General features: G+C 56.6%; 34 protein-coding genes and 1 tRNA gene (1 of these 35 running past the window's edge). 14 read left to right on the top strand and 21 right to left on the bottom strand.

Annotated features, from left to right (window positions below):
- From OSO_RS0100455 to OSO_RS0100445, 3 genes are all read left to right on the top strand, one after another.
- Positions 1–808: the 3' portion of a DUF1501 domain-containing protein gene (locus OSO_RS0100455; protein ID WP_010581640.1), read on the top strand. The gene continues 623 nt to the left of window position 1, outside the view; 808 of the gene's 1,431 nt are visible here — the last part of the coding sequence; its start codon lies off the left edge, out of view; the stop codon is at positions 806–808.
- Between the two features lie 192 nt (positions 809–1,000).
- Positions 1,001–2,590 carry an aldehyde dehydrogenase (NADP(+)) gene (locus tag OSO_RS0100450; RefSeq protein WP_010581639.1) on the top strand — a complete coding sequence of 530 codons (1,590 nt, stop codon included), beginning with the start codon at positions 1,001–1,003 and terminating at the stop codon, positions 2,588–2,590.
- 181 nt (positions 2,591–2,771) lie between these two features.
- Positions 2,772–3,200, top strand: a complete 429-nt coding sequence (locus tag OSO_RS0100445) for an arsenate-mycothiol transferase ArsC (RefSeq protein WP_010581638.1) — start codon at positions 2,772–2,774, stop codon at positions 3,198–3,200.
- 86 nt (positions 3,201–3,286) lie between these two features.
- On the opposite strand, the gene OSO_RS0100440 is transcribed toward OSO_RS0100445, so the two are convergent.
- Entirely contained in the window at positions 3,287–5,149 is a 1,863-nt protein-coding gene (locus OSO_RS0100440; protein ID WP_010581637.1) for a polysaccharide biosynthesis/export family protein, read from the bottom strand.
- A gap of 604 nt (positions 5,150–5,753) precedes the next feature.
- Here OSO_RS0100440 and OSO_RS0100425 point away from each other — a divergent pair.
- The 6 genes from OSO_RS0100425 (at position 5,754) to OSO_RS0100390 (ending at position 20,511) form a co-directional block, all read left to right on the top strand.
- The gene (locus OSO_RS0100425; RefSeq protein ID WP_010581636.1) at positions 5,754–12,845 is read left to right on the top strand and encodes a type I polyketide synthase; all 7,092 of its coding nucleotides are present in this window, start codon (positions 5,754–5,756) and stop codon (positions 12,843–12,845) included.
- A 673-nt stretch (positions 12,846–13,518) separates the two neighbouring features.
- Positions 13,519–14,262 carry a 2'-5' RNA ligase family protein gene (locus OSO_RS41530; protein WP_063710383.1) on the top strand — a complete coding sequence of 248 codons (744 nt, stop codon included), beginning with the start codon at positions 13,519–13,521 and terminating at the stop codon, positions 14,260–14,262.
- 252 nt (positions 14,263–14,514) lie between these two features.
- Positions 14,515–15,018: a hypothetical protein gene (locus OSO_RS0100405; RefSeq protein WP_010581632.1), complete on the top strand. Its 504-nt coding sequence runs from the start codon at positions 14,515–14,517 to the stop codon at positions 15,016–15,018.
- 233 nt (positions 15,019–15,251) lie between these two features.
- Positions 15,252–15,869 (top strand): RNA polymerase sigma factor, encoded by a 618-nt coding sequence (locus OSO_RS0100400; protein ID WP_237729237.1) that lies wholly within the window; start codon positions 15,252–15,254, stop codon positions 15,867–15,869.
- Positions 15,870–15,960: 91 nt separating this feature from the next.
- Positions 15,961–17,430, top strand: coding sequence for a serine/threonine-protein kinase (locus OSO_RS41525; RefSeq protein WP_010581630.1), 1,470 nt, complete (start codon positions 15,961–15,963; stop codon positions 17,428–17,430).
- A gap of 261 nt (positions 17,431–17,691) precedes the next feature.
- A complete protein-coding gene (locus tag OSO_RS0100390; protein WP_157604915.1) occupies positions 17,692–20,511 on the top strand; it encodes a coiled-coil domain-containing protein in 2,820 nt (939 codons plus the stop codon).
- A 39-nt stretch (positions 20,512–20,550) separates the two neighbouring features.
- Here the strand turns inward: OSO_RS0100390 and OSO_RS0100385 are convergent, their stop codons facing one another.
- From OSO_RS0100385 to truD, 8 genes are all read right to left on the bottom strand, one after another.
- Positions 20,551–22,293, bottom strand: coding sequence for a fatty acid CoA ligase family protein (locus OSO_RS0100385; protein WP_010581629.1), 1,743 nt, complete (start codon positions 22,291–22,293; stop codon positions 20,551–20,553).
- A 395-nt stretch (positions 22,294–22,688) separates the two neighbouring features.
- Entirely contained in the window at positions 22,689–25,520 is a 2,832-nt protein-coding gene (gyrA, locus tag OSO_RS0100380; protein ID WP_010581628.1) for a DNA gyrase subunit A, read from the bottom strand.
- Between the two features lie 216 nt (positions 25,521–25,736).
- The gene (gene aroE, locus OSO_RS0100375) at positions 25,737–27,215 is read right to left on the bottom strand and encodes a shikimate dehydrogenase (protein ID WP_010581627.1); all 1,479 of its coding nucleotides are present in this window, start codon (positions 27,213–27,215) and stop codon (positions 25,737–25,739) included.
- Between the two features lie 111 nt (positions 27,216–27,326).
- The gene (gene mutL / locus OSO_RS0100370) at positions 27,327–29,384 is read right to left on the bottom strand and encodes a DNA mismatch repair endonuclease MutL (protein WP_010581626.1); all 2,058 of its coding nucleotides are present in this window, start codon (positions 29,382–29,384) and stop codon (positions 27,327–27,329) included.
- A gap of 242 nt (positions 29,385–29,626) precedes the next feature.
- On the bottom strand, positions 29,627–33,160 hold the full coding sequence (locus tag OSO_RS51670) for a PSD1 and planctomycete cytochrome C domain-containing protein (protein ID WP_010581625.1): 3,534 nt from the start codon (positions 33,158–33,160) through the stop codon (positions 29,627–29,629).
- 162 nt (positions 33,161–33,322) lie between these two features.
- On the bottom strand, positions 33,323–34,495 hold the full coding sequence (locus OSO_RS47245) for a formylglycine-generating enzyme family protein (protein WP_083842743.1): 1,173 nt from the start codon (positions 34,493–34,495) through the stop codon (positions 33,323–33,325).
- Positions 34,496–34,601: 106 nt separating this feature from the next.
- On the bottom strand, positions 34,602–36,647 hold the full coding sequence (locus tag OSO_RS0100355) for a M28 family peptidase (RefSeq protein ID WP_010581623.1): 2,046 nt from the start codon (positions 36,645–36,647) through the stop codon (positions 34,602–34,604).
- 165 nt (positions 36,648–36,812) lie between these two features.
- Entirely contained in the window at positions 36,813–37,934 is a 1,122-nt protein-coding gene (truD, locus tag OSO_RS49320; protein ID WP_010581622.1) for a tRNA pseudouridine(13) synthase TruD, read from the bottom strand.
- A gap of 142 nt (positions 37,935–38,076) precedes the next feature.
- Here truD and OSO_RS0100345 point away from each other — a divergent pair.
- Positions 38,077–38,160 (top strand) — tRNA-Leu (locus OSO_RS0100345).
- Between the two features lie 254 nt (positions 38,161–38,414).
- Here the strand turns inward: OSO_RS0100345 and OSO_RS0100340 are convergent.
- The 5 genes from OSO_RS0100340 to OSO_RS0100310 all read right to left on the bottom strand — a co-directional run bounded on the left by OSO_RS0100340 (position 38,415) and on the right by OSO_RS0100310 (position 44,081).
- On the bottom strand, positions 38,415–39,848 hold the full coding sequence (locus tag OSO_RS0100340) for a hypothetical protein (protein ID WP_010581621.1): 1,434 nt from the start codon (positions 39,846–39,848) through the stop codon (positions 38,415–38,417).
- 558 nt (positions 39,849–40,406) lie between these two features.
- Positions 40,407–41,423 (bottom strand): phosphoribosylformylglycinamidine cyclo-ligase, encoded by a 1,017-nt coding sequence (gene purM / locus OSO_RS0100335; RefSeq protein WP_010581620.1) that lies wholly within the window; start codon positions 41,421–41,423, stop codon positions 40,407–40,409.
- A gap of 130 nt (positions 41,424–41,553) precedes the next feature.
- A complete protein-coding gene (gene leuD, locus OSO_RS41515) occupies positions 41,554–42,147 on the bottom strand; it encodes a 3-isopropylmalate dehydratase small subunit (protein WP_010581619.1) in 594 nt (197 codons plus the stop codon).
- A 145-nt stretch (positions 42,148–42,292) separates the two neighbouring features.
- Positions 42,293–43,510 (bottom strand): FKBP-type peptidyl-prolyl cis-trans isomerase, encoded by a 1,218-nt coding sequence (locus OSO_RS51815; RefSeq protein WP_010581618.1) that lies wholly within the window; start codon positions 43,508–43,510, stop codon positions 42,293–42,295.
- 97 nt (positions 43,511–43,607) lie between these two features.
- A complete protein-coding gene (locus OSO_RS0100310) occupies positions 43,608–44,081 on the bottom strand; it encodes an FKBP-type peptidyl-prolyl cis-trans isomerase (RefSeq protein ID WP_010581617.1) in 474 nt (157 codons plus the stop codon).
- Between the two features lie 250 nt (positions 44,082–44,331).
- On the opposite strand from OSO_RS0100310, the gene OSO_RS0100305 reads away from it, so the two are divergent.
- Complete coding sequence (locus tag OSO_RS0100305) at positions 44,332–45,180, top strand: sugar phosphate isomerase/epimerase family protein (protein WP_010581616.1); 849 nt, start codon at positions 44,332–44,334, stop codon at positions 45,178–45,180.
- Positions 45,181–45,395: 215 nt separating this feature from the next.
- Here the strand turns inward: OSO_RS0100305 and proB are convergent, their stop codons facing one another.
- From proB to OSO_RS0100280, 4 genes are all read right to left on the bottom strand, one after another.
- Entirely contained in the window at positions 45,396–46,538 is a 1,143-nt protein-coding gene (proB, locus tag OSO_RS0100295) for a glutamate 5-kinase (RefSeq protein WP_010581615.1), read from the bottom strand.
- A gap of 114 nt (positions 46,539–46,652) precedes the next feature.
- The gene (locus tag OSO_RS0100290) at positions 46,653–47,762 is read right to left on the bottom strand and encodes a GSU2086 family protein (protein WP_010581614.1); all 1,110 of its coding nucleotides are present in this window, start codon (positions 47,760–47,762) and stop codon (positions 46,653–46,655) included.
- 244 nt (positions 47,763–48,006) lie between these two features.
- Positions 48,007–49,008, bottom strand: a complete 1,002-nt coding sequence (locus OSO_RS0100285; RefSeq protein WP_029246493.1) for a threonine ammonia-lyase — start codon at positions 49,006–49,008, stop codon at positions 48,007–48,009.
- 43 nt (positions 49,009–49,051) lie between these two features.
- A complete protein-coding gene (locus OSO_RS0100280; protein WP_010581612.1) occupies positions 49,052–49,603 on the bottom strand; it encodes an NADPH-dependent FMN reductase in 552 nt (183 codons plus the stop codon).
- Between the two features lie 434 nt (positions 49,604–50,037).
- Between OSO_RS0100280 and OSO_RS47235 the strand changes: the two genes are divergently transcribed.
- Positions 50,038–51,042, top strand: a complete 1,005-nt coding sequence (locus OSO_RS47235; RefSeq protein ID WP_010581611.1) for a metallophosphoesterase — start codon at positions 50,038–50,040, stop codon at positions 51,040–51,042.
- 188 nt (positions 51,043–51,230) lie between these two features.
- Here the strand turns inward: OSO_RS47235 and OSO_RS0100265 are convergent, their stop codons facing one another.
- Both OSO_RS0100265 and OSO_RS0100260 read right to left on the bottom strand, forming a co-directional pair.
- Positions 51,231–53,378: a tetratricopeptide repeat protein gene (locus tag OSO_RS0100265; RefSeq protein WP_010581610.1), complete on the bottom strand. Its 2,148-nt coding sequence runs from the start codon at positions 53,376–53,378 to the stop codon at positions 51,231–51,233.
- 207 nt (positions 53,379–53,585) lie between these two features.
- Positions 53,586–54,701, bottom strand: a complete 1,116-nt coding sequence (locus OSO_RS0100260) for a C2 family cysteine protease (RefSeq protein WP_010581609.1) — start codon at positions 54,699–54,701, stop codon at positions 53,586–53,588.
- Between the two features lie 212 nt (positions 54,702–54,913).
- Here OSO_RS0100260 and OSO_RS0100250 point away from each other — a divergent pair, with 212 nt between their 5' ends.
- Together OSO_RS0100250 and OSO_RS0100245 are read left to right on the top strand one after the other, a co-directional pair.
- A complete protein-coding gene (locus OSO_RS0100250; RefSeq protein ID WP_010581608.1) occupies positions 54,914–55,327 on the top strand; it encodes a hypothetical protein in 414 nt (137 codons plus the stop codon).
- Positions 55,328–55,689: 362 nt separating this feature from the next.
- Complete coding sequence (locus OSO_RS0100245; protein WP_010581607.1) at positions 55,690–56,691, top strand: amidohydrolase family protein; 1,002 nt, start codon at positions 55,690–55,692, stop codon at positions 56,689–56,691.
- Between the two features lie 92 nt (positions 56,692–56,783).
- On the opposite strand, the gene OSO_RS0100240 is transcribed toward OSO_RS0100245, so the two are convergent.
- Positions 56,784–57,671 (bottom strand): PcfJ domain-containing protein (locus tag OSO_RS0100240; RefSeq protein ID WP_010581606.1); only part of this gene is annotated, 888 nt, incomplete at its 5' end.

The following is a 57,671-nucleotide window of genomic DNA, read 5'->3' as shown; positions in this document are numbered from 1 at the left end:
CGCGCGGCAGTGGCATTCGGGATTCTTGCCAGGTCAGTTCCAGGGGGTTGAGTTTCGTGGGAAGGGTGATCCCGTGCTTTATGTCGGCAGTCCCAAAGGGGTCACGCAGGACCGCCAGCGCGACGTGGTTGACGCCGTTCAGAAATTGAATGGGATCGCAAACACCACGTACGACGATCCGGAAATTGCCACGCGCGTCAGCCAGTACGAACTGGCATTTCGCATGCAGTCGAGCGTTCCGGAACTGATGGATGTCAGTCAGGAACCGGAGCACATCTTTGATTTGTATGGAACGAGAGGCGGTGATGGTTCGTTCGCGTCGAACTGTCTGCTCGCCCGGCGGCTGGCGGAACGAGGAACTCGCTTCATTCAGTTGTATCACCGCGACTGGGACCATCACAGCGCGTTGAAAGACCATTCAGCGGGCACGGCGCGCGAGGTGGATCAAGGGATCGCGGCACTGATCACCGATTTGAAGCAACGTGACATGTTGAAAGACACGCTGGTCGTGTTTGGTTCCGAATTTGGCCGGACGCCGATGAACCAGGGAACCGGACGTGACCATCATCTGGCGGGATTCACGATGTGGTTTGCCGGTGGTGGCTTCAAGCCAGGATTTCAGTTTGGTGCGACCGACGAGTTTGGTTATCACGCCGTCGAGAATCGCGTATCGGTTCACGATATTCACGCGACGTTGCTGCACCAGTTGGGAATCGATGCCAGCAAGTTCAGCTATAAGTTCCAAGGGCTCGACTCGCGTTTGACGGGTGTCGAGCCGGCGCGCGTGGTGCATGAATTGCTCAGTTGACCCGAATCGGGCCTGTCGGTGTTCGGTCTTGTCGATGCAAGCGTTACGTGCGGCCGAACCCGCGTAAAAATGAGTTTCGCCAGAAGATTCGCGTGGCGGTTGATTGACGAGCCGAGCGCAGCGAAGATCATGGGACACGAATGGTCCCGCAGTAGAAAGATTGCTCGCCCATGAGGCGGCTAGGAAATGGCAATGACGACGCATCCCGTTCTGATCGATGGACAGTGGCGCCCTTCAACAGGGAAGAAGTTCTTTCACGCGGTAAATCCGAAGACGATGGAAGCGTTACCGGACCAGTATCCCATCAGTCCGTGGTCCGAAATTGAAGAAGTCCTGCAGGCCGCTTCTCGAGCCGCAGACATCGTACGCCATTGGCCAGGATCGCGATTTGCCGAGTTCCTGGAAACCTATGCCACGATGATCGAAGAGCGTGCCGAGAGCCTTGTGGCGATCGCGCATCTTGAGACGGGATTGGCCGTTCAACCTCGGTTGAAAGACGTGGAGCTGCCGCGTACGACGAATCAGTTGCGACAAGCGGCAAAGGCGGCACGCGATGGTTCGTGGGCCGAGCCGACAATTGATACCGCGACAAACATTCGATCGATTCTGGCCCCGATCGGACCGGTCGCCGTGTTCGGGCCCAACAATTTTCCCTACGCTTATAACGGTGTGGTTGGCGGCGACTTCGCATCGGCGGTGGCTGCGGGAAACCCCGTCATTGGCAAGGGCCATTCACTGCATCCAGAAACGACGCGGCTGTTTGCCGAGATTGCCTTGAAGGCCGCCGTCGCGACAAAAATGCCGAATGGATTCGTGCAACTGATCTATCGGACCAGTCATGACGATGGCGAGAAATTTGTGTCTCATCCGTTGTTAGGTGCCGTCGGCTATACGGGGTCTCGCTCGGCAGGGACCGTGCTGAAAACCGCCGCGGATCGAGTGGGTAAGCCGATCTACCTGGAATTGTCGAGCATCAATCCGGTCTATCTGCTACCGGGGGCTCTCGCTGAACGTGGTGCGGCGCTGGCCGAGCAGTTTTCAACAAGTTGCCTGATGGGGATGGGACAGTTCTGCACTAACCCCGGGCTGATTCTGATGCTGGCTGGTCCGAATACCGAGGAGTTTATTCGTTTGACGGTCGAGCGATTCCGGGCGGCTCCGGTCGGCACGCTGCTCGGCGAGAGCGTTCAAAAGAATCTGCATGATGGAATCAAGACTCTCGTGGCGCATGGGGCGACGTTGCTGACCGGCGGCTCGACCGGCGGCGGAGCAGGTTACTCGTGCCAGAATACGTTGCTGCGTGTCACCGGCAAACAATTCATCAAATCGCCGGAAGCGCTGCAGACCGAAGCCTTCGGCAATTCGTCATTGGTTGTGGTTTGTGAAAGTGCCGAAGAACTGCTGGCCGCCACACACGGTCTCGAAGGCAACTTGACCGGCAGCCTCTACACGGCCGAATCCGGTGCGGACGATGCCCTCTATGCTCTGATCGAACCCGTCGTGCGGCAGAAGGTCGGGCGATTGTTGAACGACAAGATGCCCACGGGCGTTGCCGTCGTCGCCTCGATGAATCACGGCGGACCATTCCCCGCAACGGGGCATCCTGGCTTTACGGCCGTTGGATTTCCTTCGTCCGTGCGACGATTCGGGATGTTGCAGTGCTATGACAATGTCCGAATGGCACGGTTGCCTGCCGCCCTACAGGACAAGAATCCGACAGGATCGACGTGGCGTCGAATTGATGGCAACTTGACCCAATCTGACGTCCCTGCAAAGACGTGAGCCACGTCTTGCAAAGGTTCGTAGTTCCGAAAAGCAATGAATCCTTAAGGGCGTTGCGGCCCCACATGGCGGTAGAATCCGTCGATGTGCCCTTCGAGACCGCGCGGATGAGTCCGAGTCATCGTCGGGGCGCGGGTCACTGATTTTGCAGAGTGCTGTCTTTTAGTGTCGAGCGGAGCGAATGAAGAAGATTCTGTTTCTATGTACGGGCAACTACTATCGAAGTCGGTTTGCCGAGATCTATTTCAACTGGCACGCAAAGCAGCTCGGTCTGGCATGGCAGGCGGAATCAAGGGGGCTGGCAATTGATGCCAACAACCCAGGGCCGATGTCGCGGTTCACTGAGGAGCACCTGGCGGGATTGGGGATTCCCTTTGATGAGTACCGTCGGCTGCCAATTGATGCCGCTCATGAAGACTTCGAGACTTCGGATCTCGTGATCGCCGTGAAAGAGGCTGAACATCGGCCGCTGATGGATCGCCGCTTTCCGAAATGGCTCGAACAGGTGGAATTCTGGAAGGTCCATGACATCGACTGCGCGACGCCGGCCGAGGCATTGCCGATTCTCGAAGAGCACGTAGCGAAACTGCTGCAGCGGGTCGCGGGCTGACGAAGTGTGTACGGAATCCGCCTGATCGATGTTGCAGCTGCGGTAGAGATGATCTCGACATTTGAAACTGGTCGCGGCAGTGGCGATCAGTTGTTTCGACCCATGTTTTGAGTAAACACTCCGAATAGAGCTCCTTCCAGCAGGTGGCGTTCGATGAACGCGGCGACCGCCTCGACGGGAGTGTATTGCAGGTAGATGTAGTCACCCGGTTGAATGACCAACCGCTCGGAAAGGTCGGTTCTTGCGCGGTAGATATTAATCTTGATCGGGACTTCGCCACCTTCAGGTAGCTGACGAATGACCACGACATTGCTGGGGCTGATCGTCACATCGCTATTGAGCGCGGAAACTCCACCGACCTGACGTGCGGCGCCCGTGCCTCCGGTTCGCGATGTGGCGATCGAAAGTGCCCTGAGAATGTCCAGGTCGAAGTCACGGGGCAGCGTGTACTGTCCGCCCCCAAGCAGTCCACCGGTGAAGAAGACTTCGGAATCTCGTGATTCGATGAAGACGATATCTCCTTCATAGAGGATGACGTCTTCGGGGTTGATGTCGACATGTTCGCCAGGACCGAGGCGAATCGGAATTCGAATGATCTTATGTCCGTCGTCCATGTCTCCGCCGCCGAAGTTGCCGTAGGAGTCTTCGGCCAGGTCATCTGTCATTTCGAAGCGGGGCGCATCAAAAATCGGTTCTGCAGGATCTGGCATGGAATAGCCCGGTGCGGCGGGAACCTGTGCGTCGCCAGGAGTCACGGGAGTGGCATAGCCGGGATAAGAACTCCGCACCGGTGGAGCGTCGCCGCGTTGGTGTGAGGTCTGGATGGTAGGAACTCCACCCCGAATGTCCTCTGTGATCGGCGGCTGGTTTTGGTACCCCTCTTGGACCGCTGGATACGAGTTCCCGTCGAAGTTGGGGCGTGTCCAAGGAGTTGCTTTGTCTTGTGCGGCCGCTGGCGACGGCTGAGTCGGGATGGTTCGATTTCCCATTGGCGAGTTCATGAGATTCTGGGCGGGCGAGGCGGGACCGTACCCGGACGACGGCTGTTGAGATCCCCCCTGATTCTCGCGATCAAAGGCACCGTTGCCATTCGCGGACCAGCCAGTATTGTTCCATGAATCACGATTCTGGCCGCGGACCACGGTCTTCTCTGCGGCGAGTTTGCTGCGGCGGATGAGCTCCTCGGGGTCGATTGCGGCCGAGATCGGTGAGGGCTTTCCATCCGGCCCCAGTTGTCGCCGGATAATGTAGACGGCGTTTTCCGCATCGAGACCTGGCAGCCCGTCGGTTGCCACCAATGCATTCAGCACGTCATTGTGATATGCGGGCAAGCTGACCATCTTGCCGGTTCCGCGTTTAGTCGTCCCGATATTCAAGAGGCCGACGGCTTGATTCGTGAGAGGCTCGCTACGAGAGTCTTGCCGAACAACCATCACTCGTGTCTGGCGTGCTTTCAGCAAGCTGACCAGGATCCGTTCTTCGTTCGGCTTCAGAAGTTCGCGTCCACCTTCGTGGTCGGTGTAGGCCCTGCGAATCGCTTCTTCGGTTTCGCTGGTCGTCTTTCCCCGGACCAGCAGCGGCTTAATCATTGGCAGTGAAATCGTGCCGTCTTCCCGGACGGTTACCGGGATGCCAGCAGACGGAGTCGCGTCGGAGTTTTGAGGAGGGAAATAGACCTGCGGATTCTCGTCCTTTTTGCCCAGGATTCCGCCAATGTAAATCCCCAGTACGTCTCCGCTGTCAACGCGGTGGATTCCGTCCCAAGGCTGTTCCAGAAGCGACAGCTTAATCGTGCGTTTGCCGCTTCGCTCTCCAACTTTCATCTCTTCCGGAAGGTAACGAACGGGGACTCCATCCATCGGATGAAACGCCGCGCACCCCATCAAGCAAGGAACGAGGATGCACGAGGTGACGGCGAATTTCAGAATGTGATGGAACCCGTAGGGCATTGGTCCTGATCCTGGCATTGCCATGGCACGTGCGTCACACAACAACGCCGCTGCATGACGGTCCAGTGGCGTTGTAATTCAGTTGTCGTTCGTTTGCGATTCGTTTTTCGTCGCCTTGAGTGGTGGAAATCGGAGTGTCGCCGTTACGGAAGTGGCGTTCTTGCAGGTGGTTGTGCGATGGATGGATTGGCGGGGAACTGAATTGCGGAGGATGGACTCATTTCCAGAAACTTGGGTGTTGCGTCAAAATCCGGCAGCTCTTGCCTGACAGAATGACTCAATCCGCGTCAAGGTTTGATTTGAGCGTCGATATCGTCAAAGATTGATAGGTCGAGGTGAGGGGCTGGCTGCTGTAACCGCTACGACCCGCACAATGGTCACGAGTTCTGACCGCAACTCTGCGGCTCTCATAGAATGCGCAAACCAGGCTGATTATGATGGACGATTTGGCGGACGGCGTTTCAGGACTCGCCTGTACCTAAAATCGGCGACGGAGTTCGGAATGAGTCGCGAACGATGGGACTTGATCCTGCGTTGGTGAATGATCAGTCCACATTGGATTCAGCCGGTCGCAAGCACCCCTACTATCGAAGTTCCCTGCCACATGTCGATGACTGACCGAACCAACCGCATCGCGATCGTCGGCGTGGGAGGTATTTTCCCCGGCGCACACGAACTCGATCAGTTCTGGCAGAACATCGCGAATGGTGTCGACTCAGGGCGTTCTGCGCCACGAGAACGCTGGTTTCTGGCTCCGGAGACGGCTTACGATCCGGTTGGGCCCAAGCCTGACCGAGTTTATTCGACTTGGGGCTGTTTCATTGAAGGGTTTGAGTTTGATCCTTCAGGGTTGGATCTTGACCACCAGCTTGTGCGTCAACTTGATCCCTTGTTTCATCTGGGGCTGCATGCAGCGCGCGCCGCGGTTCAAGATGCCCGAAGCCTTGATGGGATTGATCGTCGCCGCGTTGGGGTGATTCTCGGAAATATCGCCTTGCCGACTGAATCGACGTCGGCCATCTGCCGTGATGTGCTCGGGCGCACATTGATTGAGAAGCTGATTGATTCGGTTCCGCGTAGCGACGCGCGTCGTGCTCAGCTTCAGCAGGAGCTCGCCGAAGGTTATGCCTCGAAGTCCTGGCATCCGCTTAACCATTTTGCCGCAAGCCTTCCCGCAGCGATGATTGCGCAGGGACTCGGCCTGGGTGGTTCGGCGTATACGCTGGACGCGGCCTGTGCGTCGTCGCTGTATGCATTGAAGTTCGCCTGCGAAGAACTGCGTGATCATCGAGCCGACGCGATGCTGGCAGGCGGAATGTCACGGCCGGATTGTCAGTACACGCAGATGGGGTTTGCACAGCTCAAGGCGTTATCACGCGGCAGTCGCTGTGCGCCGCTCAGCTCCTCGGCAGACGGACTCGTTGTCGGCGAAGGCGCTGGAGTTTTCGTCCTGAAGAGGTTGAATGATGCCATTGCTGCGAGGGATCGGATCTACGGTGTCATCGCGGGAATCGGGTTGTCGAACGACCGCGGTGCCAATCTGCTGGCGCCTCATTCCGAGGGACAACTGCGGGCGATGCGAGCGGCCTATCAAGAAGCAGGATGGCGGCCCAGCGATGTGGATCTGATTGAATGTCACGCGACAGGAACTCCCGTTGGTGATGGAGTCGAGATCGCGAGTTTGCATCAACTCTGGCAGGACGAATCGTCGCGGTCGGGGCAATGTGTCATCGGGGGCGTGAAGTCGAATGTGGGGCATTTGCTGACGGGGGCGGGGGCCGCAGGATTAATGAAGGTCCTGATGGCAATCCAGCACCAAACGCTTCCCCCGACTGCGAATTTCACGACGCCCGCCGCACCGCTGAGTGATCCGAAATCACCATTCCGCGTGCTCGGGCAGTCGGAGCGCTGGCCACGACGCGGCAATGGTCGTTTGTCTGCGAGGTCCAGCCTGCATGACAACGCTCGATCGGAGGTTCCACGACGGGCCACGGTCAATGCCTTCGGATTTGGCGGAATCAATGCCCATGTGCTGATCGAAGAGTTCCTGGATTCGGCAATTGCCCTCTCCGTTCCAAGCCAACCGCCGCCGATCTCATTGGATGCGGCGGTCGTTGAACGAAGGACGACCTCGTGCGACGAGTCCACGATCGAGATTGCCATTGTCGGGCTGGCCGTCCAGGTTGGTGAATCTGACGCGGGGTTCGTTGAATGTCTTGAGCCCGCTTCAAACTTGACCCCCGACTCGGCAGCGGGCACCCAGGATTGGGGTGTACTGGAATCGGAGTGGTTCCGGAAAGAATTTGGTGACCAGCGAAAGCACTTCGAGGGGTTGGGGAAGATCCGAAGCGTCACCACGCCGCTGGGCGAATTCCGCATTCCGCCGCTGGAACTTCAGGACATGTTGCCGCAGCAGCAGTTGATGTTGAAGCTGGCTTCGTCGGCGCTGCACGATGTCTCGCCTGCCATGGCAACGAGTGTCGAGTCTGTCAGTGACAGGACCGGCGTCTTCATCGGCATCGAACTTGATCCGAATACGAGCGGATTTCATTTGCGTTGGTCGATCGAACAAGTGGCGCCTCGGTGGGCGGAGCAACTTGGGCTCTTATTGTCTGCGGCGGAACTTCGAGCGTGGACCGACAACTTGAAGGATCGGGTTAGTCCGCCTCTTTCCGCCAACCGCGTGATGGGGAACCTGGGCGGGATTGTTGCCAGTCGACTGGCGCGCGAATTCAACGTCGGTGGCCCCAGCTTTACGATTTCCTCCGATCAAAATTCAGGCTTTCGGGCGCTGGAACTGGCGGCAAACGCACTGCGCCGTGGTGAACTCGATCAGGCGATTGTTGGTGCCGTCGACTTGCCCTGTGACATTCGGAGCCAGATCGCGAGGTTGCGTGCAGTGCTTGCTGATAGCCAGCAGCCGGACCACGATGGAGCGGTTGCGGTGGTTCTGAAGCGGCGCGACGATGCCGAGCGGGATGGCAATCAGATCCATGCCATTCTCAGTCGAATCGAATCGGTTGGGTGGAACGTCGAACCCACACGTCATCGTCGATTGGCCTCGCTTGGTGCGGCGACCGGACTGGTGAATTTCGTTCAAGCGGTGCAGGCCATTGAAGTTCCCCTGCGTGAAACGCCTTCGAAACAATACTGGCTGACAAATCGGGATGATGGCCCACGAACAATGCAAATTCCCGGCTGCGGTGTCGACGGACAGGCCTTGCGGTTCGAACTGATGGGGTCGGCAAAGAGGTCGGCAACACTCGCAGGTAATTCGACATCGGACGCCTTTGGAATCGGCGTTTTCGTCATGGATGGCGACTCGACGGCCGAGATTGCGACTTCGCTGGATGAACTGAAAGATCAAGTTCAAGCAGCGGGCCAATCGCCGCAGGGGGGACAGGTTCGGTCGCAGATGGCGAGCTCCATGGGACGTCTTGCCCAGGCGTGGCATCGCCGCCGCTGGTCGTCGGTACCGCGTCGACTCGCATTGGTGTTATTGGCGACCAGTTTGGACGAATTGGCAACCTTGATCGACGTTGGATCTGCGCGGCTTCGTGGCGAGGCTGTGGCACCCGAATTTGATCGTCGCGTTCATTTCTCGACGCGACCATTGGGACCGTCAGGAAAGTTGGCATTCGTCTTTCCCGGATCGGGCAATGCATTTCTCGGAATGGGGCGTGAGTTACTTGCCGCGTTTCCCGATGTTCTCCGTCGGCAGGAACAGGAAAACGCGCGACTCCGCGATCAGTACAAATCTGAGCTGATCTGGAACGGTTCGTCTACCGCCGCGCTACTGGATGATCACAAGTCGATGATCTTCGGCCAGGTGGCGCTCGGGACTGCGATCTGCGATCTCCTTCACCTGTTTGGAATCAGTCCTCGGGCGAGCATCGGATATAGTCTTGGCGAGTCGGCGGCATTTTTCGGGTTGCGCGCCTGGACGCATCGGGATGAGATGTTGCAGCGAATGGATGAGGCCACGTTGTTTGGCAGTGATCTGGTTCGTCCATTTCGAGCGGCCCGACTGGCTTGGAATGTTCCTGAAGCGGTTGAGGTCGATTGGATTTCGGGCGCCATCGATCGCGGCCCGGACGAGGTTCGGGACGCGATATCGCGACTGGCGCCAGGGGGCGCTGCGTCTGGCAGGCATGTGGAATCGGGCGAATCGTCGTCTTCAAAGCCTCCTGCGCGGAACGCGTACTTGCTGATCATCAACACGCCCACTCAATGTGTGATTGGTGGCCAACGTGTTGCGGTCGAATCGCTGGTGCGAATGTTGAATGCGAACTTTGTGCCCTTTGCGGCGCCAAGTACCGTCCATTGCGACATCTTGCGACAGGTGGAATCGGCCTATCATGCACTCCATGACATGCCAACCACACCGCCCCCGGTCGAGTTTTACAGCGCGGCTTGGGGGCATGCTTACGAATTGACGCGCGAGTCCGCCACGCGCGCCATTGTCGCCCAGGCGGTTGATACGATCGATTTTCCTCGTGTCGTCGAGCAAGCCTACGCGGATGGTGTGCGAATCTTCGTCGAAATCGGGCCCGGGTCTTCCTGTGCGCGCATGATCGACGAGATACTCGGCGACCGAATCCATCTGGCACAGTCGGCGACACCGATTACGATAAACCCCATTGTTACATTCTTCGAACTTCTGGCACGGCTGATTGCGGAACGCGTGCCGGTCGACTTGAGTTATCTCTACGGGCAGGTTGGACGAGACACGGTTGAGGATCAGGGCCGAGACAAACGCCGTGAAATCGTCACACGAACCAGTGCCGCGGCCTTTTCTGTTCCGGTCCCAACCGGTGGTTGGCCGAACGAACCAGTAGACTCTGCGGTCGACGACGATGGGATGGCCGAAATGGTTGAAACCCAAGCAAAGAACGTCGGCGAAGCCTCACAACCTCTTTTCCCTCACCAAGACACGGACGAAATTCTCGACATGCTTGGAACCAACGTCATCACGCAGCTTCAGGAAATTCTCGCCGCTCGTCAGAAGGCTCATGAGACCTATCTGCGCGTCTCGGGCGAAATCTATCAGACAACGCTCAGCCAGTTGGCCGCTCTGACGGAACTTGCGAATCTGGACGGTAGACTGTCACCATCCGTTTCTGCACCGATCGCGGATGATCGGTTGCCGACGGAGCAAGTGTCACCAGCCATTCTGGCAGTCGAGCCCAACGCACCGACGTCCGACGAGCCACCGCGTTCGCTGACGCGAGAGCAGTGCATGGAATTTGCGATTGGGAAGATCGGCCGCGCGCTCGGTCCCATGTTTGCTGAGATCGATCAGCATCCCACGCGCGTGCGGCTGCCAGATGAACCGCTGATGCTGGTTGACCGCATTCTGGAAATCGAAGGGGAACCGCTGTCGATGACATCGGGCCGCGTCGTGACCGAACACGACATTCATCGCGGGGCGTGGTATCTCGATTGCGATCGCATTCCGACATGCATTGCCGTCGAAGCGGGGCAGGCAGACCTGTTCCTCTCCGGTTGGTTGGGAATTGATCGTGAGACAAAAGGGTTGGCCTGTTACCGTCTGCTCGACGCCGTCGTCACGTTCCATCAGGCGCTGCCACGACCGGGCCAAACGATCCATTATGATATCAAGGTCAACCATTTCTTCCGGCAGGGGAAGACATTCCTGTTTCGGTTTGAGTTCGACGCGACGGTCGATGGCGAACCACTGCTCACCATGCGCGAAGGCTGCGCGGGTTTCTTTTCCGAACAGGAACTGGCCAGCGGGAAAGGGATTATTCATACGGCTCTCGACAAACGGCCGCGGCCCGGAAAGCGGCCCGACGATTGGGTGGAACTGGTTCCGTTGGCAATTGAGAGCTACGACGATGCGCAGATCCTGTCGCTACGTCAGGGACGCCTGGATCAGTGCTTCGGTGATGCGTTCGCGGGTCTCGCCTTGCAAACTCCGGTGACACTCCCTGGGCTGCCAGAGACATCTGAATCATTGCGCAGTCCTCAAGCAAATGTGGCGATGGCGACTCAAGCCGGCGCCCAACGAACGCGGATGTGGCTGATCGATCGAGTTCTAAGTCTCGATCCGACCGCCGGAAAGTTCGGCCTGGGGACGATCCTGGGTGAGCTCGACATTCATTCTGACGACTGGTTCTTGACCTGCCATTTCTGCGACGACCAGGTGATGCCCGGCACGCTGATGTATGAATGCTGCATGCATACATTGCGAATCTATCTGCTGCGCATGGGCTGGATTGGCGAGCAGGGGCAGGTGGCGTATGAGCCAGTCCCCGGAATTCGCAGCCGTCTGAAATGCCGTGGACAAGTCCGTGCGGATACGAAAAAGGTTTGGTACGAAATCACGCTGAAGGAAATCGGCTACTTGCCCTCGGTCGACGGTGGATTGGAACAGACGCCCTACTGTCTGGCGGACGCATTGATGTACGCCGACGGCAAGCCGGTTGTCGAAATCACCGATATGTCGGTACGGCTGACGGGCCTGACGCGAACCCACGTCGAACGCTTGTGGTCGCAGAAGAAACAGGTGTCAGGTTCGTTACACGGAGCAGGCGTCACTTCGAGCACAGTTGTGAAACCTCGCTATGATCGCCGGCCCGCATTGTTTGATACGGATCGCATCACGGCTTTTGCAATTGGAAATCCGTCTGAAGCGTTCGGTGATCGTTACCGGGTCTTTGATTCCGAGCGAACGATCGCCCGTTTGCCCGGCCCGCCATTCCAATTTCTTGACCGGATTGTGGCGATCAGCGGATGTGAACCCTGGGTTCTGCGTGCGGGCGGCGAAGTGGTGGCGCAGTATGATGTGCCGGTCGATGCTTGGTATTTCGCGGCAAATCGACAACACCAGATGCCATTTGCCGTGCTGCTGGAAACGGCATTGCAGCCGTGTGGATGGTTGGCGGCCTATGTGGGTTCGGCCCTGACGAGTGACATCGATGTGTCCTTCCGAAATCTGGGAGGAACGGCAACCCAGTTCCGAGAAGTCGTTCCTACGTCAGGCACGCTGACGACGACCGTCAAGATGACCCGCGTGTCGAACTCGGGCGGAATGATTATCCAACACTACGATTTCGATCTGCGTTGCGATGATCAAACCGTCTACGTGGGAAACACGTATTTCGGTTTCTTTTCAAAGGCGTCGCTGGCAAACCAGGTAGGATTTCGTGATGCCAAGCCATTCGTTCCAACGCCAGCCGATCTCGTGCACTCGATCAAGTTTCCCTATACCGATACCGCGCCATTTGCGGACCGTCGATTTCAGATGATTGATGACGTGCAACTGTCTCAGTCAGGTGGGCCCGGCGGGTTGGGATTTGCCATCGGGACGACCCACGTCGACCCGACGTCGTGGTTCTTCAAGGCGCACTTCCATCAAGATCCCGTCGTTCCCGGATCGCTCGGGCTGGAGTCGTTTTATCAGCTTTTGAAATTTTACGCGGCCGATCGCTGGAAGCTTTCGCCGAACGCGTCGTTCGCCACGCCGATCATCGAAGGGACGTCGACATCGGTTCCCGCCAAGCATGAGTGGGTCTATCGTGGGCAGGTGGTCCCGCGCGACCAGAAGGTGACAGTCTCTGCGGTGATCACGCGCGTCGATGATCAGAAGCAACAGCTTCAGGCGGAAGGCTTCCTGTCCGTCGATGGGCGAATCATCTACCAGATGAAGCAATTCTCGTTGGGATGTTCTTGAAACGTGGTCCGGCAGGTCGCGCCGTCAACAGTGATCTCTGGAGCATGATTCCCGCTGGTCACCGTACACCGTCGGAAGGGCCATCGGCACAGTTTCCCGGTTCATTGAAATCCAGAGTGATTCGACCATCGCAGTTTTTCCCTTTACCGCGGGAAAATGAGCCCGTGCCAGGCTTGTGAACGCTCACATAGAACGCAGAATGAGGAGGGGGGCCGACCACTATAAAATGGAGAAGTGGGCTACCGATTCAACTGTCGATGCCGTCGATCCGCAGTCACTGATGCGCGTTTCCGCACCGTTGATCGACGGAGCTCAGAGCCGATTGCAGCAACCTGGTCGGATGTATATATTGCGGCCTGTTCTAAGGCCAGTTTGCGTGGGAGATGGAAATCGACGAAGGCTATTGCGCATGTGCCGCTTGCGGTAAAGTGATCACGATTCCGATTGATCCAGCGTTGGGAAGTGACCAACGCATCGCCGTCGCGTGCGGCGACTGCCGTTGTCGCATTGAAGTCCGAATTCTGATTGAGGACTCTGGCGACATCCGGGTCTCGGTCGACCGAGACTAGTGGCGCAGTCGCTCTGTCGCGACAGTCTTGGTGCTGACAGGTGTCGTGCCGATGGTCGGCCGTTATTTCCTCAGGCAGTCAACGATCTCCTGAAAGCGTTCAAGATGACCTCACGTCAGACGGTTCTTCTGTCCGCATGCGGCATCTTCATCGTGATTTGCCCGCTGCTGGCATTCGGGCAATCGTCCCAGCGTGTCCACGACGTGACCGCGATCGACATTCTGCTTGCGCCCGACCAGTTGATGCTGGACCGTGCGCGGGGGGCCAATGATCGGCTGTGCGGGAATTATCCCAATGGCTTTCAACTCGACGCCATTCACGCGGCACACATCACACTGCTTCAACGATTCGTCAGAACAAGCGAATTGGAACGTGTTCAAGCGGCTGTCGCCGAAGTCTTGCGGAACGAGACCCCAACCGCGTGGACGTTCAAAGCAACGGGTTACTACGACATACCAGTTGAAAAACTGGGGTTGGCCGGAATTGTCGTGGAGCGGTCGCATGACCTCATGCGTTTGCAGCAGAAATTCATTGATGCGGTCTCGCCATTCACATCGGAGAAGGGGACGGCAGAATCGTTCGCCTTGAGGTCAGATGGAGCGACGATTTCTCAATCCCAGCAGACGATTCGGTATGTTTCGGAGTTTGTCCCCAAAAGTAGTGGGAAGAACTTTAATCCGCATGTGACGATTGGTCTCGGAACACGTGAATTCGTCGACAAGCTCAAAGTGGAACCATTTTCCGTGTTCACCTTCCAGGCGAAATCTATCGACATTTATCAACTTGGCGAGTTTGGAACTGCGCAAAAGATGCTGTGGTCGTCTGTCGACACGAACGAAAAGAAATGACGGCATCCCCACGTGTGACGTGCTTCGACGAGGGGCCGTGTGACTTCCTCCTAATCGGTGTGTGAGCCGCATCCTCGGCCTGTTTGGCGTGCTCGTCGCGAGGTCACGAACCTCATCATTCAGAATTGAAGCTCTGTGACTGCCTGCCGTTGAGTCTTGTCTCGACGGCTCAATTGTCCGAGGCTCTTGCTCGCCGCCGTTCAAGCGGTAAGACTACAGACAACCTGTCACAAGTCATCTGCGAGCGAAATCATGGGAGAGTTCTTCCGAGGCTGGAAGCGCAAACTGGGTGTCGTCACGCTGCTCCTGGCGTGCGGGTTCCTGGCGGCTTGGGTCAGAAGTCAATCAAGTCTGGACGCGTTGTTTCGGCTCAATCAGACGAATACTCATGGCGTGATCTCGGTTCATGGGCGCGTCAGTTGGGAAAGAATTTGGCCAATTCGGAATCCCCGGCCATCGAGATGGCTCTACCGAGTCAACGATCAACCTGGTCTTGAGGAATCGTGGGAAGGATACGAGCTTCATTGGAGGGTTGCTGGTTTGGGATTCGACTTCTCTGCTTTTTGCAATGAAGAGGTTGTCGCCAGCGGTCCTCGGTGGATTCAGGAATTCGAATCGTGGACGATCCCCTACTGGGCAATCGTCTTGCCGCTGACTCTACTCTCCGCACATCTGCTTCTCGGCAAGTCTCGGGAAACTGCCCAACTGCAGGTTCATCTGTGTTCGCAAGAACGCGGAAACAGATGGGAATCATGAAATTCGAACACTGAGCTGACGTCAGAACTGAGGACTCATAATCCTTTGGTTCCACGAGGGCTCCTGCGGGCCGATTACATCCTGGGCAGCGTAGCGTATCTGACATGCAGTGATGTGCTTGCACGAGTCTTTCTCGACAGAACGCCCTCACGTCTGCGATCAAATCGGATCAAAATCGGAAAAGTGTGTCAAAGAAGATCGGGAGATGTGTGTAGTCTGTTGAGACCTTTTCAATGAGTCATTCGATGGCGGCTCCCGAGACACGTCCCAGCTTGCTGCTCCGAGTTCGCGATCCCGCGGACCGTGAGAGTTGGTACGAATTCTCGGAAATCTATCGTCCGGTGATTTGTCGGATGGCGCGATACAAAGGGATGCAATCGGCGGACGCGGACGATCTGGCTCAACAGGTGCTCTGGGCCATTGCGCGTGCCATCGATCGCTGGGAGCCGGATTCCGGAAGGGCCAAGTTCCGGACATGGTTGGGACGAATTGCACAAAATGCCATTTTGAATGCCTTGTCGCGAGGTGTGCCCGATCGGTCGTCGGGCGATGACGAGATTCAGAAATTCCTGGAGCAGTGTCCCGCCCGGAACGGTGCGGATTCGGATCTGTTGAGAACGGAATGCCGCCGTGAACTCTTCCTGATGGCGGCGCGTGACATTCGTGAAGAGTTCTCGGAAGAGACCTGGCTGTCGTTTTGGCTCACAACAGTGGAGGACGTCGACATCGACATCGCTGCCAAGCAACTGGAGCGTAGCCGCGGCAGCATCTATGCGTCCCGCAGCCGTGTCATGCAAAGATTAAAACGTCGGATTGAGGAGCTCGATGCCACGATCCTTCACGACGAGTGATGGTCGCGGTTACCACGAATGTCATGGAGAGAACGACATTTGAATCTCCTCGTTCTACAAGAAGCCGATTTCAGTAAAGAAGCAATTTGAAATGTCTGAACTGAGTCTGTGTCGCAGCGAACGAATTCTGGACTTCCTCACGGAGCGTCTGGACGATTCTCAAATCGTCGAGTTTGAGCGTCATTTGGATCAGTGCGAGGACTGTTGCCGTGAGCTGCAACGACGGACAGCGGATCAATCGTTGTGGGATGACGCGCGGGCACTTCTCAGTTCGATTGAGAATGCGGCGGGCGCCACGATCCGTACGGCGGACAACAACGTCACGTCGTCCGTTGAGCGAATGAATCTGGATTTTCTCGGTCCGACCGACGACCCGCGAATGCTGGGCCGCATCGGATGTTACGAAGTCTCGGGGGTGATTGGCTGCGGTGGAATGGGGCTCGTACTGAAGGCCTTTGATCCAGCACTAAATCGATATGCCGCGATCAAGGTACTGGCACCGCATTTTGCCAGTAGCGGTGCGGCGAAGCAGCGATTTGCCCGCGAAGCACAGGCGGCCGCCGCGGTGGTTCACGACAATGTCGTGGCGATACACGGTGTCGATGAGTATCGGGGAATTCCGTATCTCGTCATGCCCTATATTAAAGGTGAGTCACTGCAGAAACGGATCGATCGTGATGGACCGCTTTCGCTTGAGGAAATCTTGCGGATTGCGATGCAGACGGCGCGCGGTTTGGCGGCTGCGCACGATCAGGGGCTCGTCCATCGCGACATCAAACCGGGCAATATTCTGCTGCTCGCCAACGTCGAACGAGTCATGATTACCGACTTCGGTCTGGCCCGCGCGGCGGACGACGCCAGTTTGACGCGTAGCGGCGTGATTGCAGGAACCCCTCAATACATGTCGCCAGAACAGGCCCGCGGGGAGGGGATCGATGCCCGAAGCGACCTGTTTAGTTTGGGGAGTGTCATCTATGCGATGTGCGCTGGTCATCCTCCGTTTCGGGCGGAGACCGCGTACGGCATTCTGCGCCGAATCACTGATGATCGAGCCCGCCCTTTGCGTGAAATCAATCCACAGCTCCCGAGTTGGTTGGGACAAGTCGTTGATCGCCTGCTGGCCAAATCCGCGTCACAGCGTTTTGCCTCGGCGCACCAGGTGGCCGAATTATTCGAACAATGTCTGGCTCATGTCCATCAACCGCACCTCGCACGATTGCCCGCGCCGTATGCCCGTTCGAACGTGTGGTCCAAGCGGCTGGGGCTGATTGTCGTTGCGGTTGGCATGCTTGTCCTTGCGAGTGTCGCGCAGCGGCCGATCAGGCTGCCGAAATTCGTCGAGGATCTTCCGACGCCAACTCCGCCTGCAGCGCGGGACGAGCAGGCGATCGAGTCGACCGTCAACGCCGCAACGGTCGCGGCGTCGCAGAGGCAATCCGACGTGACCGATGAGATGTCAGATGGTGATTCCGAATTGCGGTGGAATCCCGATGATGATCTCAAACGCCTTGAATCCACTTTGCTGCAATTGAACGACGAATTCGACAAGGATCCGCCGTGAAGGTGGTTGTGTGGATTCCGTATCCGGCCTGCTTGAAAGATTGCACGGAGTTGATCGTGGCGAGCTGTGATCGACTCTGTGTTGTGCAAGAAAGGAGACAGGCACCTTGCGGAGCCAGTCCCCTTTCTTGCACAACGCCGGTTCGCAATTGGATGTGACGTCGTCATTGACAAGCTGCGCCACGATTGAAGTGCCAACGATGAAATGTACAACACCCCCAATCAAGGAAGAGAGGTTGATGGCATGCGTCTGAAATTATCAATGATCCGAGTAATCCTACTACTCACGATCGTCCCCGCGATGGCGGTAATCGGGACCTCGCAGGACAACTCGCGATCGGACGAACAACCTTTGAGCGCGCCAGCCGCCACGTCCGAAGGAGACTCAAGACTCAATTCGTCGAAAGACGATCCTGTGCCGCCAAAGAGGGGCGACGACTTAAGTGAAGGTGAACCGCCAGATGAGGCCCAGAAAGATCGCCAAAGCGGTAAGAGCAAACTTGAGCTTCAACAAGAACGGCTCCTTGAGTTGCTGAAGTCGACGCGTGCGAAGCATGACGAGCTCTTGCAGGGCTCAAACGTGCAGAATGAATTGGTCAGGATCAGAGATGCAAAGCTCGAGGCTCTCCAAAAAGAACTGGCTCGAATCCAGCGTGAGATGAAGAACGATCATGCAGCGAGACTGGAGTCGATAAGAGCTGGCGAATTGACGATGGACGCGATTCAGGAGAAGGTGTCTGAAGCCCAGAACAAGTTGAAGAGTGCGAGTGTAACTGCGAAGGAAGCGAAAAAAATCGCGGAGCAGGCGACGGTTGATGCGATTCAAAAGGAGCTGTCTCATGTCATGCGCATGTGGGGAGACGCGAACAGACGCAAGAATGATTCGAGCGACTCGGAAACGCCCACAACGGCTGAGCCAAAGTTTGATGAACTTGCCGCGGGGAGTGTCGTTACGGACAGCGCCATCAGTATCAGTCAGTTGCTGCGCAAGCATCTTGAAGACAAACTCGAAATCTGGGAGCAAGACTACCGCGATGCCGAAAAAGCCGTGACGAGAGCGACCGCGTCATATCAAAAAGACGTGGCGAATGATCTGCCCACAATCGACATCAAAACGACGCGCAGTCGGTTGCAGACGCTGGTCGATCGATCGTTCCATGCCCAGTTGCTCGTGCAGGAATGCCGCATGCAGCTTGCTTCGATTGATTTGCAATTGCTCCAGGCGCGACAGCAGCACCGCAAAACCCTCGCAGAGAAAATCATCCTGCGACGTGTTGAGGAACTGACGCGGAGAGAAAACATTTCTGAGCCCACTTCGGCCCATCAGAAACGGAAACCTCCGGAGCAGGGTACACCTGTTGAACTGATTCCCGAGATCTTCTTGAGTGACCCGATCGCGGGGCAAAGGGATACGGCAGAGGCTTCCGCGCGTGAGCCCGTATTTTTTACCACTTCACCATCGATTGCCTTCAAGGATGTGCTCGACGGAAAGCCCGCGGCAGAATTGACGCCTCATAGCCATCTCCGTTCGCGAACGTACGCGCCCGAAGCGGAGAACGGACCACAAGCGGAGAAACGACGGGCATGGACCGAGGCGTACGTCGATGAAGTCAATAAGTATCTTTCAGAGTCGCTCGAAACCGAAAGTGCAACAGAGAACTGGCGACGCGTTGCCGGATCACTCGACAAACTGATTCCGAAGTGGAATCCTTCGGATAAGGCGAATTTGAGGCGGACGGGTGAGCTCTTATTCGAGTTCGCCAATCGCAACGCGGCATCATTGGATGAAAATCGATGCGGCTTGGTTCACTCCGCAATGTACTTGCGCCAGGTCGCACGCATGACGGGAGTCATTCCCAACGCGATCAAACGATCGTCGCCGACGGGGGAACGAACGACTGAAAAAATGAAACTGCTCTCAACGATGTTGGAACATCAGGCTGATCTGGTGTGGATTAATCAGGAACAAGTGCGACTGGCCGGGCTGATCGATGACGCGCCTTATCAAGTTGTTCGGCTGCTCATCGAGAAAAAGGCGAGGGACCTCGGACCCTGGTTTTATGCTCTCTCCAACGTCGATAAGGATCAAACGAGCTTGAAATTCCATGACGTCCCGCCGATCGATCCCGTTCTGTTCGTCACGATCCTTCGGTCGCTTACGGGTGTCGTCGAAGAGAACGATCACAATCTCTGCCAACTCTTCAATCAGAAAAATCCTTCCCAGATCTTCTCGAGAGACATTCATGAGATCATGCGGGGCGAGACCGTCCAGCGAACGACCGTGCTGCGCTCGTTCGCTGGGATACTACAAGGAACAAAAAGTGAAGCACTGAAATTGAAAATCGCGCGTCTTGTGCCTGGGGTGATTGTGTTTCTCCAAGAACAGCAAATGGACACGAACGTTTTGCGCGATCGATCAGGCGAGGCCGTACGAATGAGTAACGCGAAAGCGATTCCTCGGGGCGAGGATTCCATCTTTGAAGCTCTTACGAGCTGCCAAATCGTCGCGGCAAGTGGATCGCTTCGTAATCATAATTTTTCCATCAACTATCGAATCAGCTTAAGCCGTCTGGCGCATGAACTCGAATCGATCGCTCACCAGAAGCGGGACCTTTCGATTTACGTCACCTCTGAAAATGAAAAAGCACGGGCTCTTATGTTGTTTGTTCACGATGCTGATTCGGCTCCTGAACTCGCAATACAGATCTTGAATGCAATTGAGGTCTCAACGGAGAGACAAACGTCGTCTTCTGCTGAACTTGTGGTCCCCAATCCCAATCTCGAGAGGATACATGGATACAAGTTTGTTGACTCTGCCGATGCACTTCGATCAGACGACTACGACTCGATTACAATTGGGCAATGGAAAGGCGATGGGCAAATCTCATTCGCACTTCCTTCCGACTGTGATCGTGGTCGGATCGTCACAGCAGTCGAGAATTTGCGAAATGAAGGGATACGCATTCTGCTTATGAAGTCCGCGTCTGAAAAACGCGTACAGCTTTGCGTCACCGAATCGGATGCAGGAACATTAACTCGAGCGATCGTGAGGGGGGCAATCTTACACGACTCCGAACGGTAGTGAGATTCTGTGCATTTCACAGCGCAGATCGGAAACTCGTCATTTTAAACCGACGGTTGACGCTGCCCAGACGGCCAGCTTCTCGCGGAAGATTTTCGAGTTGTGGCGGATGTCGACCGGGAAACTGGGGTGAAACAGAATCGTGCGAATTGGTCGCGATGTTTCGAACTTTGCGCCGATCTCAAGCAATTGCTTCGTCAGCTCGTCGTCCGAGAGTTGTTGATGATCTCGACCGTCAGAACGTTCTCGTTCGACACACAGGATCGGTTCGACGCCGTCCGCGCGGCGCACACCCACGAGAGCCGTACGGAAGACGGCCGGATGTGTATTGAAGATGCCTTCGACAGGTTCGGTGAAATAGGTGCGCTCAGCAGTCTCGACGCGGTGCGATTTTCGACCGCAAAACCAGAGTCGGCCCTGCTCGTCGAAGTAGCCGACGTCTCCCATGCGATGCCGCACGCGACCGGTCGCGGGATCGCGAATCTTGGCCAGCGCGGTCAGGTCCGGGCGGAGGTAATACTGTTGTGTGACCATCGGGCCGTGAACCACGATCTCGCCAATTTCGCCCGGCGCGACACACAGGCTGTCGTTCCATTCGGCGATCGGGTCGTCCGAGATGCGAATGATGCGGACTTCAATCCCAGTCACGGGATGGCCGACGCAGGTTCCCGCTCCTTCAGCCGTACGGTAACGTGTTTCCCGCAGGATCTCGTGACTGCCAATGACGGCAACCGGCAGAGACTCGGTCGCCCCGTAGGGGGTGAAGATTTGACTCGTCTCGGACAGGCGCTGCGAGAACCGTTCGAGGATCAAGGGTGAGACTGGAGCGCCGGCCGACAACACTCGTCGCAGTGACTTCCAAGGTGGAGTTCCGTCAGCGGGCTGTGATCCGGCTGGCGATTGGGAAGTGGGGCTCGATGCGAACTCGCGTCCGACTCGGTTGAGCAGAGCGGGGGAGCCGAACAGGTTGTTGATTCCGAAGCGAACGATCGGCTCTTCGATTTCCCGGGGGATGACGCGTGCGGGCTTGGTGAAATCCATGCGTGGTACGACTGCCGTCATTCCCAGGGCCGGAGCGAACAACGCGAACAGGGGAAACGTGCAGAGATCCACCTCACCCGGTTCGATCTGGAACGCCTGCTTCAGGGCGGCGACCTGGGCGGTGAAGTTTCCGTGCGAATAAACCGCGCCTTTGGGAATGCCGGTGCTGCCACTTGTGAAGAGGATTGCCGCCGTTTCGTCGGCATGAACTGTGTGGGCGATCCAATGTTCGTCGGCTGGGTTCGCTGACGATTGACGTTTGCGTCCCGATTCGGTCACTGTGGACAGCGTGACTCCGCCCCATCCCAGTTTGCGACCGACCGTGACCAACTGTTTGAGCGACCGACGAGCCCAGCGAAACAACAGGCGCGCGACGTGTGCTTTCGTCACGCCGATGAATGCGGTCGGTTCGGCTTCCGCGAGACATTTTCCGAGATTTTTGATCCCCATGCCGGGATCGACCATCACAGGAATCGCGCCGACTTTGAACAGGGCAAATGTCAGCGAGAAGAATTCCAATGATGGAGGGACCATCAGGACGGTTTTCACGCCCCGACCGATACCCATCGAATCAAGGCCCGCTGCCAGGAAGTTGCTCTCTTCCTCCAGACGGTGATAGGTGTACTGGGCGTATTCGGTTTTACCAGATCGGTCACGAGACTGAGGAAACAGCACCGCGAGTTGTTCGGGTGATCGAACGGCCATGTCTGTGAGATGCGAAGCGATGTTGATCGTGGGCATCGGGCATTCTCGGGACAGATGGCGCAGACGAAAAGAGTGGCACCCAATGTGGGGTACGATTCTGTCGTTGTCGTGCGTGTTTGCTTTTCTCAGATTCTACGGGGCAACCGGACCACGAGACCAGAATCCACGTCATGGTATTTGTGTGCGACTGGCGATGCCAGTGCCCGACCGACAGAGGTCCTCAACAGAACGATGAAGGTTGTTGATTGACCATTCAAACAAAAGTTTGTTCTGGACGGCTGTTTGCTTCCCAGCCAACGGTGTTTCTCATTCCTGTATCTACTGGCACTGGCACATCCAGTGGCATACAAGCAAAAACGGCTTTTGAATCCGACTTCCGTTGACCTGCCGTGACGGGCACGACAGGTCAACGTTTGAAATCGCGAATTCAACTACTCTGCTGCGGGGGCTTCTGGTGGTTCAACGGGTGGTGCAGGTTCCGTTGGTGTGACTTCCGTCGGTGCGGGAGTTCCGTCCACCGCAGGAGCGAGTTCTGCGACCAGATCCGCAGGGATCCGTGCCATGCTGACCAGCTTGTCGGTTTCTTCGAGGCGGATCACGCGCACGCCCTGCGTGTTGCGACCGATCTCGTTGATATCCCCCGCGCGGATGCGTTGGATCTTGCCGGTTGCGGTGACCATCAGGACTTCATCCTGATCGGCGACGGCCAGGATTTTGACGGCGTTTCCATTTCGCTTCGTGGTCTTGATGTCTTTCACACCCTTACCGCCGCGTTTTTGTCGACGGTATTGATTCGCCGAGGCCACCGCTTCGTCCGAATCGTCTGCATCGGCGTCGTCTGATGTGGTTTCTTCTTCGACGACTTCTTCTTCGACCAGGGCTTCTTCGTCAGCACCTGCTTCAGCAGTCGCACTCACGTCAATCGGAGGCCCGCCGATCCCGATGGAGGTTCGTTTACCGTAGCCGTTTTCGCAGACAGTCAGGAGGCTCATCGACGGGTCTGCAAGCACCATGCCGATCAAGAAATCGTCTTTCTTCAGACGGATGCCGCGAACGCCTGTTGTGTCGCGTCCCATGCTGCGTGCGTCGGTTTGCGAGAACCGAATCGCCATGCCGCCCTGGGTTGCCAACAAGACATCGTCCGTGGGACCGACGATCAACGTTTCGATCAGTTGATCGTTGTCACGCAGATTGATGGCGATGATTCCGCCCTTCATCGGGCGTTTGTACGCTGACAGTGGCGTCTTCTTGACCACGCCATTCTTGGTGGCCATCATCAGGAAGTGCTGGTCGTCGAATTCTCGCACGGCCACGCAACTGCTGATGCGATCGCCATCCGGCAAGGCGAGCAGATTCACGAGCGCCCGCCCCTTGCTGGTGCGGTTTTGTAGTGGCAGGTTATAAACCTTTTCCCACAGAACCTTGCCTTTGTCTGTGAAGAACAGCAGCCAGGCGTGTGTGCTGGTGACGAACAGGTGTTCAATGGCGTCTTCGTCGTCCGCCTTGGCACCGATCACACCCTTTCCGCCGCGGTTCTGGGCCTGATACGAATTGAGCGGCATTCGCTTGATATAGCCGCGCTGCGACAGCGTGACGACCATCGGCTCTTCGGCGATCAAGTCCTCGTAATTGACACCGCTCAACTCCAGTTCGTTGATTTCAGTTCGGCGCTTGCTGGAGTACTTGGCCTTGAGGGCGATCATGTCATCGCGGACGACGGCGCGAATGTTGGCTTCGTCGGACAACAGATGCAGATAGCCACGAATATCGATCAGCAGCTTCGCATGTTCGTCATTGAGCTTTTCACGTTCGAGGTTAGCGAGAGAACCCAACTGCATCGAAACGATCGCTTCGGCCTGATTGGTGGAGAGCGAATAGTTCGGCTTGTCCCCCACTTCTGACTGATACATCGCAAACCCATCGTCGCCCAGTGCACGTTTCACAAGGGGTGCCGGAACGAGGATCTGCTGCAGGCGGTCCTTGGCTTCGGCTCGGCTTGGCGAATTGCGAATCGTCGCGATCACTTCGTCGAGGTTGACCTGGCAGATCAGCAAGCCTTCGACGGTGTGCTTGCGTTTGCGGGCTTCGCCGAGCAGGAATTCCGTGCGTCGACGGATCACCGTGACGCGATGTCGCAGGAACTCGGCCAGCATTTCCTTTAGCGAAAGCAACTTCGGTCGGTTGCCGACGAGCGCGAGCAGAATGATACTGACGGTGGATTGCAGCGGCGAGAACTGGAAGAGCTGGTTCAAGACCACTTCTTTGTCTTCACCGCGTTTCACGGCGATGTGAAGACAAGTCTGCCAGGCGGGCAGGGTGCGGTCGGTCAAGTCGGTGACGCGGGCGATCCCCTTGATGCGGTCTTCTTTGATCAGCAGTTCGATCTTTTCACGGATTCGGTCGCGTGTTTCGAGATAAGGAATCTCGGTGACTTCGATAATGTCCGTGTTCTTTTCGGTGATGAACCGAGTCTTCGCGCGCAGAATGATCGTCGATCGACCGGTCAGGTAGGCCTGACGAACGCCCATGCGGCCGCAAATGATCCCGCCGGTGGGGAAGTCGGGGCCGGGCATGCACTCGACGAGATCGTCGAGCGAACAATCAGGGTCGTCGATTAATCGGATTGTGGCATCGCACACTTCGCCCAAATTGTGCGGCGGAATGCTGGTTGCCATCCCGACGGCGATTCCGTTGGAACCGTTGACGATCAGGTTGGGGAATCGTGATGGCAGAACGACCGGCTCGCGATTTCGCTGGTCATAGGTCAGGACATAGTCGACGGTGTCACGTTTGAGGTCGTCGAGCATCTCGTTCGCGACGGCCGACAGGCGGGCTTCGGTGTATCGCATGGCGGCAGGAGGCATTCCCGCGAGCGAGCCGAAATTGCCCTGTTTGTCAATCAGAACGTCCCGGACGTTCCAATTTTGGGCCATGCGGACCAGTGTCGGGTAAATCGAGCCGTCACCGTGAGGATGGTAGTTACCGCTCGTATCACCGCAGATCTTCGCGCATTTGACTCGCCCCGAGTTTGGTCCGAGGTTCAGGTCGTTCATGGCGACGAGGATGCGGCGCTGAGAGGGCTTCAGGCCGTCGCGGACGTCGGGAAGCGCGCGGCTGATGATGACGGACATGGCGTACGTGACATAGCTCGTCCGCATCTCGTCTTGAATTGCGATATTTTTGACGCGGTCGCTGCCACCATTGGTAGCGCTTAACCCGTTCGGCGCGTCCGGGCCGTCGGGAGTTCCATCACCATTAGCCAATCGAAGACTCCTCGGGAAACTCACACCGCACCGTGCTTCCAAAGCCGAACGGCGCGCGGTGATTCCGACATTTTCGGTGGGATTTCACACCGCCTGCTCACGGTGAAACCCGGAGCATTTCGTGAAAGCCTATCCTACCTGAATTTGTGGCGTATCTCAACGCTGCGGAGGGGGTTCCAGCGACACAATTCACCGAGAAACGCCGAGTTTGTCGGGCTATCGGCGGGCGGCGGAAATCCCCTTGCGAAGTGTCTCGCGCAGGTCATCCAGGGATGCGGGTTTTCCGGTGAATCGTTCGAACTGCGCTGCCGCCTGCCTGATGAACATTTCGATCCCCGAAACGGTCTTACAGCCTCGCACCTGAGCCTCTTTGATCAATAGAGTGTTCTCGGGAGTGTAAATCGTGTCAAACACGATCATCCCTTCCCGCAGCCAGTTCTGCTGGAACGGCGTTTGATCCATTTCGGGATACATGCCGACTGGGGTGCAGTTGATCAAAATGTCGGCGTATTCCGCTCCGCGATTTTCCCAGGTGACATGTCGGCAGTTGAGTTGTTCCGCCAGGGTTTTCGCCCGTGCAGACGTTCGGCTGGTGATAACGAGCGCCCCACCGGCGCGGGTGATGCCCATGCCAATGGCGCGCGCCGCACCGCCCGCCCCCAGAAGCAGAACGCGTTTTCCTTCCAGCGTATCACCGGTCGGCAAGGCGAGTTTCACGCTGTCGAGTGCCGCCTGATAGTCGGTATTAAACGACTGCCATTGATTGTCGGAGCCGCGGAAGAGTGTATTGGCGGCACCGATCTGCCGCACGAATTCTTCACACCGAGGAAACTTTGCCAGCACGGCTTCCTTGTGCGGGATCGTGACACTGAGTCCCCGGAAATCGAGTGTTTCCAGGTCTGCGAGAGTTTGAGTCAATTGATCGCGGGCGACTCGTAACGGCACGTAAACGCCATTAAATCCGATCTTGCGCATCGCTTCGTTGTGCAGCAGGGGGCTCAGGCTGTGTCCGATCGGATCGCCGATGACGCCGAACAGTTGCGTTTTGGCATTGATCGTCTCGTAGTGATAGATGTGTTTCATATCTTGAAACGACAACTGTCCGGGCGCGACTTCGCGATCCTGGCTGAATGTTGCGTAGGTAAAGGGCGAGCCCAATTTGCCGCAGGCGACACGACTCCAGACGCCAAAATCTCCCATGCAAAAGGCGACTGTGGGAATCTTGGCGTCCTTGACCAGTTTCAGCATTCGCACGCAGTCGCTGGGCGAATTGGCAAGCGTGACGACTTTGATGATATCGGGGTTCATCTCGGCAATTTCTGCCCAGACTTCTTCGATATGGTCGGGCGTGCCGTTGAAATCGTGATGGCTGACAATGCGTTTGGTCTTACCATAGCGGGGAATCGAGGACGCGATGTCATCTTCCAGGTCGACATAGTCCGCACCGGACACAATGGCGGTTCGAAGCAGACGAATTCGCGCTTCTTCGGTTCCGCGCCACTTGCCGCCGTCTTGGGCGCGTCGGCAAGTGACAATGACGGGCGTCGGTCGATCTTTCAGCAGTCGAGGAACATCCGGGTCGCGGGCGAGCCAATCGATGCGAAGTTCAACGAGCTGAGCCCCTCGCTCGGCCAGGGCATGATGTTCGGCGATCATCATGCGATGTCGCGTGCGGGCGATCGAAACACAAATCATGGCGAAGGCAGTCCACGTCAGTTATCGGTGTTCAGTCGTTGAGGTTGTTCGTCAGGTTCTTTGTTTTCACTGAACACGGAAAACAGAACTCTGGAAGTCTTTCCGTTGCTACTAACCCAGACGCCCGAACTGACGATCAAGTTCGGCCCGACTGAGCGATAATGCGGTTGGCCGGCCGTGGGGACAATGATGTGCGTCATCCACCAGATGTCGTTGCATCAATAAACTCTCAATTTCTTCAGGCGACAACCGCTGGCCCGCTTTCACTGCGGCCTTGCACGACATCATGTGCAGCAATTCATCGAGGATGTCACGGCGTGCTCCGGATTGTACTCCGGCCGAGCCACCACTCTCTAGCTTATCAATCAAGTCACGGACGAGTTCCTGCAAATCGACCTTCCGCAGCATGGCCGGATAACGATTGACGATCACGGTTCCATTGCCGAAATCTTCAACCCCCAATCCGGCACGTTCCAGAGAGTCGCGATGCTCCAGCAGCATCGCCGCTTCTTTTGACGTGACTTCGATCGGTTGAGGCACCAGAAGTCGCTGCGATTCGACCGATCCCGCCAGAACACGCGTGCGCAAATGTTCATACATGATGCGTTCATGCAGAGCATGCTGATCAATCACCGTCACGCCTTCCGGTGTTTCGACAATCAAGTAGCAATCGTGAACCTGCATGGCGCGGAATGCATTATTCTGATTGATCGGTGCGACCTGCACGGGAGCTTCGGCTGCTGGTGCGGCTTCGGTCGGCCCGAATTCCGCCGACGTGACGGGCTCGGCAGGCACGTCCGTCTCCGATTCGGACGTCGCGGGATCGGCAAGTCGCTCGGCAACGGCGGTTGCGGCGCTTGGCGCCATGAAATTGTCGGTGTCGTCGGGGGTGTCCGAACGCCAGGGTTCGATACGCGCCGATGCGACCGAGGCCGGTCGTGCGGCGGGGGCGAATGCCGTCGCTGATCCATTTGAGATCGGTTCGTTCCTGCCAACCGATCCGGGATTGATTGGAGCGGGGCTGATCTGGCCTGTCAGATAGGTCGAAAACTCGTCCTGCAACTCACGTTGTTTTTCGATGGGACGGACGGGCGAAGGAGAGAACCCGCTAAGCAACCCAGGGGCCGCACCGCCGCTGCCTCCTGCGGGGGTCGCGGGAAGGCGCAACTGACTTTGCAGATCCATGCTCAGGAATTTGGAGCGAATCATTGCCAGCAGTTGTCGAAACAATTGTTGGCTGTCTTGAAAGCGCACTTCAACCTTTGTCGGGTGCACGTTGACATCGACGCGATCCGGCGGCAGCTCGATATAGAGAAAGCACACAGGCTGTCGGCCGACCATCAGCAGACCGCGGTAGCCTTCCGTCAGCGCGTGAAACAGCGAGCGATCGGTGATCCAGCGTCCGTTCAAGAACAGATACTGCATCTTGCGAGTGGCTTTCGAGGTATTCGGATGGCCGACGTATCCCCACATTCGCACGCCACCCTGGTCCGATTCGACGGGAATCAATTCGTCGGCGACATCCTTGCCGAAGAAGATCCGCAGCCGGTCGAGCGGTTTGGGTGAAGCAGGCAGTTCCATGACCAATTTGTCGTTGTGACGCAGCACCATGTGCAGGCGGGAATTGGCGAGGGCCACACGCGTGAAATGTTCGCTGATATGTCCAAATTCGGTCGAGACGGTTTTCAGGAACTTCCGGCGGACCGGAGTGTTCTCGAACAGGTTTCGAACTTCGATTTGCGTGCCTAAGGGGCAGCCGCATTCGCGAGGGGGAACGACTTCGCCCAGATTCACGACCAGTTCGTGGCCATGTGCCGCATCGGCTTGCCGTGAGCGGATGCGCAACCGGCTGACTTCCGCGACCGAGGCCAGCGCTTCACCGCGAAACCCCATCGTCTGCACGCCGAACAGGTCGTCGGCATTTCGGATTTTGCTGGTGGCATGGGAGGATACGGCCAGCAGCAAATCATCGGGATGAATACCCTCGCCATCGTCGACGATCCGGATCAGTTCGCTTCCACCGGCAACGACGTCCACTTCAATGCGCGTGGCCAGGGCGTCGACGCTGTTTTCCAGCAACTCTTTAATCACGCTCGCAGGGCGTTCGATGACTTCCCCCGCAGCGATCTTGTTGATGACGCTGGTCGAGAGCTGCTGAATCCGGGACATCGCGCGAAACCGATCCTTGGAAGATAAAAGTCGTCGAGCCAACGCGGCCGTAGCCGGACCAAGCTTAAACCGAGTTGTTCACGAACGTTGCAGCGCGAGCCGCGTCGTCGTGAGTTCCTGACGAGCGGGCCCGTCCGGACAGTCAATCACCTTAGAATAACGGCCTACGGTCGAAACACGAAGCGTCCGGTGGATTCGAACCAGCGATCTCGTTCATTCCGGGATCAAGGCACCTAAAACCGTTAAAACACGAAGAGAAATTCGTTGGCATTCAAAAAGGCGCGACAGAACGCGACCAGACCATGCGGTTCGATCAGCTCGACGGCCGCCGTCAATTCTTCGTGAGTTGGATCGCGCTGGAAACCAAGCTGGAACGCCAGGCGTACCTGGTCTGCCGGGGCGGGACCGGCTTCCGCTGTCAATCGATTGGCAAACAGTTGCGACTGTTGCAGAACGAAACGGCTGTTCAGAAGATTCAGAGCCTGTAGCGCCGTGATCGAGGATGTCCGTTTGGGGGTGATTTGTCCCGCATCCGGGCAATCAAACTGCCCGAAGATATCGTCGAGTTGCATTCGCGGTTTTGACTGGTAGACCATCCGACGCCACTCGGCAGGGCCGAAGGTGTGCTTGCTGTTATAGACCTTGACGTAATTGGTGTTTGGTTCAAACAGGTCGAAGCCGGGGCCCGACATCCGATCATCCAGGTTGCCGCTGATCGCCAGAATCGCGTCGCGAATGGGCTCGGCTTCCAGTCGTCGAGGAGGAAATCGCCACAGCAATCGCGTGCCGGCATCGAGTTTCATGGCGTCATCGCGAGGCTGACTCGATTGCCGGTAGGTTGCGGAATTGACGATCATGCGATGCAAGCGTTTGGGCGAATCGCCGGAAACGAGTTCCATCGCGAGCCAATCGAGAAGTTCGGGATGTGAAGGCGTTCCCCCGTTCCTGCCAAAATCACTGGGTGTCGACACAATTCCCTGACCAAAGTGAAAGTGCCACAGGCGATTTGCCATGACGCGCGCCGTCAAGGGGTGACTGGGGTCGGCAATCCACTTCGCTAGTGATGTCCGACGGGCGCTTTCGAGTGCGTCGGCCGGCATTTGCCACTTGGAGCCAAATGAAGCGAGACTTGCGGGCGGAGTCTGTTCTTTCGGCTGCAACGGATCACCACGATGCAGTCGATATGTCGGTTCCGGTTTGACAAAGCGTCCGGCGTAGGCCATGCCGATGTCGGCCAGCCGCTTCAATTGTTGGCGGAGTGCTTCCCGCTGCGTCGTCAGTTCGCGGGCGAGTTGTTGCTCGGATGGATTGCACCCAATCAAGGTGGGCAGAGATGTGAGCTTGCGGTCATAGGCCATTCGATCCTGAGAGGTTGCAACTACACGGAGCGCGTCGATGTTCAGGCCGGCCTCGATGCGGTATCGAGTTGGAATGCGATCTTGAAATCGGCCCTCATCGGGCCGGTCGCGGCTCCATGTAACACGATCGATCTCAACGGGCTCGGGAAGCTCAAGCAGCAGCCAGCCACTGCCGGATTCGTGTGAAATCCAGCTTGCCGAGTTTCCATAACGACCGTCATTCACGAATTTGACCTGATGGATGTCGAATCCAGGCAGGCTGGATGAGGCGGTGGCTCGCGTTCCGAAACTGTCGAGCGCGACGTTGCGCGCGGGCGACGTCCGCGTCTGGGGCGTTTCGAACACTTCGAGTTCATCGAGACAGGGCTCACCACCATTCGTGGCTTCAATGACGAATCTGACGAAACGGGCCTTGATGGGAGAGAATCGCTCAACGTTTCGTTGTCGATGCACGGACGATCTCAATCGAGGCTGCGCGAGTCCCGCGTCGCTGTCGTCCGTGGATCGCTGTAAGCAGATCAGATCGGCCGTGACGACCGCATTCGAATCACCACTGCGGAGCACCAGGCACGATGTCGGCGCCAATGTGTGGATTCCCGCATCAAAAAAGCCGCTCCAGAGCGATTGATTCTTGTCACCGGAAGTGCCATCTGCGAATCGTCGCTGATCCACCTTCACAATTTCCTGCTGATCGCCGATTGTCGCGAGGTCACCGTCTCGATCGAGCACGTATGTGGCATCGGGCGCGTGCGTGTCCCATCCGCAGCCCCACGACAGCCACAGATGCCAGCGGCCATCGACGCGGGGATTCCAAGTGAAGACGTCTGTTTTGGGAGCCGTCGTCCAGTGGGAATAGCTTCGTCCGAGATTGGGGTAGTGTGATGTGTCGCCCGGATCACCTTTCTGACCGCGCCGCGTTCCGTTCTGATACGATTCGATGCCCGTTCGAGGGACCACGAAGTGCACGCGAGGTGGTTCGTTCAATTCGACGCTGTCGAGCTCGTCGTCAATCAGAAGCGTTGATTGCTGCACACTGATGATTGCGAGGGGATTTTGTTCAAAAGGAGGCGTCGACGATGCGGCCACAAATGCGACCGGCGCATACCGTGTCAGGTCTTGCTCGACGCTTGTGAGATCGGTGCGAAGTTTTTGAGCCGTCTGCTGATTGCGTTCGAACTCGATCGATCGCAATGGACGCTCGCCATGCTGCACACCTTCAAAGACGGCCTTGATCGAGTAGTAGTCGGTCTGCGAGATCGGGTCGAACTTGTGGTTGTGACAGCGGGCGCATCCGATGGTCAGGCCAATGAACGCGGTGCCGGTGGTACTGACCATGTCATGCAGCTCGTCGGCTCGTTGTTGAGCCGTCAGTGCCGGATCGGGACTTTTCACACGGTCCCACGCGCCCGCGACTAGAAACCCGGTGGCTTCGTCGACTCCGACAGTATCCCCGGCGATTTGTTCGAAGACGAATCGTTCGAATGGCTTGTCTTCGTTGAATGCTCGGATCACATAGTCTCGATAGTGCCAGGCATTGGGGCGGGGCTGATTTGTTTCGAATCCATCGCTCTCGGCAAATTTGACGACATCCATCCAATGGCGTGCCCAGCGTTCGCCAAAATGCGGAGACGCGAGCAAGCGGTCGACGAGCCGTTCATACGCATCTGGGCTTGTGTCACTGGCAAACTCCGCAACCTCATCCGGGGTTGGCGGCAATCCGATGAGATCAAACGAGGCACGGCGGATGAGTGTGGTTCGATCGGCTTCTGCGGACGGCTGGAGCGTTGTGGACGAGCCATCGGAGGCTGTGACTTCTTGTCCGGAGAGCATCGACAGGATGAACGGATCGATGGGATCGCGTGCCGACGCGGTGTTCCCGGCGGGCATTGCGGGAACGGCCGGTCGCTTGACCGGGGTGAACGACCAGTGCGGCTTGGATTCTTCCAGCTTTTCTTCATTGGAGGGCCAATTGGCCCCCTGATCGATCCAGGCACGTAGTATGCCGATCTCTTTGGATGACAGCCGTTTCTCGCCTTCGGGTGGCATCTCCATGCCCTCGACAAGCCCCGCCGTGAACTGGACGAGCGGACTGTCGGCGCTTTGCTCAGGAATAATCGCCGGCGCGAAGCTGCCGCCGCCTTTCATTGCCGCCGATTTCAAATCGAGTCGAAGTTCGCCACGCTGCTTATTGGGCCCATGGCACTTGAAGCAGTGATCTCGAAGAATCGGTTCCACGTCGCGGGCAAACTCGACCTTCCGATCCACGGCGGGCGGCAGCTTGGATTCATCGTCTGCTGCGATGCATCGTGGGGAATGCACGAGCGCTGGAAGCGCGAGTTCCGTCACGCAAATGATCGAGAGCCCCAACGTCAAATGGCGTAGGAGCACGAATGTGTGATTGCAGCAACGGAATTCCATGTCGCAGTCTCGGAAAAGTTCCGCCGATACTTCGGCGATGAACGGGACTCAGTCTTGAGTTCCATCGCAATGTGTGAATGTGCTCGTCCTGGAAAATCCCTTCGAACTTGTTCATCACGATGCAGAGAAACCGATCATAATCAGTCTTGTGGCCTGCCGTCGTCACTTAATCCGCAAGACGCAACGAAAGCCGATGTCCGGGTGACCCTTGCTGATGTCGTGTCCCTCTCGATGCCAGGCGCTCCAATCGGGGCCATCCCCTTTGACGACTCGCAGGTTCATATCTTTGACCGTCTTGGGGCCAGCCCAATTATGAAGTTCCTTTTCGCTCGCCGTGGCGGCCGCGTCTTTGTGAGCGGTTGCCGAGTAGTGATCGGAGCACCATTCTTTGGCGTTATTGGCGAGATCAAAAATGCCGTAGACGCTGCAATCGGCCGCGTAGGAACCAACGGTGGTCACCTCTCGACTGCTCCATAACGACTTGCCATTTCCCCAAGGCGCCCGCAGTCCGGTGGGGCCACGGGCGGCTTTTTCAAACTCAGCTTCGGTGGGCAGTTCCATTCCTGCCCACCGGGCGTAACTCTGCGCGGCGGGGAACAAGACGCCCATGGCGGGCATACGTCGATCGCCGGATGCATTGCCAGCCGCGGCGGGGGCCGGCTTCTTCTTTTCGCGGAGGTCCGATCGATAGCGTTCGTAGCTTTCGACGGTCACTTCAAGGAGTTCCATGTAATACGTATCGAGCTGCACTTTGAACGAGGGGCGGCATTGGGAATCTCCCTCATCGGAACCAATGATGGCAGTGCCCGCAGGAACCAATGCCAGGACCGATTCTGTTTTCTTGCATTCGATTCGCATCGGCAGGCCGTCGTCACTGTACCCCCATGCCTTTACGGGACTGAATCCTTTGGGGAGGACGAATTTTGGGTCTGCTTTCCCACTGCCGGAATACTGTGGCTGACTGGGTATTCCGACCGAATTCACGACGAATTGCGTCGAGTCTTTCGCCGTATCGGCAGTGGCGAGCGTGAATTCGTCCGACGGCAGTGTGGCGTTGAGCGATTCGACGATGGTCGATTCTCCCACTGCACTGACCAGGAAGAGATTCTTTGGGTCGGTGTTTGGTGGGAGCGACGATTTTGAGGGGGGCGACTTTTCTGTGGAGCGAGGCGTGGACGATGCGCTTGTTACGAGGGGGCTCACTGGCGCGGGCGACGGTGTCTGCGGCGGTAGTGCCACTGGAGCCGCCGGGGCCGAACTTGTTTTTCCGCATCCAGTCAGCCACAGCAGCCCAACTAGCAGCGCGGTAGCGGATGGAACTCGTCTTCGCATCATCCATTCACCCTCTCAGGTTCCGAACTGTTGCTTGCTGACGGAACATCGTCGAAGTCGAGTGACTGAGAAATTCCCCGTCGCCACATCGAAGAATGATCCCCGATGGCTAGCGGGGAGGTGCCATTGTGACTTTGAGCGTGAGCTCTTTTTTGTCTCGTACGACGACGAAGTCGACTTCATCGCCTGCGGAGAATTTTCGCAATGCGGCGTCATAGTCTTCCAGGTTTTGGACTTTGTGCGTCCCCAGTTGAATGATCCGGTCGCCGCCCATGAGGCCGGCCTTTTCAGCGGGGCCACCGGGTGAGACGCCACTGATCGCATACCCAGGATCTTCATTGCCGAATTCCGGGATCGTTCCGACAAAGGGGCGGCTGCCACTACGGGTGGGGCCACCTACGCCTTTGACTTCCAGATAGTCGGGGCGAGTGGGCTGTTCAGCGGTCGCAATAACCACTTGCTCCATCAGATCGGCGACGCGACGCATTCCGTCGATATTGATTTTGTCCCAGTCGTCGCTCGGACGGTGATAATCGGAATGCTCGCCTGTGAAAAAGTGCAGCACGGGAATCTTCTTCGCGTAAAACGAAGAATGATCGCTGGGACCAAATCCTTCCGGCTTGAAGATGAGTTTGAATTGGGTTGTGGCGTTGAATTGGTTCAATTCGGATTCCCAATTTGAGCTGGTCTTCGTGCCATAGACGATCAGCTTATCCTCCTTCAAGCGACCCACCATATCCATATTCAACATGGCGACCGTCTTATCCAAGGGGAAGACGGGATATTTGACATACCGTGCCGATCCGAGCAGTCCCAGTTCTTCACCCGTAAAAGCGATAAAGACCAGCCGTCGCCCCGGCTTCTTTGTCTTGGCGTGTTCACCGAATCGACGCGCCAGTTCGAGCAGCGTCGTGGCGCCCGAGGCATTGTCGTCGGCCCCATTGTGAATTTCGGTTGAGCCGGGCGCGAGCGAATTGGCGCCGCCACGGCCGACATGATCATAGTGGGCTCCGATCACGATCGTTTCGTCTGCATTGGGGCCTTCGCCGTCGATCACTCCGATGACGTTGAAGACGTCACTGCGAACCTTTTCAACGGTGGCTGCTCCTTTTGCCTTCCATCCTGTCACGACGAGGGATCGTGGTTTCATATCGGAATCGATTTCGGATTCGAGCTTGGCCAAATCGGTGTGCACCGCGGCCAGCATCTCATCGCAGGTCTTGATCTGAACATGAAACGTCGGTGGAAAACGCGTATCACCGTTTCCAGCATAGCCAAATTTCATCAAGGCATCGTCATTCGCCGTTTCGGCTGACTGTTTCAACGATTTCGCCTGATTGACGACTTCCGCGAGCTTATTCCGAGCGGCGGTCACCTTGTCGGCTTCAGCGGGTTCGATCGCCAGAAACTCTTCGGCAGCGATGGTGACTTTTTCGTTGAGCTTCGCCAGATTCTCACGTCGACTCTCGGCCGACTTCCTTCCGGAATAAGGATCATTCACGAACAGGACGGCCGCGGCTTTGTAGGCTGCGAGTGTGTTCATCTTCGACTTCAGGTCGGCAAAACGCGAGACACCATGTTCGGCGCCCAAAGGGCTTTTTGGATCGGCCTGACGAGGATTCCGTCGCATCACGATGACGACTTTGCCCTCCACATCAATCCCGGCAAAATCGTTGTATTTCAGGGAGTCGGATTTGTTTTCGGCCGAAGGTTCTGCATGCGGATCATCCGTTGCGTCAATCCCGTAGCCGCAGAAGACGATATCGCCTTCAAAATTTCCGCTCCCACCGAACGAGCAGACTTCGACATCGGAGCCAATCGTGAGTTCGATTGTTTTTCCGTCAGGGCCGATCAGCTGAAGAGATTTGGGGTCAACCAGCTTCGATCCGGTTGTGATGTCGAATTTCTGGAACGCGTCACCATCGACGCGGTCGACGGCCAGTCCTGATTTCGCGAAATGGCTTTTGATGAACTCGGCCGCGACGTTGATTCCCTGCGTGCCGACACCACGGCCTTCAAGTTCATCCGATGCGAGAAACTTGATGTCGTCGAGCAGCCGTTCGTTCGTTTTCGGAATGGCTTCGCCACGAACCGGCAGGGCCCATGAGCAAACCAGCAATCCAAGACTGGCGAACACTATCATCACACGCAGCATGATCACCCTTCAATGCAGTTCCGCGGCCTTCCGATGTCTGCATGATTGTACGTTGCTGCCCAGCCAAGATGAAGTGGACACGTCCTTTATGGTCGCCTCCGACCTGACTGGAATTTCATCTGTGCAGAGCGTGAGATGTCCGTGATTGGCGGCCGTTGCCACGCCTTACGCGTCCGATTCGCTCGGGGTGTCAACGGATTCATCGGTCCGCCCGGCACCTTGGGGATTGTCGCCAGCGTCGTCTGTCTTCAGGAATTCCCGCAACAGGACTGTCGCATACGTGCCTGCTGGCAACGACAGTTCAAACTGAATTCCCTGTTCGACGGGAGTGACAACCAGATCGCCTGGGCGGATGAGATACGGACGTCGCGCCCCCGACATGAGTTGTGCATAATTTGCGAAGTCGGCCGAACCGAGCCCCGACTGCTCAAGGATCATCGCTTCCCGCTCGGCCGGAACGCCGTTCGGCGTCAGCATCTTGACGCCGAACATCGGTCCCGTGACGGCTAAGAGTCCTTCATCCAGCCGGGCCTGCTCGCGAGCGACATCGTCGACGATGAACTTTCCACCCGACTCGATGACGTCCATGACGTCGCCCAGCAGAACCGTCTGCAGCAGCCCGTCGCTAAGGCGTGCTGCGAGTGCTTGATTGAAGAGGTCCGACTGGACTGAAGAGAGTGCCAGGCGCAGCAGGAACTTTCGCTTCGAAAAGGGGATATCGCGGGGAGTGGCGCGCCCGGCAAGCAAATCAAGGCCCAGCGATAACGTCTGTCCTTCTCGCCCAAACCGCTGTTCGCCGTAATAGTTCGGAATCCCGATTTTGCGAACGACATCCGCGATCGCCACAGCGCGCTGATCGGCATCTTCGTTCACTTCGCGTACTGTGATGGTGAAGCGATTCCCACGCTGGTGACCCGTGCGTAATTTGTTCCCGTGCAGGCCTGTTCGCAACACGCGCAGTTCAGGCGAGTCGAGCAATTCGACGCGCGCCGCTGCGCGTGCGGGGACAGAAACGTATTGCCGCGTGATGGCGCGGCGATCCTTGATTCCTGCGGTTCCGATATCGTTTGGCGAGATTTCCAACGTTTTGGACAGCCGTCGTAACAAAACGTCGTGGGGCAGGTCGTGTTTTTCGATCCAGAGGTACAGATGTTCGCCGGCGCCGGATGGTTCGTACGCCGGAATTTCTTCAACGACAAAATCGGCAGGATGATCTTTCAGCCGGCCGCCAATTCCCGGGAGATCGGCTGTTAAATACGGTAGTGGTTTTGGTTGTCCGGAGGTCATCAAGAAGTCCAAATTACGCAAGGCAGAGGAAGAATGTGGCGGTCGCAACAGCTGGGCCGACTGTTCTGTCGACGAAACGAGGCGAATCTCGTTGCGGTGCAATTGCTGATCATGACCATCCGCTGCTAGAATACCAGTCCACGCGAGAGTGGCGAAACTGGCAGACGCGCTGGATTTAGGATCCTGTACCTTAATCGGTGTGGGGGTTCGACTCCCCCCTCTCGCATTTTCTGAAAGGTGAGACCTTTCAACCGGGTGCCGCACCTCTCCATGAGCCATTATGGAGAGGTGTTTTGCTTGAAACTCGCTGTAGTGAGCGATCCAGGGCATGAGGTTCGCGACTTCAGGCGTCTGATTGGCCGATGCGATTCCAGCAGACGTTGCCGGCATTTCGTGCAAGCATGGATCGGATTCTGCGAGGAAGCCTCCATCTCCACAGACAACGAAGGGCATGCCCCGTCTGCAAATCGGCATTCACGCTCAGAATTTGGTCTGCCCAAGGCTCTCATCGTGCCTGCTGGCGAACGCCTGCGTCACGACAAACTGCTGTAGCATCAGTGCCGTGGCGAGTGGCATTAGCATGACGGCGGCGGCATCCGTCATCCGGCCCAGAGGAGGGCACACGAGAATTGTCTCGACTAAGTTCATGACCGCATAAAAGAAGGTCATCACAAAGAGAATCTCGGTGACATGTGCGACCGTGGTTGGTGTGTGAACGACGCGCCTTTGCCATGTCCTCGCGAGCCTTAATATCGCCGCACTTGTCGCGATCACCGTGACCATCAGGCCAAAGGGATTCAACACAAAGTCAGACACGATCTTGTAGACCCCTTGCCGCAATGCTTTTGCGAGCCACACGGCATAGCTGCGTGACTCGCTCTGCAGTGTGGCTGTCGCTAGTTTTCGGAGTTGCGTGTTCATCACACTTGGATCGTTTCCATAGAGTTCACGCGCGGCAGGAGTGAACACGTGCCAGATCGTGACGTCATAGTTGTTTTCGATGCGCAAGTAATTCAGCTTGTCAGCGTCTAACATCTGCAGGGAATTGGCGGGCAATTGATCTCGGTAATTGAGGGCCAGCCGGGCGAGTGGCTGAAGATCCGCAGGAAGCTGTGCGACCTGTTCGGAACCTAAGAATTGGCCTGCGATACCCACCAGGTTGTATCCACCAAATGAAACGACGCCAAAGCTTTGGACAAGACACAACCGCAAGAGACACCAACAAAAAACTGGAACGCAGGCGAGCGTTAACGATTTCACGCCATATTGTGCAATTCGTCCGTACGTCAACTCTTCGCGTGGCGCGTGCTTAAGGTGCAACAGCGTGCGAACGATTGGCACGACGAGGACAAGGAACAGATAGGCGGGACGGATGAGCCAGGCGGCGGTCGTGGACGCGATCACTCCTGCGAGCGCCCAGCCAGTTCGACCCTCGTGTCCGTGTGACTGCAGAATGAACCCCATCGCCGCGATTCCTGCTGCGGCCGCCAGCGTGTCCGTCGTAATCGTCTGAACATAGAGCCAAAGGATATTCGTCGTCAGGAGTGAGCCCGCAATGACGGCGGCGCTCCACCCAGATGCGACATTACGAGAGAGGCCGAAATAGAAAACCAGGATCGCGCCACAGAATGCAAAATATTGGGCAGTAGGTGCGGCCTCGTAGGATCCGGTTGCCAGTGTCACCAATCTCAGAAAGCTAGGGTAGCCAGGTGTCCGAATGTCTCTTAGGGCCGCGTCAAATGAGTGAAATGGAAACTCAAGATAGCCCGGCGAATCATCTGTCATCGTCGCATTGAAGCGACCGGTGAGGGACAGCGTGATACCAATGATCAGCATTTGAAACACGAGCGCTGCGGAGGCGAGTCGGTTTTTCGACGCTATTCCGGTTCGATAGACAAATTGTGTTTCTGTCACTCGGCTTCTCACTTTGACAGCGGGCTGAAATAAGTGGGACTGGCTTCGATAACAATCGACAATCGAATGGCATAGAAAACGACACGAATGCGTTGCGTATTTCAGGAGGCAAAGAAACGTCTCAGATCGATACGAACACTGATCGATCTGAGATTTGCGAGTCGACTCAGGTGTAACGTCTTTTATTAGACGGAATTGCTCTAGTTTGCGAAAGGGACCGTGCCGAATTTCGGTTCGACGATTGATCCTGACGTCATTGCGCGGCGGCCGAGAACTTGTTTGAAATGCAAAGTGCGTGATACTGCCTGTTCTCGCAGAATGTGAGTCCCGCGATCAGAGGGGAATGCGAACGCAACGTGTCACAAGCCGAGTGAATGACGATTGATCGATTGTCAATTCAGGCGCGCGACCGCTATCGGCGAAGCGTCGTCCAGGTCAGGGCGACCCCTTACGAAGGTGCCCAATGATCGATGCCGTAACAAATCACACGACAGGGCACACTCAACCGCGTCCGCGAGATGAGTCGAATAGACGCGGCTCGTCATGAGACGAACTCGACTAGTAAGCCACGGTTCCGTGGCACTCGACGACGCCGTTGCCGGGAACGATCTCGCCGATTGCGTAGGCGTCCTCGCCATGCTGCTTCAGATGGTCGACGATTGGTCGTACCTGTGCGGGAGGGCAGACGAGTGCGATGCCGACTCCCAGATTGAACGTTCGCAGCATGTCATTGTCAGGCAGTTTTGACGCCTGACGAATCACAGTGAAAACCGGATTGGGTCTGTAACACCCAAGGTCGATCCTGGCGTTGACGTTTTTGGGCAGGATTCTGTCGAGGTTTTCTTTGATTCCGCCGCCTGTGATGTGGGCGAGTCCCGAGATCACTCCGTCCGCAAACAATCCTTTGAGCGATTGGTAGTAACACCGATGTGGCTCGAGTACAGCATCCAGGAATGACGAACTGCCGACGGGTTGTTGCGATAACGACGGATCTCGCTTCAGGAGATCGCGGATCAGCGTGTATCCGTTGGTGTGCGGACCAGAGGCCGGAAGGGCCAGAACCACATCGCCGGGAACAATTTTTGAGCCGTCGATGATCTGGCTGCGTTCAACAACACCGACGATGCTGGAGCCAAGAATATACGTTCCCACAGGAACGATATCCGGCTGTTCCGTGGTTTCGCCGCCCGTCAGTCCGCACCCTTGGGCTTCACACGCGGCGGCGACCCCAGCCACGATTCGAGTGGCGATCGCCTTCTCGAGCTTCCCACACACAATCAGATCCTGCACCGCGAGTGGCTCCGCGCCCATCACGATGCAGTCGTTGATCAAATGGTTGATCATGTCATAGCAGATCGATTCAATTCGATCGTGCGCGAATGCCAGGACCTGCTTCGAACCGGGTTCTTCGGTTTTCAGGACAAGGACTGGCTCTTGGAATCGCTTCACATCCAGCAGAAATAGTGACGAGAACGCACCGACTCGATTGAGCAGTCGCGGATTGCGATCGTCGAGGAGCGCGCTAAAGCCCGCCTTCGTTGTATTTGCCTCGTCGATATTGACGCGATACTTCACTGGACGCTCCGATCGTCGCCAAATTCGAGGTCGCTCGAGACGCTGCGTGTGCGGATCTGAGCAGCGCTGTTGCAAGACTATTTGAAGTCAGGCAACAGCGAACAATTGCCGATTGCCAAATGATTCGCAATCAGGCCTTGAAACCGGTCATATACGGCAGGTGGTTCGCCGTGTTTTTGACTTCCGTTGATCCTTCGAGCAACTGTCCCAAAAAGTCCCAGTTGCCGGTACTGAGTGATTGACGAGCGCTCTCAAGGATCGTGACATTGGCCACGATGTCGCCGGAGCGGACTTGCTTGGCGATCAGGTCAACGGTGATCTGCTGCACGGGGTTCGTGGTCACGGCCGCAGCCAGACGATCGAGATCTGCACGTGACGCACTGACGCAGGGGATGCCGAGGGTGGTGCAGTTGCCGAAGAAGATCTCGGCAAACGATTCGGCGATAATGGCCCGAATTCCCCAGCGCATCAACGCCTGAGGAGCATGTTCGCGTGACGAGCCGCAACCGAAGTTGCGACCCGCGACCAGAATCGATCCCGATTTGAACCGAGCATCGTCAAAAGGATGCGACTTATCCTGCAGGCGGTCGTCTTCGAACGCGTGGTCACCGAGTCCATCGAACGTCACACAGCGAAGAAATCGGGCGGGGATGATTCGATCGGTATCGATATCGTCCAGCAACAGAGGAACACCGCTACCAAAGACCTGAGTGATGGTTTGCATCGTCGAAACTCGTCTATCACAAAATGGAACACAAAACGGAAACGTGAAACTGCTGGAGATCCAAACCCGAATTGACAATTCGGCCAACCCGCTGTGAGCAAGGCAACGAGCCTGCGGGAGATCCTCTCAAACAGTGGCTGTGGAACTATTTGACTTCGAGCAGTTCCACCAGGAAGTGCAACTGGGCCTTGGCGGGGATCACTGGCGGCCGTCCCCGTTCGCCGTAGGCCAGGTCGTAGGGAACATCCAGTTCGATCATGCCGCCTTCGCCGATCAATTGCATTCCCTCGGTCCAGCCCTTAATCACGCCGCCCAGTGGGAACGAAATGGGAGCCCCTCGGTCGTATGAGCTGTCGAAAACTTTTCCGCCATTCAGCCAACCCTTGTAGTGAACCTTAACGGTGTCATCGGCAGACGGCTTTGTCCCGTCAGATTTGCGCCGTACCCGATACTTGAGGCCGCTCTTGGTTGTCGTGAATTCTTCGGGAGCGTCCGCATCGACCGGACCTGGTTCGACCGGCGGCGTCACTTCGATCAGTTCGACGATGAAGTGGAGGGTTGCTTTTCCGGGAATCTGAGGTGGTGCACCTTTGACTCCGTAACCGAGTTCATAGGGAATTTCGAGTTCGATCATTCCCCCCTTGCCGACGAGCTGCATTCCTTCGGTCCAGCCGGGGATGACACCGTTCAGAGGAAACTCGATGGGTTCGCCGCGGTCATAGGACGAGTCGAATTCTTTACCGTCGTCGAGCCAGCCCTTGTAGTGGACCTGGACCGTATCTTTCGCGGTGGGCTTCACGTCGCTCGATTTGCGAAGGACGCGGTATTTGAGGCCGCTCTTGGTGGCCGTGAACTCTTTCGGGGCGTCATCGTCCGACTTGCCGGGCGATGGCGGAGACTTCACTTCCAGCAACTCGACGATGAAGTGAAGCGTCGCTTTTCCGGGGATGTCTGGTGGTGATCCGCGAAGACCATATCCCAGTTCATAGGGAATCTCGAGTTCGATCATTCCACCCTTGCCGACAAGCTGCATTCCCTCGGTCCATCCAGGAATGACGCCGTTCAGCGGAAATTCGATCGATTCGCCGCGTTCATACGACGAGTCAAACTCTTTGCCGCTGTCGAGCCAGCCCTTGTAGTTCACCTTGACGGTGTCTTTTGCGGTCGGCTTGACGTCGGACGACTTTCGCAGCACGCGAAATTTCAATCCGCTCTTCGTAGCAGTGAACTCCTTGGGCGCGTCTTTATCCGACGGACCAGGTTCTTTAGCATTTTCTTCCGCGGCGCGAACCATGGGCAGGCTTTCTGGTGAGATCGCAAGCAAGCTCAACAGACTTGCCAGCAGGAGTGTTCGGTATTTCATCGATTTCTCGGTTCAGGAAATCCACGTTGAAGTGCCATCGCGGTCGACTGACGAAAGCTCGCCTGTGCCTCGGTCCGCTGCACTCACGAAGGGGGGATTATTTCACTTCCAACAATTCGACAATAAAGTGCAGGGTTGAGTTCGCGGGAATGGAATTGCCCATCGCCTTCTCTCCGTAGCCAAGCTTCGGAGGAATCTCGAGTTCAATCATTCCGCCTTCGCCGATCAGTTGCAGGCCTTCGGTCCATCCCGCGACGACTCCTTTGAGAGGGAATGTCGCGGCCTGTCCAGACTTTCCGTACGAGGAATCGAAAATCGTGCCGTCGTCCAGCGTGCCGCGGTAGTGGACTCGCACGGTGTCCTCGACGGTCGGTTTCTTACCGTCGGATTTCCGTCGGATGCGGTACTTCAAACCACTTTCTGTCGTGGTGAACTCTTCGGGAGCGTCGGCGTCGACTTCACCTGGCTCGACCAACACTTGTTTCGGAGGTGCGGGGAAGATTTCCTTCGGCGCGGGTTGATCACAACCCACGAAGGCCGCAACCAGCAGAAGTGACCAATAGCGAGACATAACGGTTGGGTATTTCAAATTCGGGAGACAATTCTCGGCGAGGCACGTTGCCGCGACCGATAGGGTTCCATCTCCTGGCAGTTCAGTTCGGAGATCGCCGCGGTTTGGTAAGCGGACGAGTCACTTCGAATTACGAAGTGGCACGCTCCGAAGTGAATACGCTCGCAATGGCGGATTCGCTGGCTCATCAAATGCGGTCTGCGTATCATCGGCGACGGCTCATTTATTTTCCACCCTGGAGTGACACAACATGCCCCCATGGCAAATCGGAGTTTTTGCATCGGTTGACGCGGGACTGGGCGTTCATCTGGATGTGGCGAAAGAACTTGGAATTCCTACCGTCCAAGTCCACTCGCCGCACGCTGAAACGCGAACGCAAGCCGTTGCCGATAAATTCCTGGCTCAGTGCAAAGCGGCCGGAATCACCATCACCTGTGTATTCGGCGGGTTCGAAGGCGAAAGTTACGCGGATATTCCGACCACCACTGCGACCGTGGGGTTGGTTCCGGAAGCCACCCGAGCCGCTCGCGCCCAGGAAATGAAGGAAATTTCCGACTTCACGAAGCTGCTCGGGTGTGACGCCGTCGGAATGCATATTGGCTTTGTTCCCAGCGATCGGGAAAGTGCGAGCTACAAGGGCCTGCTCGAAGTGACACGCGACCTGCTCGACCATGTCGCCAAAAACGGCCAGCGATTGCATCTCGAGACCGGTCAGGAAACGGCTGAACATCTACTGGAGTTCATCCATGATGTTCAGCGTCAGAATCTGTTCATCAATTTCGATCCCGCGAACATGATTCTGTACGGGACGGGAAACCCGATCGAAACCTTGAAAAAGATTGGTCACCTGGTTCGCAGCGTTCATTGCAAGGATGCCAAGTGGGCCGCCGAAGCGAAACGCGGTGCCGAATGGGGCTCGGAAGTGGCGCTCGGCGAAGGTGACGTCGGTATGGAAACCTATCTGCGGACGCTGAAAGAGATCGGATACACTGGTCCGCTGACGATCGAGCGAGAGATCGCTCACGATCGCGAGCGTCAACGCCGCGATATCGGCACAGCTGCCGCACTGCTGCAGCGTCTGCGAGCCCAGATTCTGTAGGGGAGATCCCGACAGTCACGGTGGAATCGTCAACAGGCTGGTGAATCAACTGGCCTCGAGTGTTTCGACGGCCCCGTCGATTGCGATCGATTGTTGCTTGATGGCGTTTCCCGGTGATCGGGAAACGCCTCGGGCAATTGATACTCGGAAATATCACCGTTGAGCCACGTGGGCGAAGGGTTTCCTCTCGCGTGGTGGTAGAGAGACGCCAGGATCTATTTGGTGAGGCTGATCACCACCAGGTTGTCGCGATGAATGACTTCATCGTACGGAACTGATCCCAGTTCGCGGGCGATGTCGTCCGTCCGCTTGCCAGCGATTGTGCGTGTTGCCTTGGTGTCGTAATTCGTCAGGCCGCGGGCGAATTCTTCGCCGTCCGCGTCGACCAGTGACACGACTTCGCCCTTTTCAAAATCGCCCTCCACGCGGGCGATGCCAATCGCCAGTAGGGATTTGCCCAAGAGCTCGACGGCTCGACGAGCTCCCGCATCCAGCACGAGTCGACCTTTGGGCGGCATCGTGTAGCCGATCCAGCGTTTCCAGGCCGAGACGCCATCGCCTTCCCCCAGAAACAGCGTTCCCGTGTCTGTCCCGGAAAGCAGTTCCGAGAGCACATTCGGCCGTTTGCCATTTGCGATCATCACATTCACGCCGACCGCTGTCGCGGTCCGTACCGCTTCGAGTTTCGTTTTCATCCCGCCGGTGCCGCGAGAGCTTTTGGAGGCGCCGACCAGGTTCAGCAAGTCGTCGTCGAATCGTTCCACCAGTGGAATGCGGCGGCTATCGGGGTCGGTTGGGTCACCGGTGAGCAATCCATCGACGACGGAGAGGATAATCAGCAGGTCGGCCTGAATCAGCCCAGCGACCATTGCCGCCAGTCGATCATTGTCCCCCAGCTTGATCTCCGCAGTGCTGACGGTGTCGTTCTCGTTAACGACGGGAATCACGTGGAACTCGCCCAGTGTCAACAGCGTGTTTCTCACATTCAAGTATCGCGAACGGTTTTTGAAATCGTTCGCGGTCAAAAGCAGTTGAGCCGCGTGGTAACCGTGCGGTCGAAACGCTTTGTCATAAAGATGGATCAAATGCGCCTGTCCCGTTGCGGCGGCGGCCTGCAGGTGAGACAGATCTTTGGGGCGTTCTTTCAGTCCCAGCAATCCCATCCCGGCGCCGATGGCACCGCTGGAAACCAGGACGAGCTGAATTCCCATTTGGCGGATCGCATGCACCTGCTCGGCCAGTGACGCGATTCGATCGGCATCCAAGCGATCATCGTCGGTCGAAAGCACGTTCGTTCCGACTTTGACGACCAGCGTACGCACACGATTCAAAACGTCCCGTCGGTGATCCGATGACATAACAGAGATTTCTGAATTGAAGAAAATGAGCGTCGATGCCGGTTCCGAGGGGGGCGACGCATTCTTGAAAACAGAGGCGGAAACGCGGCCTCGGCCGCGTTGGACTCGCCCCCTTCAAACCGGTTGCGTCAATTGGTGATACAAATTGTGGATGAACGTAGCATTGTCCGACTGCAGGTAATGCATCGCGCCACCCATGCGAGAGTAGCTTTTGCAGAACCGCAGGTAATAGGCCGCGTTCGTTTTCGGCGGCTCTCCCTTGGTCCAGTCCCATCCTCCGCCGTCTTGAAGGTCAACGACGTAGATCGTGTGGTCTTTCACGATCGAACGACCACTTTGCAGCCTGAGATTATTGACGCAACTGGCGCTCTTCTCGAACACCTGCGGCCCCATGATGGCCGAGCCGACTGACAACACGACACCGCCGTCGAGATTCTCGAGCGACCCGCCAAACAGCTTGAAATCCCATTCCGCGGCGCGTCCGATGACACCGCCGTTAAAGACCGGATGGTTCGAAATAATGTCGTATCCGATCCCCGGATGAACGGTCAGCGGAATTCCGTGCTTGTATGCCTGGGCCAGAATCGAGGCGAACTTCCATCGATGCTCGATCTTGATCCGTCCTGACGGCCACCCCTGTTCGTTCATCGCACGCAGCAAATCCGCGCGAGCGGGGGTGAGTGGATGGCCGGGTGAGGCCGAGATCAGACTCGCCAGTTCCGCCTGCGTGGGCAACGTGACGCCGTCTTCGTGAATCAACCGGCCCAGGGCGCGGCCGTATCCCAGCCCATCAAGCGCTCCGGCCATCAGAGCCAAATGAATATTGGACGCGGTTTCGTTCCAGGTTCCGAACGTGCCGTTATTCACGTTCATTTCGACGCTTTCTGTGGACGCGCCGAACCAGGCATATTCCCAGTCATGAATCGTTCCCGCGCCGTTGGTTGCCAGATGCGTGACCCACTCTTTCGCCATCATCCGTTCCAGGATTTTCGCGGCGCCGTTCCGCAGCAAATGCGCTCCGTAAATCAGCATCACCGATGCACCGCGTTCGCGAGCGGCACGGATTTTCTGCGCACAGTCACGGATCAGCGGCGCAATCTTCTCGGAACTCGGTTTCGGTGTGGAATCGGGATCGATCACGATGTCGTCGGCACGAGTGAGGCTCGTCCGTTCCGCGAGTGGAAACACTTTCAGTTTGCTCAAATCCAGCGGGGCAACGTGCATGGCAGAATTCTTGACCGAGTAAGTTGGATCTATCGAAGAGGTTCCCGTCACCCCCGGAAATGAGGCGTGGGCAGGGGAAGACCGCAAGTTTAACGGCAGACATGCGATTTAGGAAAGATAGGATCGGTCAGGCCGACGACCCGATCAGATCGTATATTTGATTTCCCGTCCGCCCCCGAATGGCGGGGAGGGCTAATCACCAAAGCCTGTGTCAATCTGTCGTCCGTGACCGTTGTCGAAATGTTTATGGATTCCGACGACCGGACTTGGTGATGATTGCCGCGTAGAGTTCTGGATCGACGTTGGCGCCGGAGATGATGACGACGGTTGCACCTTCGGCGGGCGGGGCGAGACCCTCCAAAAGTGCTGCGAGCGCCACCGCGCCGCCGGGTTCGACAACCAGCTTCATCGTCTCGAACGCGAAACAGATCGCAGAACGGACCTGATCATCGCTCACTGTGAGGGCACCGGAGAGAAGCGCCTGATTAATCGGAAAGGTTAGTTCGCCGGGGCTGTTCGTCATCAACGCATCACAGATGGAACGTGCACCCTTCGGAACGGATTCACGTTTTCCGCTCGCCAATGAACGGGCGGTGTCATCGAAGGCCTGCGGCTCGACGCAGTAGATCTGCGTTGCAGGAGCGGTGTCTTTGATCGCCGTCGCAATGCCCGCGGTCATGCCGCCGCCGCCACAGCAAATCAGCACTTGGCCGACACGTATACCAGCTTCCGCTGCCTGTGAGAGGATTTCGAGGCCGATCGTGCCCTGACCGGCGATGACGAACGGGTCGTCATAGGACGGAACGAGGATCGCGCCCCGGCGCACGGAAAGGTTACCGGCAATGGTTTCTCGCGATTCGGTCTCGCGATCATAGAGCACGACCTCGGCCCCGAGTGCGCGTGTGTTCTCGATTTTGATGATGGGGGCATCTGAGGGCATCACAATCGCGGCCGGCATCCCGAGCAGCCTCGCGGCCGCCGCCACGCCCTGGGCATGGTTGCCTGATGACCACGCCACGACGCCAGCCGCTTTTGCGGATGCGTCAATCCGCGCGAGACGGTTGTAAGCCCCGCGAAACTTGAACGAGCCGGTGTGTTGTGCGCCTTCAAACTTAACGAGAACCCGACTTCCGGTCAGCGCGTTGAGCGATGCGAACTCCAGCAGCGGAGTCCGCACCGCTACGGATGCGATCATTGCAGCGGCACTGCGGACATCGTCGGCGGAGATGGCAAAACGTGTGGTCATTTCGATTTTTGAACCGTTCGACGGCGCCGACGATGGGCTTGTATTATTGGACATGTTTCTTGATCCAGGCGACATAATGGTCGACCCAGTTCTGAATGAAGGGCACGCTGGACGGTCCGATGTTTCCCTGTGCATCAAACAGACCGTCACGGACATGGATGAACGCTTCCGGCTGGCCCATCGTTGCGACGTCCAGATAGGCGAGAACATTTCGTAGATGCTGCTGTGCCAGCGCTGTTCCAATCGAGCCGATCGAAGCGCCGATAACGCCTGCAGGCTTACCGGCCCACACGCTTTGGCCGTAGGGGCGCGAGGCGTGATCGATGGCGTTCTTTAAAACGCCAGGCATCGAACGATTGTATTCGGGCGTCACAAACAAAAGCCCTTGCGCCGCCGAGATTTCGGATTTAAGTCGTTTTACGGAATCTGCCTGGTTGGCATCATCGTCCTGATCGTAGAGCGGCAAATCGGAAATCTGAACCTGCTTGAGTGAGAACTCTGACGGGACCAGCTTGGCGATGCCATTCGCCAGCTTCTTATTGAACGAATCCTGGCGCAGACTGCCGACGATGACCGCGATCTGATACTGACTCATGACGATTTCCCCTTCTCAGAAACTGCACGAAACGAAGACAGAGCGTGGGCGTAGTATAGGCAGGCGTGCTCGCGAAAGTCGCGACTCAACGCATTGAGAGGTGGAGGTTGATGCGACGTGATGGTTGTGAGGGGAATGTGGGCTCGACGAATTCGTGATCAACGGCAGGCCATACGACACGTGTCCCACGTGATGGTCACGGCGGACGTTCGTGATTTCCTTGAGTCATTGTGGAATTGAGGTGCTGGTCACTCACCTGAATCTTCCGGGGCTCGCTCTTCATCGAAACTCGATGTTCTCAATAAATTCCCGAACAATTTGCAGCGGTTTTGCGCAACTTCAAACTGCGGCGACGTTGCGATATGCTCATGAAATGATCGACCTGTTGTTCGTGTCGCTCAACCTTCGTTGACCCCCTGTCGAGACTCGCACCGATGCAACGACGTACCTTTCTGCAAACGATCGCCCTATCGAGTCTGCCGGTTTTGGCACCATCGATTTCCGGGTTCGCGCGAGCGGACGAGAACGAGCAACGATTTGGTGATTTGCTGATCCGGCCCCGGGCGACCGATCATTTTGAATTGGTGTTTACTCCGTCGAGACCGCGACCGATCCGTTTGCTGCAACTCGCCGATACGCATTTTCATCCGGGCGACGAGTCGAATCGTGCCACCGAAAAGATGCTTCAAGGCCTGGTGGAACGTGAGCGACCGGATTTCATCATTCACACGGGTGACTTCGTCAACAATGATTCGGGCAAGCGAGTCGATTGGACGGGGATGGATGTGCTGAATGGATTGAAAACTCCCTGGGCTCTCTGTTTCGGAAACCACGATTACCCGGTCAAGAATGCTGAAGGTTCGCTGCCGCTCGATTCCATCCGACAGAAGATGGAACGGGGTTTTCAGGGATACATCGACGCGCCCACGGGACGGCACTACTGCTACCGCTACGACATTTTGGATAAGGACAATCCCACACCCAAGGCCTCGCTCTTCTTCTTTCAGGTGGGTCATGCCACGGGAGACCGACGAATTTCCGATCCGCAACTGGCCTGGTTCCGAAGTCAAATCGAGCGAGACGCCGAGCGTCACGTGGAATCGCCGATCACGGTCTTTGTTCACATTCCACTCAAAGAGTATCACGAGCTGTTCGAGTCAGGTCGCGCCACGGGTGAAAAGGCCGAGGGTGTCTGCTTTGACAGCGACACCGGTGAATCCTTTAAAGCCTTTTCGGCGTCACACCGAGTTGTGGGTGTGTTCTGCGGACACGATCACGTCAACAACTACCATGGTGACTGGCAGGGAATCGACCTTGCCTATGGTCGCGTCAGTGGTTGGGGCGCGTACGGGCCACCGAACTGGCAACGCGGCGGTCGCTTGATCTCGCTGGACTTGCAGGCTCCCAAACCACGGCCCGAACACACGGAAGTGTTTTAGTCGAACTTCAATCGTGAGCTGACGCTTGCAGTTCAAGCACGCCAGAACTTCTGACCACCTGTTGAAGTACGGGGGAGCAGGCACCATGGCCTTTACGATGTGAAGGTATTTTGTTCATCTGGCCGGAGTCAGTCCCCGTTACTTCAACAATCTCCTAACGGCCCAGTGGCCCGTGTGTCAACGGGCCACTATTGTGGCGGCGTTGCGGCAGGGGGCTGTGTGGCCGAATCCGCGGGTACGTCATCAAGCTGTTCGCGAAGTTCTGGTGCCGACTTTCCAAATCGCGTCTCAAAGATGTTGAGGTCGCCGCGTGCTTGAGCGACCTTGCCGACACGGATGAAGGATTTGGCACGATGCAGATAAACCTCCGCGAACTCCTGTGAGAGTGAAATGGCTTTTGAAAAGTCTTCAATGGCATTCGCATGACGATCGATTGCGGCGAAGGTGAGCCCCCGCTCGTAGAGGGCTTTTGCGAAATTCGGCTGAAGCTGGATTGCTTTGCTCAGATCAGACAATGCGTGTTGGTAGTGGCCGAGTTCTCTCAGGCAATGACCGCGTGATTGATAGAAATAGGGATTGGACGCGTCAATCTGGATCGCTTTGCTCAAGTCCGCGACCGCTGCTGTGTACTGCTTGCGTTTGCTAAGAATCTCGCCGCATATGAAGAGGTGTTCCGGGGCTGGTTCGAGATCGATCGCTTTTGCAATGCTCATCAACGCGTCATCGTCTCGTCCCAGCTGGGCCAGCACCATTCCTCGATAAAAATAGCCATTCACCAACGACGGATCGAGTTTCAGCGACAGATCAAATTCGGCCAGTGCATTCTCGAACTCTCTGAGCCGCGAGTACGCCGTCCCTCGACCGAAGTGGGACGAGGCCAATTGAATGTCCATGAGACGCGTTAAGCGATTGCGTTCTCGGGCAAGTTCATAGCTGCGTGACGCTCGCTCGTACCAATTGATCGCCGTTCGAGGTTCCCTGTCGAGATATTCCTTCGCAATCTGCAGATAGGGACGTGGACTGTCGGGACATCGCAGGATGTTGCTCGTCCAGAGGCGTACGGGATCGGCGTATTCAAAGTTGCGGGCGCGCGTCAAAAGGGCAAAGGAAATCGCGACCAGTGACAAGCACACACTGGGGGCGATCCATTCGAGTCTGGATTGTGGTGTTCCTTGAAAAAATCGCCCGACGATCAGGACGCAAGTTTGCCAGATGGTGATGACAGCAATGATCGTGACCGATACGAGTGGTATATACATTCGATGTTCGGCGGTCGTTTGTGTGACGATTGGGATGATGCTGGAGCTGGGGCTTAGCGAAGCAAAGAAGACGAACCCCAGGAATGCAATCCAGGATTGGTAGCGGATGGCGACAAGGGAACCACAAGCAAACAGTGCAACAACAATTGCAGCGGGAATAATGACGTTCAGATTCCTCGTGACGCCGACGCCGTAGTCGAGGACAAGGGAATCTGGCCAGAACGCCAAACGCAGGTACCGCGTGATCGACTCAAACTGAGTCAGGGCGTACTCCCAAGAACTTAACCCGTATCCAAACCCCGCACTGTCATGGCGACCTTGAGCAACGAACGCAATCAACGGAATCCAGGTGCTGAACAGTGAGAAGTACAGCCAGCGGCGTCGATCGAGAAGCGACCGAAATGTCGATCCCGAAAAGGCCCTGTCATAGATCACGACGGTGAGAGGTGCCGACACCATCACCTCTTTGCTCGCGACACCACCCAGACACGAGGCAAACGCCGCCACAGTCCAAAATGTGGGGCTCGGTGACGAGTTCGCTCGAATCGCGCAGTAAAGTGTCAGGAAGTAAAAGAGACCGACGAGCGATTCAGAACGCTGGACAACGTAGGTCACCGACTCCGTCTGCAAAGGATGCAGCATCCAAATCAATGAGCAAAACAGTGCAATCCGAGTTGCGTTTTCTCTTAAGGAAGCTGCAGTGGCAGGTCGTTCCAATGTTCGTCGGATCACCCCGAACAAGGTCAGTGCGGCTAGCAGGTGCAAGATCACGTTGGTGACGTGAAATGAGGTAACATCCAAACCTCCCCATGCGTAGTTCAAGGCAAATGAGAGATTCACGAGCGGGCGTCCGACAGCTGATACGGTTCCATTAAATAGCACGGCCTCGATCGGCCAAAGACTTTTGATGGAAGGGCTCTCGGCAATGGTCGGGATATCGTCAAAGACGAGTGGGCCGGAGTAACTATTTGCGTAGGCAATCATGCCCGACACCGTGAGGATCACGACCGAAATCACCGTCGCCTTCCGACGCGAGCCGTTCGATCTGTTGTGCGATTCGGCGACCGACAAGTCCACAGCGGTTCCTTTTTCGTCCCTTTGCAGACATCATGCGATGTGATCGCGCCCTCTCGATTCTGTCATGTGGACGCGCATGTTTCCATCGGCCAGAGTTCACGTACGATTCCAAAAGTCGACTGACCGAACGAATGCAATCGATTCTTCGGTATCAAGATCGGTTTTGGAGTCGCGAGAAGCCCCCAGATCTGTCACCGGCTCTGTCACTCATTTTTTCAGAGGCTGATGGGTTTCGTATACCACGCTCGAAAAGAGCGAGGTGAATTCGTTGAGTGGTATGGTAAAGACGCCGTTCTTTGTGGCGTAACCTTGGGATTTTCCGGGCTGGCCCATGGGGGTGAAATTGTTTCCCCAGGGATTAAACACGTGGACGTGTCGTTCATGCGCGTCGTAGCCGAGGATCGCGTAGGCGTGATTGTTGACGATCGCAGGTGGCCCGGGTTCTTTATTCTTGCCCGCGCAAAGTAGGCGTTTTTTCTTCGTCATTTCGAGTAGCAGATTGTGAACTTGTTCGGCATGCGTCTTCCCATCGAGATGCAATGACTCAGCCTGATGGCCCGTCAGTAAAGAAATGATGACGCGAGAATTGCCGAAATTCAGGGTTTCGGTGGGGATCGTTCCGGCCGCGACGGCCGCATGATCGCCCTTTTTGGCGTGATCGCGTTTGCGAATGATTCCGTATGCTTTTTCCAAGACCGCCAGCCAACTGCCATGTCGGTTGTCCAGCTTGGCCCCCAGAAGCAACTCGCTATCTGTGAGTGAAGGGACGTGGATCTTCTGGCCATCGCCGAAGACAACCTGGAATCCTCCCGTGACTTCGGGATGGATCATCTCGCGAATCGCCTGAGGGCTTCGATGCACCTGTGCGGCGATCGCCGAAAGCAGATAGCAGTCGTTCAATCGCCCCTGGTGGAAGGTCGCCAGTTCTGGATCGGTGGGAAGGAAGAGCTGCCGATCAATGGTCTGCAGGTGCTTGACGGTGTGCTCAACCGTATTCACAAAGTCGTGCTGTTCTACCAGCTTCAAGAGTTCCTTGTGGGATAACGTCGCGCGATGTCCGTGGGCGGTCATGTGGTATCGAAGACTGACAATCAGAGCCGCCTGACGTCCGTGTACCGCATGGTCTTCGATGACATGATCGACTTCTGTGACATCGAGAACGTGGTTGTGGTCGCGATCCCAATGCGCGAAGTGATTCTCGACGAACTGGTGAAGTGTCTCGGAAGACGGCTTACGACTGGGCGTCTTTTGCTGAGCGATGACGGTTTGATACAACAGGATTACCAGCCAGGCAGGTAGGACAAACGCTTTGAATTTGCGCATGACATTCATCTTCGAGAAACGCCAAAAATACAAGATTCGTCCAGAATTGGTCACGATCCGTTCGCTTGAAACCTTCTTCGCGGCGATCGAATGTCAGCGCATGTCGCGAGAGAGTTAATCATAAAGTCACCAGAGATTGAACAAAACTCGAATGGAATTGGCTACGCTCAGAGCGGCTTCCAAGAACTGTCGTCCTCTTCGAAAACAATTCGATGGCCCACGATCAATCCGAACGATTGTCGAAATTGCAGCAAAAGCTTGCGCAATTTGAGGATGAGCGGCATCACGCCATCGGCGAGCAGCGCGAGGACTTGCGTTCGCTGAAAGAGACGCTGCGACTCTCGTTGCGTGTGGTGGCGCTGGCGTCGGCACCGTCAGTTGTCTGGGTGATTTGCTGGGCCACTGTCGTCGCCGCCAACGAATCGGTCTTCGATCAAGTCCTTACGGCGTGCTTCTCGTTGGGACTTCTTGCGGTGATGTCGATTGCCGGGGCGCGGGCGAGCGGACTTGCAGCATACTGGTGGTTCAATCGCACAGTTGTCCGTTTGCGGCTCGCAACCATCGTTCTTTCGCTGTTGGTGGGGGCGACCCTTTTCGGTTGGGTGGTCGTCATCGTTCATTGGTAATCAACGTGAGATACAAATGGCGGGGATCTGATGTCTCGAGGCTGTAACCGTTCACAGCCCGAAAAGAGGGGGGGCAGGCAGAATTCCCCGATTCATTGGAATTCGCAGTGCATCGACCAGAGTAATCCTTCGCTTTGTAGCGGGAAAATGGGCCAGTCCCCGGCCTGTGATTGGTGATATCGACGCTTCACATTCTCGGTGTGGTGTTCAATACTTCGATTCGGCTTACAAGGCCAATCAGCCTCTTGAAGTGGCGTCGACTGGCCCGGACCAGATTTAAAACCGCGATGACATCGTGAATGCCAAGGTGCCTGTCCCCCCAACTTCAACAGGTTGGTAGGCTCACTGAAAGACAATCGACCATGACGCAGATGGCACCAGAATCATCCCCTATTCGCAGTATCGACTGCCAAAGTCATTTGTATTGTCCCGAGATTCTTGATCGGCTCGAATGTCGATCGGATGATCCGCTGGTGTACCGGCGCGACGGTGATCGCTATGTGAAAATGGGGGGATGGCATCGCAAAGTTTTTCCGCATCACATGGATGTGGCCGTGAAACTGGCGAACATGGATGCGAACGGAATCGCGATGACGGCGCTGTCGATTAATGATCCGGGGCCCGAATGGTTTGGCAGCGATGGAGTCGCAGTCGCGCGGGTGATGAACGATTTCATTGCTGACATCGTCCGTCAGCATCCCCATCGATTTCTGGGGCTGTGCGTTTTGCCGTTACAGGATGTCACCGCGTCGCTGATTGAACTTGATCGAGCGGTAGGCGAACTGGCGATGAAGGGAATTCTGCTTTACACGAATCTCGCCGGGCGTTTTCCGGACGAACCCGCGTTCTGGCCGATCTTTGCAAAGGCGGAAGAGCTGGATATTCCGATCTTGCTGCATCCCGCGAAACCGGTCACGACCGAGTTGGTGAAAGACTATGAGATGACAAGTTCATTGGGAAACATGTTCGAAGATACGATCGCGTTGACACGAATCATCATGTCGGGACTGCTTGATCGCCATCCCCGCCTGAAGCTCGTTTGCCCGCATCTTGGAGGGACGTTGCCGTATATGATCGGTCGGATCGATCATCAGACTCAGGTTTTGAAACGCGGCCCAAAATATTTGACACGCAAACCCAGCGAATACCTGAAGCAGGTCTGGTTCGACATTGTTTCACCCGCTCCGCTGGCGATGAAGTACTGTCTGGAGATGCTCGGGCCCGATAAGTTGCTATTTGCCAGCGACCATCCCTGGGTTGAGCCGGATGTGATTCGCGACGCGTTGTCTAGTTTGCAGCTTCCTCACGAAATCGAAGCCAAAATTTTGTCCGGAAATGCTCGACGGTTGTTTGGTCTTGAGTGAGAAGTCAACGACAGGCGAGTCTTTGAGTCTGAAATGGGTCATTGGCGATTGAAAGCGGACGTTGTTGGTCATGGAATCGAACTGACCGCTTGTCACAAATTTCCAGTGCCGTCGGCTTGGGGCGGACAGCGATGGCTTGGATTGAAATCACGAACGACATTGGCCATCCAGCATTGGATCACAGCGCGTTCTTTTGAAGTCGGATTTCTGTTGCAGGCCCCTCGGGCTTGAATCAGGTGTCTTGTCCGAGGATTGATCTCGACCGTAAGCCTTCGCTGATCGGCACTGCGAATTGAGACAATGACTGAGGTGCCTTCGGCGCAATCTGGAGCATAGCAGGCGACGCAGTGATGCATGGCCTCACCTTCTTCGAAAAGTTGAGTACCTGACGTGAGTTCGATGAAAGACCATTGCCCCATCACAGTGTCGTCGAATTCCCAATCCCATCCCTGGGGTTCCCACTGGTATTGGCTCCATTCGCGTAGGTTTGCTTGTCGGTATTCGTGAGCGCGTTCGAGTGATTGTCTGAGAGCACGTCCCTTCATTCCGAATCGGCGACCAAGTCGTTCGGCCTCCGCCCATTCGTGGACAGTCCACGCAAGTATCAATTGTGACTGGTCGTCCGTGATGAGTTCGCCATGTTTAATCATCCAGCGAGTTACGTCGTACCAGAATCTCAGCTCCGTTCGACCGATCGGTTCGTCCGTTGGATCGAGTTGAAAACTTGGATGGGCGATCAATCGCCGAGCATCACGCTCCGTTCCGCCAAGCCTTCGAACTTCCGCGAAGAGGCACGCTTGCATTGGGGTAAGATCGCTTGGCACTTCGTACAGAAACGAGATCATCCTGCGACTCAGATTCCACTTCATGACCGAGGCCGCCGCTCTCAGATCCTCGCCCTGCGCGATGAGGATGAACCAACAGAGCCATTTTGCGTCAGGTTCGGCCTGATTCCAAACTTGGTAAAGAAATTGGGGTAT

It is taken from the genome of Schlesneria paludicola DSM 18645, from assembly GCF_000255655.1.
In the GTDB taxonomy this organism is placed as follows: Bacteria; Planctomycetota; Planctomycetia; order Planctomycetales; family Planctomycetaceae; genus Schlesneria; species Schlesneria paludicola.
The sequence above is the reverse complement of the archived record's forward strand: the minus strand, read 5'-3'. Positions and strand labels throughout refer to the sequence as shown.

Bases quoted from the DNA above. Each gene is read 5' to 3' on its own strand.
- OSO_RS0100450 (WP_010581639.1), top strand. From the start codon at position 1,001: ATGACGACGCATCCCGTTCTGATCGATGGACAGTGGCGCCCTTCAACA.
- OSO_RS0100445 (WP_010581638.1), top strand. From the start codon at position 2,772: ATGAAGAAGATTCTGTTTCTATGTACGGGCAACTACTATCGAAGTCGG.
- OSO_RS0100440 (WP_010581637.1), bottom strand. From the start codon at position 5,149: ATGCCCTACGGGTTCCATCACATTCTGAAATTCGCCGTCACCTCGTGC.
- OSO_RS0100425 (WP_010581636.1), top strand. From the start codon at position 5,754: ATGTCGATGACTGACCGAACCAACCGCATCGCGATCGTCGGCGTGGGA.
- OSO_RS41530 (WP_063710383.1), top strand. From the start codon at position 13,519: ATGACCTCACGTCAGACGGTTCTTCTGTCCGCATGCGGCATCTTCATC.
- OSO_RS0100405 (WP_010581632.1), top strand. From the start codon at position 14,515: ATGGGAGAGTTCTTCCGAGGCTGGAAGCGCAAACTGGGTGTCGTCACG.
- OSO_RS0100400 (WP_237729237.1), top strand. From the start codon at position 15,252: ATGAGTCATTCGATGGCGGCTCCCGAGACACGTCCCAGCTTGCTGCTC.
- OSO_RS41525 (WP_010581630.1), top strand. From the start codon at position 15,961: ATGTCTGAACTGAGTCTGTGTCGCAGCGAACGAATTCTGGACTTCCTC.
- OSO_RS0100390 (WP_157604915.1), top strand. From the start codon at position 17,692: ATGATCCGAGTAATCCTACTACTCACGATCGTCCCCGCGATGGCGGTA.
- OSO_RS0100385 (WP_010581629.1), bottom strand. From the start codon at position 22,293: ATGCCCACGATCAACATCGCTTCGCATCTCACAGACATGGCCGTTCGA.
- aroE (WP_010581627.1), bottom strand. From the start codon at position 27,215: ATGATTTGTGTTTCGATCGCCCGCACGCGACATCGCATGATGATCGCC.
- mutL (WP_010581626.1), bottom strand. From the start codon at position 29,384: ATGTCCCGGATTCAGCAGCTCTCGACCAGCGTCATCAACAAGATCGCT.
- OSO_RS51670 (WP_010581625.1), bottom strand. From the start codon at position 33,160: ATGGAATTCCGTTGCTGCAATCACACATTCGTGCTCCTACGCCATTTG.
- OSO_RS47245 (WP_083842743.1), bottom strand. From the start codon at position 34,495: ATGATGCGAAGACGAGTTCCATCCGCTACCGCGCTGCTAGTTGGGCTG.
- OSO_RS0100355 (WP_010581623.1), bottom strand. From the start codon at position 36,647: ATGCTGCGTGTGATGATAGTGTTCGCCAGTCTTGGATTGCTGGTTTGC.
- truD (WP_010581622.1), bottom strand. From the start codon at position 37,934: ATGACCTCCGGACAACCAAAACCACTACCGTATTTAACAGCCGATCTC.
- leuD (WP_010581619.1), bottom strand. From the start codon at position 42,147: ATGCAAACCATCACTCAGGTCTTTGGTAGCGGTGTTCCTCTGTTGCTG.
- OSO_RS51815 (WP_010581618.1), bottom strand. From the start codon at position 43,510: ATGAAATACCGAACACTCCTGCTGGCAAGTCTGTTGAGCTTGCTTGCG.
- OSO_RS0100310 (WP_010581617.1), bottom strand. From the start codon at position 44,081: ATGTCTCGCTATTGGTCACTTCTGCTGGTTGCGGCCTTCGTGGGTTGT.
- OSO_RS0100305 (WP_010581616.1), top strand. From the start codon at position 44,332: ATGCCCCCATGGCAAATCGGAGTTTTTGCATCGGTTGACGCGGGACTG.
- proB (WP_010581615.1), bottom strand. From the start codon at position 46,538: ATGTCATCGGATCACCGACGGGACGTTTTGAATCGTGTGCGTACGCTG.
- OSO_RS0100290 (WP_010581614.1), bottom strand. From the start codon at position 47,762: ATGCACGTTGCCCCGCTGGATTTGAGCAAACTGAAAGTGTTTCCACTC.
- OSO_RS0100285 (WP_029246493.1), bottom strand. From the start codon at position 49,008: ATGACCACACGTTTTGCCATCTCCGCCGACGATGTCCGCAGTGCCGCT.
- OSO_RS0100280 (WP_010581612.1), bottom strand. From the start codon at position 49,603: ATGAGTCAGTATCAGATCGCGGTCATCGTCGGCAGTCTGCGCCAGGAT.
- OSO_RS47235 (WP_010581611.1), top strand. From the start codon at position 50,038: ATGCAACGACGTACCTTTCTGCAAACGATCGCCCTATCGAGTCTGCCG.
- OSO_RS0100260 (WP_010581609.1), bottom strand. From the start codon at position 54,701: ATGCGCAAATTCAAAGCGTTTGTCCTACCTGCCTGGCTGGTAATCCTG.
- OSO_RS0100250 (WP_010581608.1), top strand. From the start codon at position 54,914: ATGGCCCACGATCAATCCGAACGATTGTCGAAATTGCAGCAAAAGCTT.
- OSO_RS0100245 (WP_010581607.1), top strand. From the start codon at position 55,690: ATGACGCAGATGGCACCAGAATCATCCCCTATTCGCAGTATCGACTGC.